Genomic DNA, 57,671 nt, shown 5'->3' with positions numbered 1-57,671 from the left:
GTTCTGATCGCGTTGTTGTCAGCGCTCTCAGCTATTTCCAGAGCAGCTCTTGTCTCAAACCGCCTCCGGACAAAATTTGCTTTAGCCAAACATGACTTTAGATGACCGACGTTAACAGAACGTCGTCAAAGCCAAAGAGTTGCAATGAAAGTATCAAACTGCAACCCAGTCCTTGGCAATCCTGGCATGAACCCTGTCGGATTGGCCTATTTAGGCGCCATGCGTATCGCCCCGTCAAGACGGATTGTTTCGCCATTGAGCATCGGGTTCTCGATAATGTGCAATGCGAGAGCCGCATATTCCTCGGGTTTGCCCAGACGCGAGGGGAAAGGAATGGATGCCGCGAGCGAATCCTGCACCTCTTGTGGCATTGCCAGCAGCATGGGTGTGGCGAAGATGCCGGGTGCGATGGACATGACACGAATGCCGAAACGAGCCAGTTCACGTGCGGCGGGCAAGGTCAGTCCGGCAATGCCTGCCTTCGATGAGGCATAGGCAGCCTGACCGATCTGGCCGTCAAAAGCGGCAACGGACGCTGTCGAAATGATCACGCCGCGTTCACCCGTATCAAGTGGATCCAGCTTGGAGGCCCTGTCGCCGACCAGACGAAGCATGTTGAACGAACCGATCAGGTTGACTTCGATGACGCGGCGATAAAGTTCCAGATCGTGCGGACCGTCGCGCCCGATGATACGGCCGGCATTGGCGATACCGGCGCAATTTACGAGTATCCTAGCTGTTCCGAGTTTGTCAGCCACCTGTGCGACGGCCTGGTCAGCATCCTCCGCGCTGGACACGTTGCATGCAACCGCAAGTGCACCTATCTCGCTCGCAATTTTTTGCGCTGCATCAATATTGATGTCAAAAATCGCAACTTTGGCGCCTTTGTCGGCCAATGCGCGCGCTGTGGCTGCTCCCAGACCCGATCCGCCACCTGTTACAATCGCTGTTTGACCTTGAATCTTCACTATGCGTCTCCTCACTCGGTTTTATGCCTTCTGACACGAGTTTGGGTCTCGATCCAGACGTTAACTATGTCAAAAAGTTAGATAGAGTACAGGTTTGACTGAAATATGTGGTTTTAAAAACACTATTTCGATTGAGTTGTAAGCAGCAGTTTTAGTGAATTTCGCTATTTTTGTGGCTTTATTAAAAAAATTCCCCAGAAACTTCGATTCTTCGTGCGCGAACAGGTTGACTGCGAATAAATCTGCTTGCATTGCGACATTGCAAAGGCTTCCATGCAACCTCGGTTGCGGGCAAGGGGGCCGGCAACACAAAAAACCTCTGAAGGTGGAAAAATGAAGACCTACAAGAAATTCCTTGCGGCGACAGCGCTTGCAATGTTGACGGGTGGGCTGATGGCAGGTGGAGCCTCGGCGAAAAATCTCGTGTTCTGCTCTGAAGCTGCTCCCGGCGGTTTCGATCCTGCGCTTTATACCGGCGGTGAAACGCTTGACGCGACCGGACAGGCTGTTTTCAACAAGCTGGTTGAATTCAAGCTGGGTACATCAGAAGTTGAGCCTAGCCTGGCAACAAGCTGGACGATTTCCGATGACGGTCTTGAATATACATTCAAATTGCGTCCAGGCGTCAAATTCCAGACAACCAGCTTTTTCACGCCAACCCGCGACATGAATGCTGATGACGTTGTTTTCTCCTTCGAACGCCAGAAGGAAGGCAGCAAGTGGGCCAAATATGTTGAAGGCGCCACTTACGAATATTTTGAAAGCATGGATTTCCCCAAGCTGATCAAAGACGTCAAGAAAGTCGATGATCTGACGGTCAAGATTTCGCTGAACAAGCCAAGCGCCCCTATGCTTGCAGGTCTTGCGATGGATTTCTCGTCGATCGTATCGAAGGAATATGCCGACAAGCTTCTGGCCGACGGTACGCCGCAGAAATTCAACGAACAGCCCGTTGGTACTGGACCGTATCAGTTTGTTGATTATCAGCTCAACACCGCTATCCGTTACGAAGCCAACCCGGGTTACTGGAAGGGCAAAGTAAAGCTCGACAATCTGATTTTCGCCATAACGACTGATGCTGCTGTACGCGTACAGAAGATCAAGGCAGGCGAATGCAACATCACCATCTATCCTGATCCAGCTGATGTGGCAGGCCTCAAGGCAGATGCCAACCTGAAGGTTATTCAGAAGCCCGGTCTGAATGTTGCTTATCTTGGTTACAATACGACCCAGGCACCTTTCGACAAGCCGGAAGTGCGCAAGGCGCTCAACATGGCCATCGACAAGAAGGCGATTGTAGACGCTGTCTATCTTGGTCAGGGCACACCGGCGGTTAATCCAATTCCTCCGACAATGTGGTCCTATGACAAGGCTATCAAGGATGACGAATACAATCCTGAAGCAGCCAAGAAGGCTCTCGAAAAGGCTGGCGTCAAGAATCTGTCCATGAAGATCTGGGCAATGCCGGTTGCGCGTCCTTACATGCCAAATGGTCGCCGTACTGCAGAACTCTTGCAGTCCGATTTCGCCAAGGTCGGCGTGAAGGTCGAAATCGTCAGCTATGATTGGCAGGAATATCTGAAGCGCGCATCCGATCCAAAGCACGATGGTGCGGTTATTCTCGGTTGGACCGGTGACAATGGTGATCCGGATAACTTCCTTGCCGTATTGCTTTCGTGCCAGGCCGTTGGTCAGGCCAATCGTACAGCATGGTGCAACAAAGAGTTCACCGCGATTATCGACAAGGCTGCTGTGACTGCCGACCAGGCTGAACGTACCAAGCTTTACGAACAGGCTCAGGTCATCTTCAAGCGTGAAGCGCCATGGGCCACTTTGGCGCACTCGTTGGTAACTGATGTTACGACGAAGAATGTGACCGGTTACGTGCAGAGCGCGTTCGGTGTTCACAACTTCGCCGATGTTGACATCACCGAGTAATTCACTCCTCGCGGTACCGGCTTCGGCCGGTACCGCTTTTTATTAGGTTACCATGTTCCGATACATCGCTTCACGAGTGCTGCTGCTGGTCCCGACATTTATCGGTATCAGCTTTGTGGCTTTTATCTTCATCCGCCTGCTTCCCGGCGATCCCATCATTGCGCTTGCGGGCGAACGTGGCATGACGCCCGAACGCCACCAGATGCTGATGGAGCAGTTTGGCTTCAACAAGCCGATATGGGAGCAGTACTTTTTGTTCCTCTGGAATATCTTCCATGGTGATTTCGGCACGTCGATCGCGAGTAAACGCGCGGTTCTTGCTGATTTTCTGACGCTCTTTCCGGCAACGCTGGAGCTCAGTATCTGCGCCATGCTGTTTGCCGTTATCATTGGCATTCCGGCGGGCATTTTCGCTGCGGTCAAGCGCGGTTCGGTATTCGATCAGTTGAGCATGGGCATTGCCCTCGTCGGTTATTCCATGCCGATCTTCTGGTGGGGTATTCTGCTCATTATCCTGTTTGCGGGTATTCTGCACTGGACGCCGGTTTCCGGACGGATGGACCTGATCTATTTCTTCAAGCCGACGACCGGCTTCATGCTGATAGACAGCCTGATTTCGGGTCCGAAGGGCGCATTCAAGTCAGCCTTCTCGCATCTTATTTTGCCGACGATCGTGCTCGGGACTATTCCGCTGGCAGTTATTGCACGGCAAACGCGTTCAGCCATGCTTGAAGTGCTGGGCGAAGACTATGTGCGTACAGCGCGTGCCAAGGGCCTTGCCCCCAAGCGCGTCATTGGCGTGCATGCCTTGCGCAATGCCATGATCCCCGTCATCACCACCATTGGTCTGCAGATGGGCCTGCTGATGGCAGGTGCTATTCTGACCGAGACGATTTTCTCCTGGCCGGGTATTGGCAAATGGATGATCGACGCTATCGCCAAGCGCGACTATGTCGTCGTGCAGGGTGGCCTTATGCTGGTCGCGTTGATCGTCATGACCGTTAATTTGATTGTTGATCTGCTCTATGCGGTCGTCAATCCGCGCATTCGCGTAAAGTGAGGAACCCGTGAGTAACGAAGTTTCCCCTCCCGTGCCGCTCGTTGCGGCTCCATCAACGGCCCGCATGGGCCGGTTCGCTGAATTCTGGTTCTATTTCAGCGTCAACAAAGGCGCGGTTATCGGTCTTACCGTTCTGGCGTTTCTGGTTTTGGTTGCTGTCTTAGGCCCGCTGATTGCTCCGCATGCGCCGTATGAACAATACCGCGAAGCGCTGCTGACACCACCGGCGTGGCAGGAGGGCGGCAATTCCAACTTCCTGCTTGGTACGGATGCTGTGGGCCGCGATCTGCTGTCGCGCCTGATCTATGGGGCCCGGTTCTCGCTGTTCATCGGTCTGATCGTTGTTGCAATATCGATGGTCACCGGTGTGATCCTCGGCGTTCTCGCCGGTTATTTCCGTGGCTGGGTCGATGCGCTGATCATGCGTATCATGGATATCATTCTGGCTTTCCCGCCCTTGCTTCTGGCCCTCGTGCTTGTCGCTATTTTGGGACCGGGTCTGTTCAACGCGATGATTGCCATTGCGCTGGTTCTGCAGCCGCACTTTGCTCGCCTGACCCGTGCAGCTGTGATGAGCGAAAAGAACCGTGAATATGTCATCGCAGCCAAGCTGGCTGGTGCTGGTCACATTCGTCTGATGTTCAAGACAATCCTGCCAAATTGCCTTGCACCATTGATTGTGCAGGGAACGCTGTCTTTCTCGAATGCTATTCTTGAAGCTGCGGCTCTTGGCTTCCTCGGCATGGGCGCACAACCACCGACACCGGAATGGGGCACAATGCTTGCCGAAGCCCGCGAATTTATCCTGCGTGCCTGGTGGGTGGTCACATTCCCCGGTCTTGCCATTCTGATCACGGTGCTTGCCATCAATCTCGTCGGTGACGGATTGCGTGATGCGCTTGATCCCAAGTTGAAGAGGAGCTGATCATGACGAAGCTACTCGAAATAAAGAACCTTTCCGTTGGTTTTGACACAAGCAGCGGCCAGTTCATGGCTGTGCAGGGCATTGATCTTTCCGTCGACGCGCGTGAAGTGCTGGCCATTGTTGGCGAGTCCGGTTCGGGTAAATCCGTGGCCATGCTTGCCGTGATGGGTCTGTTGCCGAAGACCGCAACAGTGACGGCAGATATCATGACCTTCAATGGTCATGATATGCTGACCATGACCAGCAAACAGCGCCGGGAAATCGTTGGCCGCGATGTGGCAATGATTTTTCAGGAACCGATGGCAAGTCTCAATCCTTGCTTCACGGTTGGCTTCCAGTTGGAAGAAGTTCTGCGCTTCCACATGAAAATGGATGGCAAGGCACGGCGCAAGCGGGCCATTGAACTGCTTGAACTTGTCGGTATCCCGACACCGGCGGAGCGGCTGAATTCGTTCCCGCACCAGATGTCCGGTGGCCAGTGTCAGCGCGTCATGATTGCAATCGCCATTGCTTGCAATCCGAAGCTGCTGATTGCCGACGAGCCGACAACGGCGCTTGACGTCACGATCCAGAAGCAGATCCTTGATCTGCTGGTCAAGCTTCAGGCGGAACATGGCATGGGTCTGATCATGATCACCCATGATATGGGCGTGGTTGCGGAAACCGCTGACCGCGTTATCGTTCAGTACAAGGGGCGCAAGATGGAGGAGGCCGATGTGCTTTCGCTGTTTGAATCGCCCAAAAGTCCCTATACGCGTGCACTTCTCTCTGCCCTGCCGGAAAACGCCACAGGCGACCGCCTGTCGACCGTTGCGGACTTCATGAAGAACGAAGCTGCCAATGCAGGAGTAGCGCCATGAGCGAGATCGTTCTTGAAGGCCGCAATATCGTTCGCGATTATCATGTGGCCGGCGGCCTGTTCGGCAAAGCCAAAACTGTCCGTGCCGTCAAAGGTGTGAGCTTCACACTGGAGAAGGGCAAGACACTGGCAATCGTTGGCGAAAGCGGCTGCGGAAAATCAACGCTCGGCCGTATCCTTACGCTGATTGATCCACAATCCGAAGGTGAACTGCTGATTGATGGCAAACCCATCAATATAGCCAAGGATCGCGTGACGCCGGAAATGCGCCGCAAGGTGCAGATTATCTTCCAGAATCCCTATGGTTCACTGAACCCGCGCCAGAAGATCGGCGAAGTTCTGGGTGAGCCACTGTTGCTCAACACCAACAAGACTGCCGCCGAACGGCGCGAACTAGCCATGCAGATGCTGGTGAAGGTTGGTCTTGGTCCGGAACACTATAACCGCTATCCGCACATGTTCTCCGGCGGTCAGCGCCAGCGTATCGCCATTGCGCGTGCATTGATGCTGAGCCCCAGCCTGCTTGTTCTGGACGAGCCGGTTTCGGCGCTGGATCTGTCGGTTCAGGCCCAGGTGCTTAACCTGCTTGCTGATCTGCAGGACGAATTCAACCTGACCTATGTGTTCATCAGCCACGATTTGTCGGTGGTGCGTTACATCGCCGATGAGGTGATGGTGATGTATTACGGTGAAGTTGTCGAATATGGCACGCGGGAAGAGGTGTTCTCCAATCCGCAGCACAGCTATACGAAGACCCTGTTTGCAGCGACGCCGAAATCCGATGTCGCCAGCATCAAGGCACGCCTGGAGAAGAAAAAAGCTGCGGCTTGATTTTCCGGAATAGTTCGTCCGTTATTGGCATAATTGTTGTGCGTGGTTCGACAAGCTCACCATGTGGGATAGTGAGGATTGGAAAGCCATATTCTGGAATTCCTCAGATGGTTTTGCAGCTCATCTGGTCCCTCATGGTGAGCTTGTCGAACCACGCACAACACGATTTGCAGGAGGAACTGTTATGAGTGGACGTCAACCGATTGCGACAGCGCCAAAAGACGGCAGCAAAGTGCAGGTCTTCTGGAAAGATGAAGACGGGCAGGAGAACGAATCCCTCGCGCAATACCGCTCACTTGATCGGCTGAAAGCTACGGGCGGTCAGTGGGACGAAACCGATGCGGGCTGGTGGATATTCACCGATTCAAACACGCAGAAAAAAGTATCACCACATGCATGGGAACCGGCCAATAAATCCGGGGATGATGATGAGGAAGACGATAATTAGAGCGTCATTTTTCTAAGCTGCTGCTGAAATCTCAAAATCGATGTGAATCTTATCGTAAGGGAAGACCACCTTACTCTTGTCGGTTTTGTTGATGACACCTGCGTTCAAAAGTAATGTGGCATCCGAATGCACGCCTTTGAAATCGCGGCCCACGCGGCGGGAGATTTCCCGGATGCTCAAGGGGCCAGCGCCGGTCATGGCCTGCACGATTTCCAGCCGCTTTGGCGATAAGATTTTGTGCATCAGTTCCCATGATACGAAATTGAACTGAGGTGTCGCGTCGGCCTTCCCGGTCTCCAATGCGATTTCCACGTCATCAAGGGCAGAAGCGAGTGTTTGTACCTTAAACACGATTGTTGTCATGGAGCCATCTCTCTACGTCATTCCTGAAGTCCAGAAGAAGTGTATTTATGGTCGAAAATACATAGGGAATTTCGACCTCTCCAATATGTTTGTGGTCACCCTTGCCAGCTTCGTTGTCGTATCTGAGCACGCAGACGTTGTTTGCCACCAAGGCAAAACGGTATTTGTATTGATGGCTGCTGCCCTTCAGCGGCGAGGGTACAAGCCAAACCACCATTTCGGTGAAAGTATCCTGATTAATAAACACTCGCCGCGAAACAAGATTTTTCGCCCGCACCATACCTATACCATCATCAAAAATTGATGTAAATCACTCCATCAAAGATGGCGCGCAAAGCATAGTATAGGTGGGCTTATAACTAATTTCTCTGATGCTTTAGTAGGCCCCGCACAATATCGTCGGCGGAAATCATGCCGAGGATAGCGCCATTCTCGACGATCCCGACATCGCCGCCATTTTTTGAGATGGCCTGCATAACCTGACGTACCGGCGTATCGCGTTTTGCTGTTGCAGCGAAGGGCCGGTTGGCCGGGCGCGTGCGGTCAAGAGGAACCATAATGTCTTCCGCTCTCAACACGCCAAGCGGGTTCATGTTGGCGACAAAATCGGCGACATAATCGTTGGCCGGGTTGAGCAGAATGTCCTGCGCCGTGCCGCACTGGATGATGCGGCCACCTTCCATGATGGCGATGCGGTTGCCGATTTTCATGGCTTCATCGAGGTCGTGACTGACGAAGACGATGGTTTTCTTCAATCGTTCCTGCAGGCTCAAAAGTTCATCCTGAAGACGTGTGCGGATCAGCGGATCAAGCGCGGAGAATGGCTCATCCATCAGCAGGATCGGAGCGCCGGTGGCGAAAGCGCGGGCAAGACCGACACGCTGCTGCATACCACCAGAGAGTTCCGCCACTTTCCGCTTGGCCCAATCCTTGAGGTTGACCAGAGCCAATTGCTTTTCGACGGCCTTGGCGCGCTCTTCCTTGGAGACACCAGACAATTCGAGGCCGAAACCAACATTTTCTTCCACTGTGCGCCAGGGCAAAAGCCCGAATTGCTGGAACACCATGGAGACAAGGTGTTTGCGCAGATCGCGCAACGTGCCCTTGTCAGCCTTGCCGACATCGACGGAGCGCCCGCCATGATGCACCACAACCGAGCCGCGCGAAATCGGATTGAGGCGGTTGATGGCGCGCAGCAGGGTGGACTTACCCGAGCCGGAAAGGCCCATCAGCACAAGGATTTCGCCTTCAGCAATGGTGACCGAGCAATTATGGACGCCAAGCACGTGTCCGGTCTCGGCCTGAATGTCAGAGCGGCTTTTGCCCTGATCAGCCAGTGACAGCGCGCCATCGGTCTTCTTGCCGAAAATAATGCAGACGTTTTCGAGCGTGATCGCGGTCATTCACCTGGCTCCTTGCCGGGACGGAAGATACGGTCAAGCACGATGGCGACGACCACGATGACAAGGCCTGCTTCGAAGCCCAATGCGGTGTTGACGGAGTTCAAGGCGCGGACAACCGGAACACCGAGACCGTCCGCACCGACCAGCGCGGCAATAACCACCATCGACAGGGAAAGCATGATGGTCTGGGTGAGGCCCGCCAGAATTTGCGGCATGGCATAGGGAAGCTCAATCTTCCACAGAAGCTGGCTGGAAGAGGCGCCAAAAGCTTCACCGGCTTCAACCAGATGCAGAGGTGTGGAGGAAACGCCAAGATGCGTCAGGCGGATCGGTGCCGGCAAGACGAAAATCGCCGTGGCGATGAGGCCGGGCACCATGCCGATACCAAAGAAGACAATCGCCGGGATCAGATAGACGAAGGTTGGCAATGTCTGCATCAGATCCAGGACCGGGCGGATGGCGGAATAAAGTTTGGGCCGGTGCGCGGCGATGATGCCAACGGGAACGCCAATACCCATGCACAATATGCAGGAGGAGAGCACAAGTGTCAGTGTCTCCATGGTTTCTTTCCAATAGCCCTGGTTCAAAATGAACAGGAAACCAAGGAGCGTCAGCAGGGTAACTGCAATTGACCGGCGCAGCGCATAGGCGATGGCGGAAAAGATAACAACCATGATCAGCGGATGCGGATATTTCAGGATGAACATCAGCCCATCAATGAAGGACTGCATCACGTAGGCGAGGCCGTCGAAAAATCCGGCGAAATTATTGGTAAGCCAGTCGACAACGGCCTTTGCCGTCCTGCCTACCGGAATCTTATCTTGTGTCAGCCAATCCAAGCGAAAATTCCTCTATCGGTTGCAGTATCAAGCGAAAGGGTAAACCGCCCGGCAGGTGCGCCGGGCGGTATAATCGACCGGTCTTAGAGACCGAGAGACTTTTTGACGGCTGGCAGCCCGTCTTTGCCATCCACTGTCGTTACGCCGGCAAGCCAGGTATCGAGAATGGCCGGATTAGCTTTCAGCCATTGCGTGGCAGCTTTGGGAGCATCCTCACCGTCGTCGGTAATCTTGCCCATGATCTCACCTTCCATCTTGAGATTGAATTTGAGATTAGTGAGCAACTTTCCGACATTCGGGCATTCGGTTGTGTAGCCGGTGCGGGCATTGGTATGAATGATGGCGCCGCCGAAATCGGGGCCGAATACATCGTCACCGCCGGACAGATATGCCATCTGGAAATTGTTGTTCATCGGGTGTGGTGCCCAGCCGAGGAAGACGATCGGCTTTTTGCCTTTGGTCTGTTTGGCTACCTGCGCCAGCATACCCTGTTCGGATGATTCAGCCAGTTCGAAGCCTTTCAGTCCAAACTGATCCTTGGAGATCATGCCGAGAATGAGGCGGTTACCGTCATTGCCGGGTTCGATACCATAAATCTTGCCGCCAAGATCATCCTTGAATTTGGTGATGTCCTTGAAATCTTTCAGACCTTTGTCATAGAGATATTGAGGAACGGCGAGCGTATATTTTGCTCCGGTCAGGTTTGGACCAATATCCTCGACAGTCTTGTTATCGAGATAGGGCTTGATGTCAGCGGTTTGAGTCGGCATCCAGTTGCCAAGGAAGACATCGATATCTTTCTTGCCAAGTGAAGCATAGGTCACAGGCACGGAAAGGACTTTAATGTCGGTTGTATAACCCAGTCCTTTCAGCACTTCAGTGGTCGCTGCGGTTGTCGCCGTTACGTCCGTCCAGCCGACGTCGGCGAATCGGACCTTCTTGCAACTGTCCGGTTCTGCGGCGAAGGCAGTGCCTGCTGCCAGCGTCAGAGCCAGTGAAATCGTAAGTTTCGTCAGCATTTTCATCGATTGTTCTCCCTCTCCGGCTTTCTGCCGGCTGTTAAGGTCCTGAACCAAGCACCAATTTAGAAGGGGTTCAAGCATAGGCGCGCATAAATCCGGTCAATTCGCGACAGTTGTTGATATTCGCATAAAAGTTATCACCGGAGGGCGGTGCAGGCTTCAAGCCGGAAGCCAAGTCTGATTAAACCCGGATATGGCAAAACTCTATTTCAGTTACTCGACGATGAATGCCGGCAAGTCCACCATGTTGTTGCAGGCGTCCTACAATTATCAGGAACGCGGCATGCGGACGATGATGTTCACCGCCGCGCACTATGCGGAAAACGGCATTGGCGTGATTTCGTCGCGGCTGGGGGTCAGCGCGGCTGCCGAACTCTATAATGACGACGATGATCTCTTCGCGCGGATCGCTGACGCCCATGGCGAGAGTGCTCTGAGCTGCGTGTTTGTTGACGAAGCTCAATTCCTGACCAAGCCGCAGGTCTGGCAACTGGCACGTGTTGCCGACCGGTTGGGTATTCCGGTGATGTGCTTTGGCCTGCGGACCGATTTTCAGGGTAAACTTTTCCCGGGCTCATCCGAACTTCTGGCTATTGCCGATACTTTGCGCGAAATCAGGACGATCTGTCATTGTGGATCAAAGGCGACGATGGTCGTCCGGCATGATTCTGCGGGCAATGCCATTATCGAGGGCGATCAGGTATCAATTGAAAAATCCGTGTATGTTTCGCTCTGCCGAAAACATTGGGAAGAAGAAACAGGACGGATTGCTTCGGATATTTGAAGCAATTTTTCAGATAATCGGACCTGTCATTTTTCTACAGGCTTTTTTTCGTTAAATGCCGTGTCTATATTCAACGGCAGATAAAAAGTAATTTTATCGTGGGCACTTAAGGGGAGACGCCAATGGCGAGTTTGCAGAGCTTTGATACCGAGATCGAAAAGACCCGGGCGATGGTCGATGAGATGCGGACGAAGATTGATCAGTCCAGCGTCGTCCTCGACAAGTTCGCCAAGGCGGATACCAAGATCGGCAATCCCGATTTCGATATCGAGAATGCCCGCATTGACGATGTCCTGCGCCAACAGAAGGTGATGGAAGGCAATATTGCCGACCTGATCATCGGTCTGGAAGATGCGACCAATGTGTTCGGTTCCGAATTCGAAAGCATGAAAAGCTATTCGGGCTGGGAAAAGCTTGTTGGCGTTTTCTCCAAGGACAAGATGCAGCGCCTGCGCACCGACCGCGTGCGCAACATGTCGCTGGCTGGCAATTTGCAGGAGCTGCTTTCAAAATCTGACCGTATCGTTGGTATCCTGAAAGAACAGAAGACCGTTCTTGATGCCCGTTACAAAACATCGGAAGCCAGCCTTGCCAATGTGATCGAGCGCCGCAAGACAACCGTTGCTTCGCTTGAAGCCACACAGAAGCGCATTGAAGAACTCAACCCGCTCTTGCTCGACATCGAAAACCGAATTGCCGCTTCCACCGATCAGGGAACACGCGCGGCACTTGAAGGTGAACGTTCAAAGCTTGCGACGGAATACAATGAACGTCAGGCGAAAGAGCAGGAACTGCTTGCAGAAAGCCAGACGCTGGAACGCTACACCTCGATGTTCCAGACGTTTGTCGACTCGCTCAACAACCAGATTGCAGCGCAGAGCACCCTGATCAACAAGCTCTCCATCGATACAGAACAGCGCATCGTTCTCTACAAGGCATTGGAAGATTCCTTGAAGACGGCGGCGCAGCAGGATGTGGCGCACAAGATCAATACGCTTGGCAGCCGGGTTGATACCGCGGCAGAAGAAACCATGGCCGGTGTTGGCGCAGCTGCGCAGAAACACATTGGCGATCTTCTCGAAATGCATGAGAAGAACATGGTCAGCACGCAGGATATCCAGCGCCGCAAGAAGCTGGCTGATGATGCGTTCTCCCGCCGGTTCTCCGAAGTCCTGAAGAAGCACAATTCAGCTGACTACGTGAAGAGCTAACGCATGGCTGTGAGTGCTGATCTGACAGCCGCCGAACGGTATTTCGGCGCGATTCGTGCTGCATTGGATGGGCTGGACATCTTTCTGAACAATCAGGAGTCCCCGCTCTACAAGCATGATCTCGTCGCACAGACGGTTTCGGAATATTTGCGGCGGCTGGAAGCGTCTTTTGACTGCTGGCGTAACCGGATCGGGTTTACCGACCGGTTCCAGATTTCCCGTGCGGAAAGCGGTTTTCCGGTTTTCCAGAATGTTCTGGAGCTGGAGAATGACAAGAAGGATACGAAAACCCGGCTTGCCGCTATTCCGCCTGCCGCCTCATTGCGCGGTGAAATGGCAGATTTTATCCTGCGGCACCGGGAGTTTCCGCGCGACTTGCAAAAGTCGATGGCCGAGCGGATCTATCTGCAAACAGTAGAGCAGGGCGAAGTTTTTTCGCCTTTCATCCTGCCGGTGACTATCCGCGTTTCGGTCAATCCCAAGACCATGCGTCCGCTCTATGTGGTGCATTGGGGCGCGTTCGACGGCGCTTCCAACCTGCCGTTGATTTATATGGCGGTGATCGAGGACTCGTCGAAAGATCTGGTGGAGACGCTTGTCGGAGAAGACGGCAAGCTTAATCCCAAGGTGAGAATCCCCCTACCGGTTGGCGGGCTGCTCAATCCGGAACTGGCACGGCGGTTCGACGATTTTGCTGCGAAGAATTCGGCCTATTCGCTTTCACCGATCACTATTGCGACGACCCTTGATAATGATTTCCCCGAGCTTCACCCGAAGCAGTTGCGGCGTGTGGTGCTTGGTCCGTTCTATACAACGGGGATTACCGACCATAATCAGAAGGTTGCCGATGTATTGGAGCGGGTACGCAAACCTGAAGATGCCTGGCTTTTGACATGGACCATGCAGGAGGTTTTCTCCAAGGCCGAAAAAGCGGGCAAACGCGGATTCTGGTCGTCCGAGCCTTCGCGGGAAGAATTCTATATCAACACCGATGATCTAGAGGCCACGCGCCAAGGCGTCAGTGCCTATGAACAGCACGCGCTGGTGCCGCATGAGGCCTATCAGGCGCTTTATGCCTCCGGCGAAGCCACGCAAATCTTCAGCGGTTTCAAAACCCACATCCTGTCCAATGGTCAGGTCATCAGCGACATTTAGGAGAGCAGCACTATGGATGTCGGATTGACCACAATCGACGAGAAGGACATCACCAAGCACTTGCCGGTGGCACAGGCCATGGTGATGCGTTTTGTGATGCTGGATTCGAGCGACAGCAAGCCCGGAACCGAGATTGCCGGAACCGGACGGCGATTCGTCTCGACTGTTTCCACGGGCGGTCTGCGTTCAACCCGTGAAGTCGATCTCACACGGACTATCCAGTCCGTGCGCCCCGATGATCAGATGCTGTCCATTGCCCAGCATACGCTGCTGTTTCGGGCGCGTCGCGGCGTTGCGGTTGCGCTGGCCGTTGCCGATGTGTTCGGCCGCCAGAGCGATCTGGAAAACCTTTTGGCGCGCAATGCATCAGCGCCATTGCAGGGGGAAGATGCCAGCCATTTCAAAAAGCTTCTGTCAGCGGCGGCTTACGTTTCCGCCTTTGCGCTGGCAGCCTATCTGTCGCAGCTGATCGAAGCGGACACCCAGGCAGCCAATGATGTAACCGCACCTGAATTCAATTTCGATACGGCACAGGATGCGCTGAAATCAGTCATCGGCGGTCTTGATAAGGCGATCGCCGGTTCGGCTGACGAACAGACGATGCTGGCACGCGCCAAGGCCTATGCGGCAGCGGCCATTGGCGGTCTGCTGCAGCGCAAGAGCCGCTTCGATGGCCTCGGCAGTTTTGAAGACACGCATCTGCGGCTCGACAGCGATGATTTCACCCTTGACGGTTTTGACGTGGCGCCGGGAAAGAAGCGCACGCCGCTGGTGATGACATTCCGGAAACCTGAAGAGGTTGTCGGCAACCACATTGCCAAATATCAGGCGCTGAAGCTGTCGAAGATGGTGATGGCTTATGATTTCGACCGCGAGCTGAACCCGTTCGTGGAACTGGGCGGATTCCTCTTTACCTTCATTGGCGACGGTGCGCCGGGGACGGGCAAGACGACGCTGATCCAGATGATTGCGGGCCTTGTCAATGATTATTGCCAGGTGGCGGGCTATACCTTTCATTACGAGAATTTCGGCGTCGATCAGATTTCTTCCTATCAGGGTAAGTCGGGGCAGAATTGCCGCCAGTTCGTCAACAATGTGCTCAATCCCCGGGTTATCGGGTTCGGCACCATTGATGATATCGATCAGGTGGCAGCACGGCGCTCCGATGACCGTGCTTCGGCGGGGCAGCAGGAAATCACCGGCGTGTTGATGGAAGCTTTTGCCGGTGCGTCGACGGTGGTGCGCGGGAATTGCTCCTTCGGCATGTTCTCCAACTATCCGGAAAATGTCGATGACGCGCTGCGGCAGCGCGCGGGAGCACGCTGGTTGGTGGATGGTCCGCAAACGCGCAATGACTATATTGATATTTTTGCGCTGCTGGCAGGCAAGAACCACAAGATCCCGCTGGGCGAACACAAGCTGTTTGAAGACCAGCAGATCAAACGGGCGGTTGAAACCGCCTATGAACAACTGTCCAAGCCGCAGGAAGGCGGATTGAAGGCCGTCTATGACCGGTTTATCGCCGAAAGCGGCGAACCGAAAACGCTGGCCGACATCGGCACCTATCTTCATATGATCAAGGAGCGCGAACCGCGCTTTACCGGCCGCGCCATCAAGAACGTCACTGACGCGATCAAGATGCGTGCCATGGATATTGAATTGCCGGATGAGTGGTTTGAGAAGCCAGAGTCCTTCATGCACAAGCCATACGATGAGAAAAAGGCGATGGTTGAAGAGCTGCGCAAGCCTTTCACCATGGATATGGTTCTGCAGGAAACCAACCGTTATGCGGATTCCGAATTCCGTTATGCCGACAAGTCCGATGATGCAGCGGTAGAAAAGATTGTCCGCGATGCACGCCTACGCGAACGCGCGATCAAGGAAGTCGAAGGCTTGAAAGCCAAGGGGCTGTGGGATGCATAGTCGTTGCTTTGTACCCCCCTCTGGGCTGTCGCCCATCTCCCCCGCAAGGGGGGAGATCAGCTTTCATGAGCGGCTCAACCAATGTTTGCCCCTGCAAGGTCACCCCAATCGCCGATGTCGAGCTGATCTCCCCCCTTGCGGGGGAGATGCCCGACAGGGCAGAGGGGGGTAAATACATGGACCTCCTATACGAAAACGAATTGATCTACGGACGTCTTCTGACGATTGATCAGCCGCATCTGATCGAACGCTATAACCGGGCGCTGGAGGCATTTGGTTTCAAGCCGACGAAGCTCAAGTCATTCGACATTGACCGTACCGGCTTTTCGCCTGAAATCGCCAAAGAGCTGAAAGACCCGGCTTATCTCGATCCGAACGGCGTCAACCGACGGTTCATTATTCTCACGCCCGATCAGGCCATCTTGCCTGTTGTGCACACACAATTTTCCAATACGTCGCAGTTGATGTACGAGTTTTTCAGCAGCAATGCGCGGGCAATCAATGCGCTGACGATCAAGGATGTGATCTACGGCGAGATCGAGGACAGCGTCTCTGTCGTCAACGATATTGAAGACCTGCTGTCAATCAATCAGGTGGAGTTCCGTGTTCTCTCGGCTGAAAATGTCATGGGGCAGGCGGCAGAACTGCGCCTTCTGGTTGACCGGCTGCAGAATGAGCCGGACACATGGCGCAACGATGATGTTATCAACCGCATGGTGGAACTCGCCAAAATCACCGGGGATATCCGTGAGAATTCGCTGGTGCCGGACAAGGTTGTGTTTCGCCATAACGCATTTTGGACCAGCCATTTCGGCGGCATTTATATTTTCGTCGATGACAATACGACGACGGTGATAGGTGATCCTTCCGCGCCGGGCTTTCGCCGCTCGCGGCCTTGGCAGGTCAATTATATTTCGATCAAGGACGCCGAACAGGTGTTCCAGTTCCTGTCGTCCACGGGCCGTATTGAACTGCCGCGCGGATCATGGATCGAGCAATCCGGCTATCTGGAAAACCGCGGTGAGATGATCATCCGCCATCTGATCCAGACGCTCGAGCCGGAAAGAAGTCTGACGGGGATTGATCGCATCTGGTTGCAGACATGGATTCACACCAATGCCAGCCTGATCAATCATGATGGTACGTGGCCATTCCTGAATGGTGTCAAACGTGAAATCACCCAGACAGGACAGATCAACCTGTCGGAGATTGATCCTGTCAGGCGTTTTCTCGTCGTGCGGGCTTTGCCGCATCACTCCGATGCGTGGCTGGTGAACCAGTTGATCAGCGATTTCGTTCCTTGGGATTTTCTCTCGCGCTACGTGTTCAACAAGCAGGGCTTTTACGCGGATTACAGCCACTGGCGCCCGGGCTATCAGGAACACGTTGTCGATATACTCAAAACAACCTATTTGAAGGACAAGGAAGGGCTGCGGAAGCGGCTCTACGGTCTCACCTCCTGATAAGGATGCACAATGCTCGACCCCATCATTAATTTCTTCAGCCGGATTTTCTACCTTATCGGTCGCGGTATCGGCTATGTGGTCGGAGCAATCCTTTGGCCGTTCATGTGGGCTGGCAGTTGGTACACCCAACGTGGTTGGATGTTAAAGGCCGTGGTGGGAGCGATTGTCGTGCTCTGGATCGGCCTCTATGGTTATTTCTTCTGGGTCACACAGGTTTGGACCAATTTTAATCCGGACTATGTTGCGGCCTATAACTTCGAAAAGCGTCAGGTGGCTGCCGGTGAGCCTGTGCCGGGTCAAGCAACTGACGCAGCTGCGCCCAAGACCTGCGCCCGGTCGGCTGTTGTTGAAGTGACGGCTGATTTGACTGATTTCAACGTGAATCAGAATGCATGGATTTCCTCCATGCTGTTGTTCAAAGCTGGCTTCTTCGGCATGTCATGGGACGATACGCCGTTCCTGGACAACAAGGCAGCATTCCAGCGCGGCATCAATTCTGCGGTTCGCCGCACGGCGGTTGAGCTGGTTGATACGCTTGGCCGTGTGCGTGGGACATCGCAAATCGACGGCGATCTGCAGAAGGCTCGCGGCAATCTGCAGTTCACCGAAGATTCCTGGTATTTTGGTCTCAGCCCATTTGGTCCGAAGACACCAACACCAAGCTATTACCGTGCGGCGGTCAAAGATCTGCGCACCTTCAATTCGAAGCTTGAAACCTGCAACGCGATTTTTGATGCCCGTGCGGATAATCTCATTCAGTTCATTGACCGCATCGCCAACGATATCGGCGCGACTTCCGCCATTCTGAAAGACCGTTCGGAGAACAACAATTACGGCTGGTTCGATACGCGTGCAGATGACCGGTTCTGGTTCGCCTATGGCCAGCTCTATGCCTATTACGGCTTGATGAATGCGGCGCAGGTCGACTTCAAGCAGGTCTTGCAGGAGAAGCACCTGACACCCCTATGGGATGGTATGGACGGTCAGCTCCGTTCGGCTCTCGCCATTCAGCCCTGGATTATCGCCAATGGCAGTGAAGGCGGCTGGTTGTTGCCTAACCATCTGACAACCATGGGTTTCTATATCCTGCGCGTGCGCTCGAATCTGATCGATATCAAGCAAGTCTTGCAGCAATAGTTGGACTTTATTGGGTAAAATGTTATATTCTGTTTTGGAGTGAGAGCGGGCTTTCGCCCGCCCTCTTTTCTGTCTAGTGGAAAAGGATCCGGAGAGTCACTTGCCAGCGACTCCGGATCTTTTTCACTTCCAGCGTGATACTCAGCGGTCTAAACCACATGGTGTCACCTCCAAAGTTAATGGCAAGGCTGATGCTGCAGTCGAAGAAGCCAATCCCCTCCGATACACCGCTGGCCCGGTGCTGTTGCTTCTGCCCTCAACGCTTCCATTGATGCTGGAGTTGGTCCTGTTCGGCAACGAACGGGGAGTTGCATAAATTATGCTAACGGTTGCGGCGCTGTTCTCGTGAAAAACGAAGTGCGCTGCATTTCGCTCAAACCGGAAGGTGGGTTGTTTCCTTCACCTCTTCCATCACCGCATAGGTGTGGGATTCACGAACGCCAGGCAGCGAGAGGAGCGCGTCGGAAAGAAAGCGCCGGTAGTGCTCCATGTCGGCAACACGCGCCTTGATGAGATAATCAAAGCCGCCCGCCACCATATGGCATTCCAAAACGTCCTGATTGCGCCGGGTTGCAGCTGCAAACGTGGCGAAAACATCCGGCGTTGTGCGATCCAGCTTGATTTCAACAAAAACCAGCATTGCGCGTTCGAGTTTTTTCGGCGACAATTTTGCCGTGTAGCCAAGGATATAACCTTCTCGGGTCAGGCGCTTGACCCGCTCCGTTGTGGCGGTTTGCGAAAGGCTGATCCGCTCGGATAATTCGGTGTTGGAGAGCCGTCCGTCCTTCTGCAGCTCGCGCAAAATGCGCCGGTCAAGACTATCCAAATTCTTCATCGCTAAAATATCCCCGTTTCGCAGTTTTTTACGCTGATTTGTCAGCTTTCATTGGTGAGAATAACCAAGTGGAATAGATTATATGGGAAAAATCAATAGGGGGAAGCCTGATGACCAGACCATTGCCGTCTTCAAACGATTTTAATGCGCCCTACGCGGTGGATGACCAGCAACTGGTTGCTTCACTGCTCAAAACCATTGCCCTGCCAGAAGACGTCAATCGTCAGATTGATGCGCGCGCCAGCAAATATATCGCGACGATTCGTAAAGAGGCGAGCGGCATCGGCGGGGTTGAGGATTTCCTGCGCGAATATGGGCTTTCCACGCGTGAAGGTTTGGCGCTGATGGTTCTGGCCGAAGCGCTGTTGCGCGTGCCGGATGCGGCAACACAGGACAAGCTTATTGAAGACAAGCTGAAGCAGGGCCATTGGTCTGAGCATGAGCCAAGCGGCGATACGTGGTTTGTCTCGGCCTCTGCCTGGGCGCTTGGCCTGTCAGCGAAAGTCATCAAACCGGGCGAAACGCCGGAAGGTGTTATTTCTTCGCTGGTCAAGCGTATCGGTCTGCCGACCGTTCGCACCGCGACCAAACAGGCCATGCGCTATCTCGGTCATCATTTCGTCCTCGGCGAAACCATCAAGGATGCGTTGAAGCGTGCGGCGTCCAACGAAGCCAAGGGCTATCGCCATTCCTTCGATATGCTGGGCGAGGGCGCCCGCACCCGCAAGGACGCGAAGGGCTATTTCAAATCGTATTCAGACGCTATCGACGCGATTGGCCGCGCTACAGGCAACAAGAAACTGCCTGATCGTATGGGTATTTCGGTGAAGCTTTCCGCTTTGCATCCACGTTATCTCGCAACTCATCATGATCAGGTTATGGCTGAACTCGTACCTGATCTGCTGGTTCTGGCGCAGAAGGCGAAATCCTATGATCTCAACTTCACTGTCGACGCGGAAGAAGCTGATCGGCTTGAATTGTCATTGGATGTGATTGACCGGGTATTCGCCGATCCTTCGCTCGATGGCTGGGATGGATTTGGTCTGGCAATTCAGGCCTATCAGAAGCGTGCCTTGGAAGTCATCGATCATATCGACCGGCTGGCTGCTCGCCACAACCGCAAGATGATGGTGCGTCTGGTTAAGGGCGCTTATTGGGATACAGAAGTGAAGCGGACGCAGGAGCGAGGTCTGCCAGATTATCCGGTTTTTACCCGCAAGCCGGCAACAGATGCATCCTATATGGCTTGCGCCAAGCGCATGCTCGATGCCCGCCCGCGCATTTTCCCGCAGTTCGCAACACACAATGCATTGACCGTTGCGATGATTCTGGAAATGGCTGGCAGCGACAAGACTGGGTTCGAATTCCAGCGTCTGCACGGCATGGGGGAGAGCCTCTACAAGCAGGTTACGGAAAAAGACGATAGAATCGCCTGCCGCATTTATGCGCCGGTTGGTGGCTATCGCGACCTGTTGGCTTATCTTGTTCGCCGTCTGCTCGAAAATGGCGCGAATTCGTCATTTGTTGCTGTGGTCGGCGACAATAATGTGCCAATCGCGGATTTGTTGGTGCGTCCAGCCGAAAAGCTCAACGATGGCAAAGGCTATCGTCATCCGCATATCCCGCTGCCTTCCAAAATTTATGGCAAGCGTCTCAACTCGGCTGGTGTCGAATTGGGGGACCGGAAGGAATTGGCTTCCTTGTTGGGCGGTATTGCGAAGGCATCGCGCAGCATCAATGCCGTTCCGCTGATTGATGGTGTGAAAGCGTCGGGTAAAGATCAGAATGTTGTTTCCCCCGTCAATGGTTCAACCGTTGGTACGGTCGTGTTTGCTACGGCTGATGAAGCGGCGAAAGCCGTTGGCGTCGCCAAGAAGGGCTTTTACGCCTGGTCGCGGGTACCGGTCGATACGCGTGCCAAAGCTCTGGAAAAAGCTGGTGATCTGCTCGAGGACAATCGCAACCTGTTGATGGATCTCTTGTCACGTGAGGCTGGCAAGACGCTGGATGATGGTATTGCCGAAATTCGCGAAGCCGTAGATTTCTGCCGCTACTATGCCGCTGAAGCCCGCCGCCAGTTTGCTGCCGACAAGGTCATGCCAGGACCGACGGGTGAGGATAACAAGTTGCGCCATCGTGGCCGGGGCGCATTCGTTTGCATCAGCCCGTGGAATTTCCCGCTGGCGATCTTTCTCGGACAGGTGACGGCAGCGCTAGCCGCTGGCAACACGGTTGTTGCAAAGCCAGCCGAACAGACGCCTTTGATTGCCTATGAAGCCATCCGGCTCCTGCATGAAGCCGGTGTGCCGAAAGATGCGGTTCTCTACGTTCCGGGTGATGGTTCTGTGGGTGCCGCGTTGACCTCCCACGCGGATATTGCCGGTGTTGCGTTCACCGGGTCCACGGATACCGCCTGGGCCATCAACCGCACTTTGGCGGCCAAGAAAGGGCCGATCGTCCCGCTGATTGCCGAGACCGGTGGTCTCAATGGAATGATCGTTGATGCAACGGCCCTATCGGAACAGGTTGCGGATGATGTGGTTATGTCGGCATTCCGGTCGGCGGGTCAGCGTTGTTCCGCACTGCGTATCCTCTATCTGCAAGAAGATATTGCCGACAACATGCTTGAGATGATCGAGGGGGCGGCACGCGAACTCACGCTTGGCGACCCGTCACTTGCATCGACAGATGTTGGCCCGATTATCGATCAGGCGCAGCGGGATATGCTGACGGCCCATATTGCAGCCATGCGCAAAAGCCAGAAGGTGCGCTATGCCGGTACTGCACCGGATGAAGGCTTGTTTTTTGCACCGCATATTGTCGAGCTCAATCATGCGGAGGCACTGGAACGCGAAGTGTTCGGTCCGGTTCTGCATGTGGTGCGCTGGAAAGCCAAGGATCTCGACAAGGTGCTCGATCAGATTGCTTCGACCGGTTATGGCCTGACTTTTGGTCTGCATACACGCATTGAGGCGACGGTGGTGAAGGTCATCGACCGGCTTGATATCGGCAATGTCTATGTTAACCGCAACACAATCGGTGCCGTTGTCGGCACGCAGCCCTTCGGTGGTTCGGGTCTGTCCGGCACCGGCCCCAAGGCTGGCGGTCCATCGTACCTTACGCGGTTCGCGCTGGAACAGGTCGTCTCAGTCAATACCGCAGCTGCCGGTGGCAATGCGAGCCTGATCGCCATGGGCGAATAAACGGCAAAACTGTTTGGAAGTGACGCGCAATTGGGGATAGTGAGCCGCTCACTATCCCCATTTCGCTTCTACGATGATATTTGACGTCTTCACGACAGGAGAACATGCCGATGGTTGCCGTTAAATCTGATATCGAGATTGCGCGCGCTGCAAGCAAAAAGCCGGTGCTTGAGATTGGTGCAAAAATCGGCATCGCACCGGAACATCTCGTTCCCTACGGTCATGACAAGGCGAAACTGTCAGCGGAATTCATTCGCTCGAAGCGTGGTGCCAAGGACGGCAAACTCATTCTGGTGACGGCCGTCAGCCCGACGCCCGCGGGCGAGGGCAAGACGACAACGACGGTGGGGCTGGGCGACGGTCTCAATCGCATCGGCAAGAAGGCGATTGTCTGTATTCGTGAAGCGTCACTTGGTCCCTGTTTTGGTATCAAGGGAGGCGCTGCGGGTGGCGGTTATGCGCAGGTCATTCCCATGGAAGATATTAACCTGCATTTTACCGGCGATTTTCACGCCATCACCTCGGCGCACAATCTGCTGGCGGCCATGATCGACAACCATGTCTATTGGGGCAACGAGCTCAATCTCGATACACGCCGTATCACCTGGCGGCGAGTGATGGATATGAATGACCGTGCCCTGCGCGGTATCGCCTCGTCGCTTGGCGGCGTGGCCAATGGCTTCCCGCGCGAATCCGGTTTTGACATCACAGTTGCCTCGGAAGTTATGGCGATCCTCTGCCTTGCAACGGACCTTGCCGATCTGGAAGAGCGGCTGGGCAATATCATTATTGGCTACCGCTTCGACAAGAGTGCTGTTTATGCGCGTGACCTCAAGGCAGACAAAGCGATGGCTGTTCTCCTGAAAGATGCCATGCAGCCCAATCTGGTGCAGACGCTGGAAAACAATCCGGCTTTTGTGCATGGCGGACCATTCGCCAATATCGCCCATGGCTGTAATTCCGTTGTTGCCACCACCACGGCATTGAAGCTTGCTGATTATGTGGTGACAGAAGCCGGATTCGGTGCTGATCTGGGCGCAGAGAAATTCTTTAATATCAAATGCCGCAAAGCGGGGTTGAAGCCCGCCGCTGCGGTGATCGTCGCCACAGTGCGTGCCATGAAGATGCATGGCGGTGTTGCCAAGGACGATCTTGGTATTGAGAACGCAGCAGCCGTGAAAGCCGGTTGTGCCAATCTAGGCCGTCACATGGAAAATGTCCGTCAGTTCGGTGTGCCTGTGGTTGTGGCGATCAATCATTTCAGCGCCGATACGGATGCGGAAATCGAAACCGTCAAAAGTTTTGTTGCCGCCCATGGCGCAGAAGCCATCCTTTGTAAACATTGGGCACAGGGTTCGGCCGGAATCGAGGAACTTGCTCATAAGGTCGTTTCTCTGGCCGAAAGCGGTTCGGCGCAGTTTTCTCCATTATATGAGGATGAGCTCTCGCTGTTTGACAAGATAGAGACCGTCGTCAAACGCATCTATCGCGGTGCCGAGGCGGATGCGGATGCCAGCGTGCGTGATCAGCTGCGCGTATGGGAAGCGGCAGGTTATGGCCATCTGCCCGTTTGTATGGCCAAGACGCAATATTCATTCTCGACCGATCCGCACTTGCGCGGCGCGCCCGTCAATCATGTGGTGCATGTGCGTGAAGTCCGGCTATCAGCAGGAGCCGGGTTTGTTGTCGCCATCTGCGGCGAGATCATGACCATGCCGGGTCTGCCAAAGTCCCCATCGGCCGAGCGTATTCACCTCAATGAACAGGGTTTGATCGAGGGGCTATTTTAGCCGATTTCGATGTGCATGATTTTTGCTGTTGCAAGCGTCGCCGCGTAACGCTAACAATCACCGCCATGAACACGCGCGTTATTATTTCAAATGGCTGGTGGTGGGCTCGCTGATAGCGGCCACGCAGCCTTTTGCACGCACGTAAAGGGATCAGGGCCGCAACGGGTTTTCCGGGCGGCCTTTTTGTTTGACCGTCAGTAAGCCCGCAAAGCCAAATGCAACGGAGTGGAAATGATGATGCATAGAATTGAGGGCGATGTGGAAATGTTTGACACGGCAGGTGGTGTCACGATTTCCCGGTCACGCGTTGCAACGGCCTATGCCAGCGCTATCGACAGTTATGTGGATGGGCTGGATGAACGCCGGGGCGCGGTCTTCTCGTCGAACTACGAGTATCCGGGCCGCTATACGCGCTGGGATACCGCCATCATCGATCCACCCGTTGTCATCACCTCCAATGGCCGTCACATGACCATCGAGGCGCTGAACAAGCGCGGCGAAATTCTGTTACGCCCGATCCACAAAGCGGTTGCTGCGCTTGCTGAAGTGTCTGTCACGGCCGTTGGTGTAACGAAGCTTGACCTCGAAATTGCCTTGCCGAGCCGTCCGTTCACAGAAGAAGAGCGCTCCCGTGTTCCTTCGGTTTTCACGGTCTTGCGCGGTATTGTTGCTCTGTTCTTCAGCGAAGAAGACGCCAATCTCGGTCTGTATGGTGCGTTCGGCTATGATCTTGCATTCCAGTTCGATCCGATCCAGTACAAGCTGAAGCGGCCGGATGATCAGCGCGACATCGTGCTCTATTTGCCGGATGAAATTCTTGTTGTGGACCACCATGCCGCCAAGGCATGGCTGGACCGTTACGAATACGAATTCGAAGGCGCATCCACAGATGGTCTGTCGCGCGATACCGAAGCCAAGGCGTTCAAGCCAACGGACAAGATTCCCGGCCGCGGCGATCACAATCCCGGCGATTATGCGGAACTGGTGAAGAAGGCCAAGGATAGCTTCAAACGCGGTGATCTTTTCGAAGTCGTACCCGGACAGACTTTTTACGAGCGTTGCGAAACCAAACCGTCGGTGATTTCGCGCCGCTTGAAGGCCATCAACCCGTCGCCTTATTCGTTTTACATCAATCTTGGCGACAACGAATATCTCGTTGGTGCTTCGCCGGAGATGTTCGTTCGCGTGGTTGGCCGCCGTATCGAGACATGCCCGATTTCGGGTACGATCAAGCGCGGTGAGGACGCGATTGCCGACTCAGAGCAGATCATCAAGCTGCTCAATTCCAAGAAGGATGAGTCCGAGTTGACCATGTGCTCGGATGTTGACCGCAACGACAAGAGCCGTGTGTGCGAGCCGGGTTCTGTCCGGGTGATCGGCCGTCGCCAGATCGAAATGTATTCGCGCCTCATCCACACGGTGGATCATATTGAAGGCCGCCTCCGGGAAGATATGGATGCTTTTGATGGCTTCCTGTCGCATGCGTGGGCCGTGACCGTGACGGGCGCACCAAAACTCTGGGCTATGCGTTTTATCGAAGAAAACGAACGCAGCCCGCGTGCCTGGTATGGCGGTGCCATTGGCATGGTCAATTTCAACGGTGATATGAATACGGGCCTGACCCTGCGCACCATCCGTATCAAGGATGGTATTGCCCAGGTTCGTGCCGGCGCGACGCTGCTCTATGATTCAATACCGGAAGAGGAAGAAGCGGAAACCGAACTCAAGGCTTCTGCGATGATTGCGGCGGTGCGCGATGCGCATAAAAGCAATATCCTGCCGGAAGAGCGGGCTGTGGCGCGCGTCGGTGAAGGTCTGTCGATTCTTCTTGTTGATCATGAAGATTCGTTTGTGCACACGCTGGCCAACTATTTCCGCCAGACCGGTGCGACTGTGACCACAGTTCGCACGCCTGTGGCGGATGAAGTGTTTGATCGTCTGAAACCGGACCTGGTCGTGCTTTCGCCCGGACCTGGTACTCCGGAAGACTTTGATTGCAAGGCCACCATCAAGAAAGCGCGCAAGCGGGAACTGCCGATCTTCGGTGTTTGCCTTGGCCTGCAGGCCTTGACGGAGGCCTATGGTGGCTCGCTTCGGCAACTGCATGTGCCGATGCACGGCAAACCGTCACGTATCCGTATTACAAAGCAGGGCAAGATATTCTCCGGATTGCCAAAGGAAGTGACGGTCGGGCGTTATCATTCGATTTTCGCTGATCCTGTCCGCCTGCCGGATGAATTCATCGTGACGGCGGAAACCGAGGATGGCGTCATCATGGCTTTCGAGCACAAGAGTGAACCGATCGCTGCCGTGCAATTCCATCCGGAATCGATTATGACGCTCGGACACAATGCCGGTATGCGCATGATCGAGAATGTGGTGGCGCATCTGCCGCGCAAGGCCAAGGAGCGAGCGGCTTGATACAAGGTGAAACCGTCGTTCAACGTCTGGCATTCTGGTCGATTTTCATCGGCATTGGTGTGCTGGCACTGAAATATGCCGCTTACTACGTGACGGGCTCTGTCGCGCTCTATTCGGACGCGCTGGAATCCATTGTCAATGTGGTTGCTGCGCTCGCCGCCTGGTGGGCTATTCGTGTCAGTCACAAACCTGCCGATCAGAATCACCCCTTCGGGCATCACAAGGCGGAGTATTTCTCGGCCGTGCTTGAGGGCGTGCTGATCGTTGTTGCGGCGCTTCTGATCCTGCGTGAAGTCTGGTTCTCCTGGCAAGCGCCGAAAGTCATGGACCAGCCATGGCTGGGTCTTGCCATCAATGGCGGCGCTTCGGTCGTCAACGCACTGTGGGCATCGCTGCTTATCAGCAGTGCACGCAAATACAAATCACCGGCTCTGCTGGCGGATGGCAAGCACATCATGACGGATGTGGTCACGTCCATCGGCGTGTTCATCGGTCTCGTTGGTGCGGTTATCACCGGCTGGACGTTCCTCGATCCGCTGCTGGCCGTTATTGTTGCCCTCAACATTCTCTGGCAGGGCTGGAACGTCATAGGCTCGTCCGTGCAGGGACTGATGGATGTTGGCGTGCCGACCGAAGAAACAATGCGCATCCGCGATATTATCTCGGCCAATGCCGGCGGAGCGCTTGAAGTGCATGACCTCAAAACGCGTATTGCCGGGCGCGTAACCTTCATAGAGTTTCATCTGGTCGTGCATGCCAGCATGAGCGTGGGCGATGCGCACGTCATATGCGACCGCATGGAAAATGCCCTGATGGAGCAGATTCCCGACTCCAGCATCGTCATCCATGTCGAGCCTGAGGAAGAAGCCAAACTGCCGATTGGCACTGCCGCTGTTCCTTTTGCTTGAATGAGACGTGATCGGTCGACGTTGCGAGTCCGTCCGTTAGGTGGGTTGGGTCTTTTGATCCCGCCTTGTATCTCTTAGATGCCCACTATGTGTCATTGTAAATCCCGTTTTGTAACTTGTTAAATCCCGTTTTGTGACGTAAGTTGGGTTTGCTGGTAACTCAAACGGTTAGAAAATGTATCCGAGATTTTCTGCGCAGGACGTAGAAGTTGCACTGAGTGACAGCCGAGTCGTGCTTATCGCTGGACCGCGTCAGGCAGGAAAATCGACTCTCGCAAGGGCTGCATCAAATTCGTCACGCAGCTATTTTACGCTGGACGATGAAACGACCCTCGACGCTGCCAAATCCGACCCGAAAGGTTTCGTGCGTGGTCTTGACCTTGCGACCATCGATGAGATTCAACGAGCTCCGGGTTTGTTGCTTGCTATTAAGGAAAGTGTTGATGAGGATAAGCGCCCGGGACGCTTCTTGCTGACTGGCTCAGCCAACATCATGACGCTGCCTACTGTCGCCGATTCCTTGGCGGGACGCATGGAGGTGATCACTCTCATGCCACTGGCGCGGGGCGAAATAGTTGGACGCAAGCCTACTTTTCTTGATCTCGCCTTTCAGGGTAGGATAGCTCCGGGCAACGGAGCATCTGCTACAGCCAATGAATTAATCGAGGTCGTCTTGGCTGGTGGTTATCCCGAAGCAATCGGGCGCTCAACACCGAACCGGCGCACCAAATGGTATCTCGATTATATAAATGCAATCATCCAGCGGGATGTGCGTGATATCGCGGACATTGGGCGCATCGGTGATATGCCACGGTTGATCCGCCTCTTTGTAAACTATTCGGCAAAGCTCATCAACTTCAGCGAAATCGGAGCTGCGCTGGCAATGGATCGCAAAACCGTCCAGCGCTATCTCGATATTTTTTCAGCGCTGTATATTACCCACGCAGTCGAGCCATGGCACAACAATCTGATATCACGGCTGACCAAGTCGCCGAAACTTCACTTTCTCGATAGTGGACTTCTGGCCGCCGTGCTCGGCGTGTCGCTCGAAGGAATCAAGTCTGACCGAACTGTATTTGGTCACTTGCTGGAGAGCTTTGTTTTCAGCGAACTTGTTAAACAGATTGGATGGCTGCAGGGGCGAGGGATATCGATAAACCATTTCCGAACGACAACCCGTACCCAAGATGAAGTGGATTTTGTTCTTGAAGATAATAGAGGTGGAATCGTTGGAATTGAAGTGAAGGCATCTGCAACTGTGGTATCAGATGATTTCCGTGGAATGCGTAAACTCGCAGAGGTCACCAAGAGCCGTTTCATCGCAGGCATACTTACCTATGATGGTGATAAAGTCGTTCCATTCGGCTCGAACATGTTTGCTGTGCCAGTCTCTCATCTCTGGACTTGATGTCTGTATTGGAGGCTAAACCTCCAAAATGAGTGCATCGCGGCAACATTTGTCACGGAATGTTTCGCTTCGTCATGATTTCGTTACAATTATATTGACATAGCAGGTCCGCGGGACGACATGTGCGTCCAGCAATGCTATTCTCCATCAATGATGCAACGCCGGGGGCGTACGTCTGGGGACAAACGATTTGGCGGCAAGCATCAATTCCTTTGAGAATCGAGCGCCGGAAACGCATGGCAGCGCCGAGCGGATGACCGCGGCTGTTTACAAAGTTAGTTAACCTTTAACTGTCAGGATTAACTTATGGGTAAACCGTATCTTTATGCACTGATTGCAGGCCTTTCCCTCGCCTCGGCATACCCTGCCAGCGCTAGCGTTACGGCTGATTGTGACAAACCCGTCATGACGAAGGCCCAGATTTTGACCGGTGCAGTTGATCCACTTTCCAATGTCGGTAAAAATGGCAGCGGTGCCTGCGTGCAGACACCGCAGGCCGCAATGGCCGCACCTGAAAAGGTCAAGGCCATCAACATTGTTGCAACAGGCAGTGCAGGCATTTTGAAAAAGGCAGTCAAAGGCGATATTCTCCCGCAAGGCGAAAGCACATTGCGTGATGACCTCGCGTTCAAGTACCGGATTTACCGCCCGGAAGATCCCAATGGCGATACGATGGTTCTCCTGCATGGATCGGGTCAGGATGAAACAAGCCTTGTTTCCCTTGCCACCAAGATTGCGCCGAACGCCTTGCTTGTCGCCGTGCGCGGGCGGGTGGTTCAGGATGGCACGAGCCGCTGGTATAAGCGTCTGACACCGGTGAGTTTCGACCAGAAGGACATTCACTCTGAGGCAAAAGCTTTTGCCGGATTTCTGAAGCAGGCAACCGAGAAGTATAAGATCGATCTCAACCGCACGACTTATCTGGGCTATTCCAACGGCGCGAATCTGGTCGGGGCGGTGATGATGCTCTATCCGGATATGGTCAAACAGGCGGTGCTGCTTCGCTCCATGCCGGTGCTTACCGAGGATACCGGTGCAAATCTGGCTGGAGCCCGTGTTTTGACCGTTTCCGGTGCTTCAGACCAGACCTATGCGCCCTTTGCACCGGCCTTGGAAACCTTGTTGCGGTCTCACGGTGCCCGTGTTGAAGCCCGGTCGATCAAATCGGATCATGGGTTGGGCAGCGACGATGTAAAGGTTGTCAGCGAATGGCTTTCTGGCGCTACTGCTCAAGCGAAGAAAAACTAACCAACCGGCCCCTTGCATCCCGCCAGACAGTCGTTTAATTGTCTGGCCATGAAAACGCGCCAGACATATCCGTCTTTTGCCAAATCTGCTTTTGCAGGTTTGAGCAGCCGCGCCTATCTCCTTCCGCTACTTCTCGACCTTATCGGCGATCGCCGGGCTCGTTGAGAGGAGCGTCCGGCGGTCGAAAGTGCCGCCAGGCTATTTGCTCCTTACCCCTTTACAAGACCATTCCAACGCTTGAGAAAAGTGCTGCACGTGTGCCCGAGATGCGCAGGCGGCCGGAAACGAGAAGCAGATGACCGATATGACCGCTCCCCGATATGTGGGTATGCCCGATGCCCGCAAGAAGTACGAACCCTATCCAATTGTTGACCTGAAGGACCGCCAATGGCCGTCCAAGCGCATTGAAAAAGCACCGATCTGGTGTTCTGTCGATTTGCGCGACGGCAATCAAGCCTTGATCGATCCGATGGGTCATGACCGCAAGGTGCGCATGTTTGCGCTGTTGCTCGACATGGGTTTCAAGGAAATTGAAATCGGCTTTCCCTCGGCATCACAGACGGATTTTGATTTTGCCCGCTGGTGTATTGAGGAAGGAAATGTACCTGATGACGTCTCCTTGCAGGTGCTGGTGCAGTGCCGTCCGGAATTGATCACCCGCACCTTTGAATCGCTGCAGGGCGCGAACAAACCGATCGTCCATTTCTATAATTCGACCAGTGAATTGCAGCGCCGTGTGGTGTTCAATAAGGACGTCGGCGGTATCAAGTCCATAGCCACCGATGCCGCCAAGATGATTACGGACATGGCTGCCAAGGCTGGAGGTGGTTTCCGATTCCAGTATTCGCCTGAGAGCTTTACCGGCACCGAACTTGAAGTTGCGCTCGAGATTTGCAATGCGGTCACGGAAATCATCAAGCCCACGCCGGAAAATAAGCTGATCATCAATCTGCCTTCGACGGTCGAAATGTCCACACCGAACATATACGCTGATCGTATCGAATGGATGTGCAGTCAGCTCGACAACCGTGAAAACCTGATCATTTCCCTGCATCCGCACAATGATCGCGGAACAGGGATTGCTGCAACCGAACTGGGCTTGATGGCCGGTGCTGACCGGGTTGAAGGCACCTTGTTCGGCAATGGCGAACGCACCGGCAATGTCGATATCGTGACGCTGGCATTGAACATGTTCACCCAGGGTGTGGATCCTGAGATCGATTGTTCCGATATCAACCGGATGAAGGAAGTCTATGAATATTCCAATCAGCTGGTTATCCCGGAACGCCACCCCTATGTCGGCGAGTTGGTTTATACTGCGTTCTCCGGTTCGCATCAGGATGCGATCAACAAGGGCATGAAGGCGATCAAACAGGCCAATAAGGAACTGTGGGAAGTACCTTACTTGCCGATTGATCCGCAGGATGTCGGTCGTAGCTACGAGGCCATCATCCGCATCAATTCCCAATCAGGCAAGGGTGGGCTGGCCTATATCCTGCAGGCTGATTATGGCATCAACCTGCCGCGCGGCATGCAGGTGGAGTTCCGTGACGACATCCAGCAGATTACCGATGAGGAAGGCAAGGAAATGCCCTCCAAGCAGATTTATCAGCGATTCCTCGAACTCTATGTGGATCAGCCCGACGCACGGCTGAAATTCGTTGATCACCACACCTATCCGGACACCGAGCACAAGGGGATGCGCGTTCTCTCCGCAGAGATCACGGATCGTGGTGAAACCAAGCGGATCGAGGGCAGGGGAACCGGCCCGGTCGATGGCTTTATCGATGCCCTCTCGCATTATCTCGGCTTCAGGCTTTCGGTTGCCAATTATTCGGAACATTCGCTCCAGCATGGCTCCGACGCGGCGGCTATCAGCTACATGGAAATCGAGCATCCGAATGGCAAGATTTTCGGTGCTGGTATCAACAAGAGCATCGTTGCTGCCTCACTTGAGGGGATTGTCTCGGCGGCGAACCGTATCATCGGCAAATAGCCTCATGCACATAAAGGCCGCTTTGAGCGGCCTTTTTCTTTGGAGGAACCAATGCACCGGCTGGGCGCAATCGAGATCGGAGAAGCACAGGGCACGCCTGTCGTCTTTCTGCATGGGTTTGGCGGGACAGCGTCAGGCTGGGACTATGTTCAGAAGGCGATTTCCGGGGAATATCCAACCATTGCCTTCGATCTTCCCGGTCACGCCGGTTCGCTTGATTATCCCGATGCGGTGACGGCGCGGCACTTTGCGCAGGCCGTTGTCGACGAGCTGACCCAGCGTGATCTGCCAAAGTCGCATCTGGTTGGCCATTCCATGGGCGGTGCCACGGCAGCGCTGGTTGCCGCCATTGCGCCGGAGAAGGTGGCGTCATTGACACTGCTGGCGCCCGGCGGTTTCGGCCCTGACATCAACGGGCGGTTGTTGCAACGCTATGCATCGGCGCGTGATCAGGATGCTCTGCGTGTCGCGCTGGAAGGCATGTTCGGCTGGCGCAATCCTGTTCCAAACGAGATGATTGAACGCGATTTGGCGCTACGCCGGAAAAGCGGACAGATCGAACGGTTGGACGCCATCCTTGCTCGTATGACCAAAAACGGATTGCAAGGTACGATCCCGAAAGATTTGCTTGCTGGGTTCACCATGCCCGTGGCTGTCGCGTGGGGGCGGTTGGATAATGTTCTGCCTGTCTATCAGTCTGAGGGTCTGCCATCGCACTTCACTATCCATCGTTTTGATGGCGCTGGTCATATGCTTGTGGAGGAGATTCCCGACGAGGTAATCCGGCTCATTCTCGCAACTGTGCGCACAGGCTGAATTCCGACAAGTTTGTGGTGCAATGGCTCAGGCATATTGTTAATGATGCCTTAACCATGCTTGCTGGAAACGTCGATGAGTGAAATGCGAGACAAGATCAGTCCTTTGGATGACAAGCGCAGGCTGCCCGAGGCCATTCGCGGTGCGCAGATTGCTGCTGCGGATCGCGGGGACGTTGTCATCGACATGAAGGAAGCGGATCTCGCCCGTATCGAAATTCTGGCTGACGATTTGAAGCCGGTCTTTGATGAAGTTCCTGCGGATGACGAACAGTGGGATTTTGCGATCTCCAGAGGATCACAGCCGCGTCTGTGGATTGACGCGACCTCGCACGTGATGATGGGACGTGACCGGCGCACCTATCGCTTTGTCCGCGATACGAGACTTGGCCGGGTGATCATGGCCGAATCGAGCGATGTCAAAACGGTGTCCGATGCCGTCACCACTTATATCGCCGAGCGTATTGTCGAGCGTCAGCGTTTGACGGAAGGTGAGCGTATCAGCTTGCGCAGTGACGCTTCTGATGCGGCCCCGCTCGAACAATCCGAGCCCGTGAGCGCACCGGTTGTTGCTCCTGTTGTGCAGGTCCGTCAGCACCTGTCGATTATGACCGATTTCGTCAATGCGGTGATCTGGATTCTGATCGGCGCATTGGCTGGAGCGGGCGCTTTGCTGGCCTTTTTCTGGGACAGGCTATCGCCTTACTTCTAAAATATCAGGCGAGGGCGGAAACCGCGCCGACATTCAGTTCGCGCTCGCCAATGGTCTCGATGGTCATCGCTGTGTCAACGATGCCGCGCTCAGTCATATGGCACGACCAGCCGGAATTGGTCTTTTGAATTGTAAAGATGTTGAAACGTGCCGCCGGTTTATGGTCGCCAAAACTTTGGCTCGCGGACGGGACACAGACGACGGGAACTTTCCAGTCCGGCCCGTCAATCTCATAGCGTGTGGCCAGATGCGTATGTCCGTGCAGGACGAGTTCGGCACCGTGCTCGCGCACGGTTCGCTGGAAGAGACCAATACCAAGCAGGCGCTTGTAAGATGGCGCAGCACCGCGCACCGGCGGGTGGTGGATCATGATCACGCGGAAGAGCCCGCGCTTGCCCGTATCATCAAGGATCTCACCCAGCTTGCGGGCCTGGCGGTCGCGCAGATCACCGGTTGCCATGAACGGCGCAGTCGCGCGTGCGGATGATACGCCGATGAGGGCTACATCGCCGCGTACCCGGAGATAGGGAAATTCCACGGGACGATGTTCTGCCACTTCGCGGTCGCCAAGCATCCATGGCGCCCAGAAACGCCGGGTTTTCTTCAATGCGCCTGGCACGTAAGCGTCATGATTGCCGGGAACAACCGAAACATCGGCGGGGTTGCCGAACGTCTTCAACCAGCGCTGCGCAGTTTCCAGTTCTTCATCAAGGGCGAGGTTGACGAGGTCGCCTGTGACAGCCAGATGATCAGGTGTTTGGGCTTTCAAGTCCGCAACCAGCGTATCGAGGGTGCCGCCGGTCATCACGCCTTTACGGTTGGAGCGCCAGTTGATGTAACCGGTAATGCGCTTGGAAATCAGCTCGCGCAACGTCAGTGCAGGCAAGGGCGACAGGTGGATATCGGAGATGTGAGCGAGGCGGAACATTATTTCAGCTTTAAGAGAGTATAGCGTAGGAATCCAGTGTTAGAACCGTCGCATCACCGCAAGGTTCCATTTTTGGGCAGGGATTATGACTGACAAACGCGTGAAATGGCGCCATCGCCTGTTTCACACCTATTTCCTTTTTCGCAGGCCCATGACGCTGGGTGCGCGTGGTGTTGTGCTCGATGAGGCGACGCAATCGGTGTTCCTGATCCGGCACACCTATGTGCCCGGCTGGCAGTTTCCGGGTGGCGGCGTGGAAACCGGACATACGATCGAACATACGCTTGCGAAGGAACTCATGGAGGAAGGCAATATCGAGCTGACCGGACGACCGGAGCTTTTTGCCATCTATCACAATGCCCATGCATCCAGACGCGATCACGTTGCGCTCTATATCTGCCGGTCATTCCGTCAGACGGCGCCCCGTCTGCCGGACCGCGAGATTGCCGAGGCCGGGTTTTTTAAACTCGATGCCCTGCCGGAGGGCACGACATCGGCCACCCGGCAAAGGCTTGCCGAAATTCTCGGCGGAGCCGATGTGCCGCTGAACTGGTAATTAGAGCCTGTCCCGGTTGTGTGGCGCGGCAAAATCCAGTTCCGGGCCTTTGGGAATGATACCCGTCGGATTGATGGTTTTGTGGCTGCCGTAATAATGTGCCTTGATATGCAGCATGTTCACGGTCTTGGCCACACCCGGCACCTGATAGAGTTCACGTGTATAGTTGGACAGGTTCGGATAATCGGCAATGCGGCGCTGGTTGCATTTGAAATGGCCGACATAGACCGGATCGAAACGTAAGAGTGTAGTGAACAGCCGCCAGTCAGCTTCCGTTATCTGGCTTCCGGCGAGATAGCGCTGTTGGCCAAGACGCTCTTCCAATGTGTCGAGCGTGGCGAATAACTGGCCAAAAGCCTCCTCATAAGCTTCCTGAGACGTGGCAAAGCCCGCGCGATATACGCCATTGTTGATATTGGGATAGACCAGTGCATTGACCGCATCGATTTCGGAACGCAGCGCTTCCGGGTAAAAATCCAACGAGGCATCGCCAAAAGCGTCGAATGCCGTGTTCAGCATGCGAATGATCTCGGCTGACTCGTTCGAAACAATCGTGTTCTGCTGCTTATCCCAAAGCACCGGCACAGTCACGCGGCCGGAATAGGCCGGGTCAGCGCGGGTATAAACTTCGTATAGACTCTTCGAGCCGAAGAGATGATCTGGTGTCGCCCCGTCAACGGCGTTGAAGGTCCAGCCCTCGTCGCCCATGAAATGATCGACGACAGAAACCGAGATAACGTCCTGCAACTTTTTCAGCGCCCGGAAAATCAGCGTGCGGTGTGCCCATGGGCAGGCATAGGAAACATAGAGGTGATAACGGCCAGCTTCAGCCTTGAAGCCGCCTTTGCCCGACGGTCCAGCTGAACCGTCTGCCGTGACCCAATTGCGAAATTGTGATTCCGAACGAATGAAGCGTCCGCCACTGTCCTTGGTGTCATACCACTGGTCGTGCCACTTGCCGTCAATCAGAAGACCCATCTCATACTCCTTGGCCTGCCACAAAGTGCGCAGGCGATCATTCTCATGTTCTACCAATAACCCATAGCTAGGCACAAATGATGTTCAAACCAGTATCTGTGGGGTGAACAGAGCGTCACTTTTTGCTTGGGACAGCGCAAATTCGGTTTACGCCGCCCAACTTTGATGCTACGCGGAAAAAAAGGAGACATTTAGTGACAGGATTCCTGTTCATCCGACGATGAAACCAGTACCGGCGCTCGCAAAGCGCGGCGGATATTCCTGTGTTGGCCAAAGGCCATTGTCTACTCCTTTATGAAGATACCCAGCATGCTGTCCCATGTCGTTGCCTATACGCCGGAAGAGCCGGTGCATGACGTTGCCATTGAAGAAATCAACAAAGAAGCTTTCGGTCCCGGCCGTTTTACCCGCGCTGCTTATCGGATTCGCGAAGGCGGACCGCATGACCGTAATCTCTCCTTTGTTGCCCTGAATGGCGCACATATTGTGGGGTCGGTAAGGCTGACACCGATTTTGATCGGCGCAACGCCGGCAATGTTGCTGGGCCCTCTGGCGGTGCGTCCGGGGTGGAAGAAGCAGGGTATCGGCGCGGCTCTTATGCGCAAGTGCATGGAAGCGGCTCGTCTTGCCGGTCACCGGCTGGTTATCCTTGTCGGCGACGAACCCTATTATGCACCCTTTGGTTTCCGGCCGATTGCCGGGCACCAGATCCAAATGCCTGCACCGGTTGAGCCGTCGCGGTTTCTCGCTTGCGAACTCACGCCGCATGCACTGAAGGGTGTACAGGGCCGCGTGCGCCATGCAAGCGGTGGCGGCCTCTAGTTTCCGCTCATTGGGTATTGAGTTTATAGAGCCTACCGGCCTTCGCGATACCACATGCTGCCGAGAACCAGGATCATTGCGGCAAGACCAAGGAAGCCCGAGAACAGCGGCAGACGATTGACGCTTTTCAGAACCGTTTCGTTGGTGGGGCGAAGCCCGATCCAATTGTCGCCGCTTGCGCTGGCAAAGCCGCGTGAGGCGACGATGTTGGGCATTTCGATCGATGCTTGTGCTGCCGTTTCCCGCAGGCGGCGAGTCCCGCCGCCGGTCTGCCGGGCCAATGGTTCAAGCTTGGCTGTGGTGGAAACGTAATCGGCGAATTCCGGCGCATCGACCGGCCCGACATGGGCGAGCGTGGTCAGATCACCGTTTGCCACCTGAAACAGCCCGATTTCTGTTGTCGGAACCGAAGCCGAGAATACGCCCGGTTCGGTTTCGGTCAGGGGAATACTCTGTTTCTTGCCCGATGGTGTGATGACGTTTGCAGCAGCTGCAGTCTTCTTCATCGTCTGACGGCGGATTTCAAGATTGCGGCCGCTGCCGGAGGCGGTCAGTGCTTCTTCTTCGAGTTCCGGTTCCTTCATCAGCCAATGGGCGATGCGGCGGTACAGCGCCGCATGCGGACCGCCGCCTTCAAAGCCGCGCGCCCACAGCCAGCCCTGATCGGAAAGGAACATGCCGACACGGCCTTCGCCGATACGGTTGAGCACCAGGAGAGGTTTGTCGCCTGCATTCATGACGACAGAGCCTTCCGGCTTGTTGACATCGATCACGCGAAACCAGCGGCTCCATTGTGGCGGCTCTGTCCCGCTTCCTTCCAGACCCCGTGTTACCGGATGGCGTTTGCCGTCATCGCTCAGTCGCGGATAGAAAGCCTGTTCGGTAATCTCGCCCGTCGGCGTGGCGGGCAGAACCGTCAAAAGGGGCGTGTTGGCGATAGACACAGTACCCGCATATTCAGGCCCGGCGGCGATCAGCAGCGCACCGCCCTTTTGCACGTAATCGTTGATGTAATCGTAATAGAGCAGCGGCAGCACATCGCGGTGCTGGTAGCGATCGAAAATAATGAGATCGAACTGGTCGATCTTATCGACGAACAGCTCGCGCGTCGGAAAGGCGATGAGCGACAGTTCGTTGATCGGTGTGCTGTCCTGTTTTTCCGGCGGACGCAAAATGGTGAAATGCACGAGATCGACCGATGCGTCGGATTTGAGCAGATTGCGCCACGTACGCTCGCCATTGTGCGGCTCGCCAGAAACGAGCAGAACGCGCAGATTTTCCCTGATACCATCGACCATAGCGACAGCCCGGTTGTTAATCTCGGTCAACTCATTGGGGATCGGGTCGACAGCAAGCTCGACAATATTGACGCCTGCGCGCGGCAAGGTCACATCGAGCGGCATTTCCTCGCCGATGATGGCGTCCTGCACAGTGACCTCATTGCCGTTGACGCGAACGCTTACGCGAGCCCGGCCGCCCTGCGGCTCGCCTGCGCCAGTGACCTTGTAAGTCATCTGCTGCGGCTTGCCGGTGATACCGAAACGCGGTGCGCGGACAAACTGGATACGGCGGTCGATTTCACCCGGTACGCCGGTGATCAGGCCATGCACCGGGGCATTGAAGCCGAGACCGGCAACGTTATTGGGAATGTCGTGGATCTGACCGTCCGTGATCATGATGGCCCCGCCAATGCGCGACGGCGGCACATCACGGAACGCTCCGTTTACAGCCTGAAACAGCCGCGTTGCCGTCGCGTCATCATTGGCATCGGCGCGGTTGGTCTCGACAGTACGAACTTCGAACTGCGGCAGGCGTGCCAGCGCCGCCTGAACCTGTTTGAGTGCTTCAGTCGTATCAGCAGTGCGGTTGCCGATGTCCTGACTCTGGCTGCGGTCGGCAACCACCGCGACAACGCTTGTCAGTGGTTCGCGTTCTTCATTGATCACAACGGGATTGAACAAGGCCATGGCAAGGGCGGCGACCGCAAGCAGGCGGATAATGCCGCCACGCTGGCGCAGATAGATGCCCGCCAGTGCCAGTGCCGTAAGTGGCAAGAGCAGTAGGGCCAAAAGCGGCAGCGAGAGCAGGGGCTGGAAGTCGAGGGAAAGATACATGTCAGTTCGCCAGCCGCTTCAAAAGTTCAGGCACATGCACCTGATCGGATTTGTAATTGCCGGTCAGCATGTACATGACAATATTGACACCCGCGCGATAGGCAAGAACCCGTTGGTCCGGATCATTGGGGATTGTCGGTAGCAATGGGCCGCCGCTGGCATTGACCGCCCACGCGCCAGCCAGATCATTTCCGGTGATCATGATCGGCGTCACGCCATCGCCAACCCGCACGGGACGGGGACTGTCAGCAGACTTAACTTCAGGCGCTTGCGATGCCTGCACCCAAAGCGGACTGCCGCGAAAACGGCCGGGAAAATCCTGCAGGATATAAAACGCCTTGGTCAGGACGTGATCGTTGGGCACCGGCTCAAGCGCGGGGATGTTCAACCCGGAAAGAATATCCCGCAGCCTTGCATTGGCTGGTGTCGAGCTATTGTCGAAGCTGATGGCGGCTGCATCCTGATCACGCGTGTCGAAGAGGACGGTGCCGCCCTGCTGCATATAGGCATCGATCTTGGCTATCGCTGCGGGTGTTGGCATCTTGGCTGAGGCATCGATTGGCCAGTAGATCAGAGGGTAAAATGCCAGCTCATCCACTTCTGGATTGACACCTGTCGGCTCGCCGGGTTCCAGCGCAGTGCTGTCGGCAATCGCCTTGGACAACCCGGAAAGGCCTGCTTTGCTGATATCGTCAACAGAACGGTCGCCGGTGATCACATAGGCAAGGTGTGTGGTATCGACAGCTTGAAGTATAGCCTGATCTCCGGGTTTGCTGTCGTTCTGCTGGGCATGAACCGGCGAGGGGGCAAAGGCCAGAACGGCCGGGATCAGCAAAATCGCCAGCGAAGCAGCCACTGCCCCTTTGAAACGGCGGCGCAGATGTCCGCCAAGCCAGAGAATGGCAAGCGCATCGAGTGCCAGAAGCAGGGCGGCGATGCCAAACAGCGGCCCGCGCAGCGGCACGGATTCATCCACCGCGTAACGCGCGTTGATTACCGGAATGTTGAGGTCAGGGCGGATCAAAGGCTTTATTTCGCTATCCGGTTTGAAAAGATTGAGGGCATTCATGGCATCCTCGACGCCGTAAAAACCGGGCGGATTATCGAAGCTGACCTTGCCGGTTTCACCGGGTTTCAGGATCAGGGGCTTGGCATCGCCGCCGGGCGGGATCAGCGCCCCTTCTGCATTCAAAGTGAGATAGGGCGGAAGAGCCCGTGCCACGCCCGCACCGCTTTCCGGGGTGGATGGCACTGAACTGCGCGACAATGTCAGGATACGGTGCAGCATATCCACAAAACTGCCGCTGATCGGCAGGTTCGACCATGTGGCTTCGGGGGTGACGTGAAACAGCACAATCTGCCCGCGTCCGCGCGTTTCACCTGTCACCAGCGGCGTGCCGTCCGCAAGATTGGCCCAGCTTTTCTCGAAAAGATCGACCGCAGGCTCGGCCAATACCTGGCGCGTTACCGTGACGTCCTGCGGCGTTGGAAGTCCGGCGAAGGGACCGTTATCAGGGAAGGCGGCGACGGGTTGTGATTCCTTCCAAGACAGAGCGCCACCGAGTGAGCGCTCGCCCTTGCGTAGGATCACCGGCAAAAGCGGGTCCTGTTCGCTGTTTCCGGCAAGACGAGGTCCGGCAAACCGGATCAGCGTGCCGCCCTTGGCCACCCAATCGACCAGCGTCTGCTCGGTTTCTGCGGGCAGCTTGCCAATGTCGGCCATGATCACAACCGAAGGCTTTTGTTCGAGAAGCTCGGGAACAGCTTTGGTCAGTTCGGCATTGTGCGGGCGCAGCAGGTCAGCAAAAGGCTCAAGCGCGCGGGAAATGTAATAGAGCGGCGAAAGCAGCGGCTGCGACAAGTCAGCTTCTGAACCCGAGAGCAAGGCGACACGGCGGCGCTTGTTGTTATCGTCTACAAGAAATGTTGCACCTGCATGCGGCGCCTTATCGATGCGCAGGGTGTGAAAATCGTTGCGCAATTCATAGGGTGCGGTGATCACAGCTTCGCCAGTCGCTTCATTGGCACGAAAAACCAGACCGGTTTCAGCAATGCGGCGGCCCTTTTCATCATAGGCTCCGATGGTAATGCCGCCCGAAGACCGGTTGTCGTTGGATCGCACCGCATGAACCGTCAGTCCGTTGGCATTGTTTTCCACCTGCCGGATTGCTGCAAGCGATGCAATTGACGGCTGATACCAGATTACAGAGGCAAGACCGCTGCCTTCGACCGCTTTCACCGCCTCGGTTGCTCCCGGCGTATCGACACCATCGTTAAGATAGGCAAGGCGCACACCCGATACACCGGACAGAACAGTTTTCAACCGGTCAAAAGCCGCAGCGCGATCCACCGGGATCGGGCGGACATTCAGGGCGCGCAGCCGTTCGAGCGCTGTCGTCGCATCGAAGGGGCCGACATCGGCATTCAGTTTTTCAGCGGTGCCAAGAATGTAGATCAGGGCTCCGGAAGCGCTTGCGTCCGCAATCAGCCGCTCTGCCGTTTCCTTGCGGGCCTGCCATTCCTCATTGGACGACCAGCCATTGTCGAGCACGATTGCGACAGGTTCTTTGCCTGTCAATGTTTCGGGGCGCGGATTCCAAATTGGTTCGGCCAGCGCAAGAATAACAAGCGCAGCAAGCACAAGCCGTAACAATGTCAGCCACCAGGGGCTTCTATCCGGCGTTTCCTCTTTCCTGAAGATTTGTGCCAGAATTTTCAAGGGAGGAAAGATTTCGCGGATCGGACGCGGCGGTGTTGCCCGCAGGAGCCACCAGATAACAGGCAGCGCCAGCAGGCCCAAGAGGATGGCTGGCGCGCCGAGGGCGAGGGGAAGCGCATTCATAGACGCGTTCCTTGATCAGCCGTCATGTTAAGATGAACCGAGACCAGCGCTTCGGAAGCGAGCCTGTCGGTACGGTTTGTCGTGTAACTCCAACCGATGCGGCGGCAATAGGCTCTGAGCGTTTCGCGGCGGGCGAAGAACAGGCGCCTGTATTCTTCCGCATAATCCTGCGCGCGGCCAATGGTCAGCACCGCGCCTGATTCCGGATCAACGAATTCCGTGCGCCTTTTATAAGGGAAATCCTCTTCCGCCGGATCGTAGATTTCGACCAGATGGGCACGGGCGCCGCGCTGGGCAATCTGTTCCAGAAGCGCAAGCGTGTCATTGACTGGTTCGAGGAAGTCACTGACCAGCACCACATCAGAGAAGCGTCGTACCTTGCCAAAATCTGGCTGTTTCGGCAGGTCGACCGCATGAGACAGCGCTGTTGCCAGCCGCTCTGCGCCATTGGCGGCCGACGTTGGTTCCGTCACATCGGGGAAGGCTATCCGTTCGCCGCTGCGCGACAGCAACTCGGCCAGCGCCAAAACGACGACAAGCGCCCGCGATTCCTTCGATACCTGGGCGATATCGGATTTGTAGAGCATGGAAGCTGAAGGATCCGCCCACAACCAGACCGTATGGGCAGCTTCCCATTCCTGGTCGCGGATATAAATCCGGTCGTCGCGGGCCGAACGGCGCCAGTCGATGCGCGACACCGCTTCGCCATCAGTATAGGGCCGAAACTGCCAGAACGTTTCACCGACGCCGCTTTTGCGGCGACCATGCCAACCGGTATTGGTTGTGTTGGCGATGCGGCGAGCCTCGACCAGAAGATCCGGCAACAAGGCGGCGCGCTGGCGCGCGCGCGCCAGTGCGTCGGTCGTTGCAGTCTTTTGAGCCAGCGCGCCGATTGCTGCCATTAGATAGCGGCCTTGGTGAGGTTGGCGATGACCTCGCGCACATTCATGCCATCGGCGCGGGCGGCAAAGGTCAATGCCATGCGATGTTGCAGGACAGGCTCAGCCAGCGCTCTGACATCGTCAACCGAAGGCGCGAGGCGGCCGTCATAGAGCGCGCGGGCACGGGCGCAAAGCATCAGGGCCTGACTGGCGCGGGGACCGGGGCCCCACGCAATAAACTTTTGCGCGATCTCATTGTCTGCCCCGGGGCGGGCCGAGCGGACCAGCTTGAGGATGGCGTCAACGACGCCCTCCGCGACAGGGATGCGGCGGATCAATTGCTGCATCTCGCGCAGCCGTTCCGCATCGATGGTCTTTGCCGCCCGCACCTCCGATGTGCCGGTGGTTTCGAGCAGAATGCGGCGCTCCGCATCGAGTTCCGGGTAAAGAATGTCGATCTGCATCAAAAAGCGGTCGAGCTGTGCTTCAGGCAGCGGATAGGTGCCTTCCTGCTCTAGCGGGTTCTGCGTTGCCAGAACGTGGAACGGCGATGGCAGGTCATGCCGCTCGCCTGCGACCGTGACATGATATTCCTGCATGGATTGCAGCAGGGCGGACTGGGTGCGCGGCGAGGCGCGGTTGATTTCATCGGCCATCAGCAGCTGCGCGAAGATCGGACCTTTGATGTAGCGGAAAGAGCGTTTGCCGTGATCATCCTGATCCATCACTTCCGAACCGATAATGTCGGAGGGCATCAGATCTGGCGTGAACTGCACACGGCGTTCGTCGAGACCGAGCACGGTGCCGAGTGTTTCCACCAGCTTGGTTTTGGCCAGGCCCGGCACGCCCACGAGCAGCGCGTGGCCACCAGCCAAAAGGGCGACCAGCGTGCGCTCGATAACGGCTTCCTGGCCAAAGATGACAGTGCCGATTGCGGCGCGTACTCTGGAAATATCGGCCAGTGCCTTTTCAGCCTCGGCGACCATTGCCTTGGGATCGGATGGTTCCCCGGTTTTGATAATCGTCATGGTTTACCTCGTCTCTGGCCTGCGGAGCTGGTTTATGCTCAGATTCATTACTAAATGAGTCTAAATCACTATGACATGCTGACAAGCGGTTTAACGGTGACTATTTCGTGACGAATGAACAAAAAGGTCAGAAAATGGCACAGTCAGAAGGCACATTGCGCGACGCGGCGGGACTTGAAGCCCTGATCTCGCGCGCGGCTGCGCAAGGCAAGGGCTTGCCGCCGGTGGAAAAATGGAACCCGGATTTCTGCGGCGATCTCGATATGGAGATCAAGGCGGACGGTACGTGGTTCTATATGGGTACACCGATCGGCCGCCAGCCGCTGGTGCGTCTCTTCTCCACAGTGCTGCGCAAGGATACCGACGGCAAGACCTATCTGGTTACGCCGGTCGAGCGCGTTGGAATACGTGTTGAAGATGCGCATTTTCTTGCAGTCGAGCTCAATGTCTCGGGCGAGGGTGATGAACAGGTCATGACGTTTCGCACGAATGTTGGCGATATTGTCGAGGCAGGTGCTGACAATCCGCTGCGTTTCGTCATCGATTCCAGGAATGGCGGTCTGAAACCTTATCTGCTGGTGCGCGGGCGGCTGGAAGCTTTGCTGGCCCGTCCGGTCATGTATGAACTGGTAAGTTACGGCGAGGATGTCGAGATTGATGGCAAATCCATGTTTGCGGTGCGCTCCAAGGGAGAGATTTTTCCGATCATGCATTCGGGCGAGTTGAAAGAGCAGAGCCTATGAGCCAGTCAATCCCGGCTGAGGAGGGCTTTTCCGCCCGGGCTTTTGCGCGGCGCGTTGCGCTGAAGGGCAGTGACACGCTGGGTGTGGATCACGGCGACCATCTGCTCAACCCTGACCTTGATGCGTTGATTGCGGCAACCCAACTGCGTGACGCGGCTGTGCTGGTGCCGATTGTCGATCGCGGCGATGAAGCGGGAGTGATCCTGACCTTGCGCAATGCCAATATGCGCAAACATTCGGGGCAGGTGGCCTTTCCCGGTGGGGCGATTGATCCGGAGGACGATTTCGAGCCGGAGAAGGCAGCACTTCGCGAAGCACATGAAGAGATCGGTCTGGAGGGGCGGCATGTCGAACTGATCGGACGTTTGCCGCGTTATTTGACCACGACGGGTTATTCCATCACGCCGGTGCTCGGCCTTGTGCACCCGCCATTCAGCCTGACGCCGAATCCGGACGAAGTGGCTGATGTGTTCGAAGTGCCATTGTCCTTTTTGATGAATCCTGCCAACCACCGGCGCGAAAGCCGGGTCTGGCTGGACAAGGAACGTTTCTATTACACGATGCCGTTTGGCGAACGCTTCATCTGGGGCGTCACAGCCGGGATCATTCGCACATTGTATGAAAGGCTCTATTCTTGAGCACGACCATTTCCATTGCCGATAAGGCTCCGTGGCTGCAGGAACCGCTTTTGCAGAAGTTGCTTGCTGCTCTTTCCGTAGATGGCGAGGGTGCGCGCATTGTCGGCGGTGCCGTGCGCAATACGCTATTGGGGCAAGAAGTTTCTGATCTCGACATTGCCACGACCTGCGTGCCTGATGAAACCGTGCGGCGGGCGCAGGCAGCCGGCTTCAAGACCATCCCAACGGGGATCAGCCATGGTACCGTAACGGTTGTTGCAGATAAACGGCCCTTCGAAGTGACCACGCTGCGGGCCGATATGGAGACTGATGGCCGCCATGCATCCGTGGCTTTCGGGCGCGACTGGCAGGTGGATGCGGAACGGCGCGATTTCACCATCAATGCGCTTTATGTCGAGGCTGATGGCACAATCGTCGATCTTGTCGGTGGTCTTGCCGATATAGAAAGCCGCACCTTGCGTTTCATCGGTGATGCGGAACATCGCATTCGCGAAGACTATCTGCGCATTCTACGATTCTTTCGCTTTTTTGCCTGGTACGGGCACGGCCGTCCGGAAAGCGAAGGATTGAAAGCCTGCGCGCGGCTGAAAGATGGTTTGGCGCAACTGTCATCCGAACGCGTTTGGGCTGAACTGAAGAAAATGCTGGCGGCGCCGGATCCATCGCGGGCACTTCTGTGGATGCGGCAGGCTGGTGTGCTGACGGCTATTCTGCCCGAAAGCGAAAAGTGGGGTATCGATACGATTCACGGACTTGTCAAAACCGAGAAGGAGCTGGGCTGGAATGCCGATCCTCTCCTGCGCCTTGAAAGTGTGATCCCGCCACATGCCGAGCGGATCAGCGACATGGCTGCGCGATTGAAACTCTCCAATCACGAGCGTGAGCGCCTGGAAGCGTGGTCGGCAACAATTATGCCCAGCCCTGAAATTTCTGAAGCGGGATTTGCCAAGAAACTCTATCGCAGTGACCGTCAGGGGATGATTGATCGTCTGAGTCTCGCGCTGGTGTCAGCGCGGACGGAAGCGCTGAATGACAACGCTGCAATGATGCGCGCTGGCCATCTCTCCAAGCTACTGGAATTTGCCGAGCACTATGAAAAGCCCAAGTTCCCCGTTACCGGCGGCTATCTTGTCGCTGCCGGTTTGGAAAAGGGTCCTGAGGTGGGCAAATTGCAGCGCGCACTCGAGGACGCCTGGATTGACTCAGGTTTTATCCTTGACCGGGATGCGCTGCTTGCCCGTATTCCTGAGCTTACGCCTAAGGCTTAAGCCGCCTTGGTCTTCTCGGGCTGGATATTGGCCCGGATCGTCTCGAGCATCGGCTCGCGTATAGCAGTTTCGCCATGGGTTTCGCGAAGATGCTCAGTGGCCCGGCGGATGATTTCAGCTTCGGTGTCGTGACGGGTGTGCCACTGGCAACCGGGAACGATGCAATGAAGTTCTTTCATGGCCTTTTCTCCCTGTTGTGAGCCCGGCACGAAGACGAACTCCATCGAGATATGGCGTCAGATCGCCGTATCAGCTTCACCATAACGCATGAAGCGCAGGATTGATCCGTTAAACGATCAAATCACGGCCATTTGACGGTGGGTGGCATGGAAGACAGGATCGAGTCGACATTGCCGCCGGTCTTGAGGCCGAAGATCGTGCCGCGATCGTAGAGCAGATTGAATTCGACATAGCGCCCGCGCCGGACCAGCTGTTCCTGTCGCTGTTCCGCGCCCCAGTCCTGATTAAAGCTCTGGCGAACGAGATAGGGATAGACCACCGAAAACGCCCGGCCGACGTCGCGGGTAAAGGCGAAATCCGCGTCCCAGCCGCCATTCTCATCGGAGGAATGCAACCAGTCATAGAATATGCCTCCCGTGCCGCGCGGCTCCTTGCGGTGTGGAAGATAGAAATATTCGTCGCACCAGTTCTTGAACTTCTCGTGATCAGCCACGGACGAGTGCTTGTCACAGACAAACTTCAATGCTTTGTGGAAGGCTGCGGTGTCGGGATCTTCCTGTGTGCGCTTGCTGTCGAGGACCGGGGTCAGATCGGCACCGCCGCCAAACCACTGCCGCGTTGTCACCACCATACGGGTGTTCATGTGCACGGCTGGCACATATGGGTTCTGCGGATGGGCAATCAGGGAAATGCCGGAAGCCCAGAAGCGGGGGTCTTCCTCGGCACCGGGAATTTGCTTGCGAAATTCCGGTGAAAACTCGCCGTGAACGGTGGAGATGTGGACGCCGACCTTTTCGAAGACGCGGCCATGCATGATCGACATGGTACCGCCGCCGCCCTTACCTTCCTCGCGCTGCCACGGTGTTTGCACGAAACGGCCGGGAGCACGGTCGGACAATGGCCCATCCAGATCATCCTCGATCTTCTCAAGACTGGCGCAAATCTTGTCACGCAGCTCGGCAAACCATGCGGTCGCGGCTGTCTTCTTCTCTTCAAGCGCTTCAGGCAGGATGGCGGGAATATCAGGGCGGTCCATATCAACGAATCCTTCTTGCTTGGCACTTTATCACATCAGGGCCACGCCAAAGCAAAGAGGTGTTTCCTCTATCCCAAAAAAAGACTCGTTTTCAGGGCTCATTTTGCTCTAGTCTCCAAGGTGTAGGGTTCAGGGAGGATACAAGATGGTCTCCAAAGTACCCAGAGCACACTTTCCCAAGCCGCCGCTCGACGGCTTGCGCAAGCAGCTGAAGGAAAGCCGCGAGGGCGCTACCAAGCAGCGCGGCGCTTTCATTCGCGAGAGTTTCCGTCTGCCACGTCTGGCGGCGCGCGAAAAGGCGAAGGAATGGTTCGAGCAATATCCGAAAGCCGCCTACTGGACGGAGATTGAGAGCTGGTACGAGCGCCCCGGCGACATCATAGAATTCACAATGCGCCGTTTGCCAAATGCCGACTGAAATCGACGAAATTGACGTTCAGACGACTTAATTTCGAAAATTAGGGCAAGAATTCAGACGAAAAAACTGAAAATCCAACACTTTTCTTCATAATTGCATCAATTAATTTCAAGTGTCGGTTTCCGGATTGTCATGAATCGTGGCTGACAGCATGTCATAAAGACAGTAGAACTTTTTCCAGCGCCGGAGAATCTTCCGGCTGCACAATAAAAAATATATGGAGGACACTATGCGCTTATCGTTGATCTCTGGCGTGGCGTTGACGGCTGTCATGGCGATGACTTCGTTCGCCCGTGCTGACATCGTCATTGGCAACATCGCGCCTGTAACCGGCCCGGTCGCAGCCTATGGCATGCAGGTGAAGAACGGTGTGGAAGCCGCCGCGGAAGCCATCAATGCCGAAGGCGGCATCAAGGGGGAAAAGATTGTCATCAAGTTGTTTGATGATGCGGGCGAGCCAAAGCAGGGTGTATCGGTTGCCAACCAGGTGGTTGGTGAAGGCATCAAATTTGTCGTCGGTCCGGTAACCTCGGGCGTTTCCATGCCCGTCTCCGACGTGCTGGCCGAAAATGGCATCCTGATGATCACTCCGACATCGACAACGCCTGATCTAACCACCCGTGGTCTCGAGACCGTGTTCCGTACCTGCGGCCGCGATGATCAGCAGGCCGACGTGGCTGCCAAGTACATGCTCGAGCATTACAAGGACAAGCGCATCGCTATTGTCTATGACAAAAACACCTATGGTACCGGTCTGGCCAATGGTCTGAAGGCAGCGCTCAACAAGGGCGGCGTCAAGGAAGTGGTTAATCAGGGCATCAATGCTGGTGAAAAAGACTATAGCGCGCTTGTTACGCGCTTGAAGGCCGAGAAGGCTGAAGTGATCTATTTTGGCGGTTACCATCCTGAAGGCGGCCTGATTGCTCGTCAGCTTGCAGATCAGGGCATCAAGGCCCAGATCATCGGTGCAGAAGGCCTCTCCAACACGGAATATTGGGCTATCGGCGGTGATGCCGCTGCTGGCACTCTGTTCACCAACAGTGCCGATCCGACAAAGAACCCGTCCGCTTCGAAAATCATCGACGCGCTGAAAGCCAAGAACATTCCGGCTGAAGCCTTCACGCTGAATGCCTATGCAGCGCTGCAGGTCATCAAGGCCGGTATTGAAAAGGCCGGTTCAGCCGATCCGGCAGCAGTGGCCGAAGCCCTGCATTCGGGCGCACCGGTTTCAACAGTTGTCGGCGATCTGACCTATGCAAAGACCGGCGATCTGACGACGCCAACCTTCGTTCTTTTCAAGTGGGAAGGCGGCAAAGCTGCCGAAATCAAGTAATTCCGCTTGAGTCAATAAATCAAACGCCGGTCAGCAATGGCCGGCGTTTTTCATGAGGGCAGCGAGAATTGCCGCAGCGCTTCGCCCGTTGCAATGGCAGCGGATAGCGCGAGGTTGAGCGAACGCGCACCCGGCACCATCGGAATAATCAATCTTGCATCTGCCACCTGATGCACCTCATCCGGCACGCCAGCCGATTCGCGCCCCAGCAGCAATATATCGCCTGGCTGAAATGCAAACTCTGTGTAAGGCACGGCGGCCTTGGTCGAGAACAGCAGCAATCGGCGGTTTTCGCCGAGGCGCCAATTCTGGAAATGCTGCCAGTCGGCGTGACGCGTCAGCGCGGCCTGCTCAAGGTAATCCATACCCGCCCGTTTCAGCGACCGGTCGGAAACATCGAAACCCGCTGGCTCTATCAGATCAACGCCAATACCAAAGCAGGCGGCCATCCGCAGGATTGTGCCGGTATTTCCGGGAATATCCGGTTGATAGAGCGCGATACGCAGGTCGGGTTTATCGTCAGTCACAGGCGGCGTGCTCCATCGGCAACATTTTACTCATATGAGCCGGTTTGATGAGAATAGGCTCTCGCTTTTTCTGTTCATAATAGGTATAGGGTTTCCACCGCAACCGGGAGCAGTTTTTGTCTCACGGGAGCCGTTCTGCCGGAGGGAATTCCGGTCAAGGTCGAGGGATTTGGTAAGGCCGATGTTTTTCCATCGGACGAAGCCGAAGACCGAAGGATTTGGCCAGAATTCACCCGGCCCTTCGGGTTTCCGGCTGGCGGACACCCACTTTGTCAGGTAGTTTCGTCCGATGAACCACATCGAACTTACTACCTTCCGCGTGGATTGTCTCGCCATCCGAGAAACAGAACGGGCTCCATTGAGATAAAAACTGCTCCAACTTTTGGAGGTGTCGATGACTGAATTTTTCCGACTTCTTCCAAACCGGATGGCTTCTCCCGATGAAGCTGTGGCCGGTGTCGTTGGCGGTTTTGTGTCTGTTTTTTCCGCGTAGTTTCTTTCTTCTAAGACACAAGTCGCATTCGTCCGTGGTTGGCGTCTGCATGTTTGCTTTCATTTACTTCGATCATGCTCCGGTAACCCAAGCGCAATAGCTACCATCCGCGCTAATTTATTCTTGTCTCGTTTTCCTTGCCGAGACCGCTGCCCGAAAGAGGTTTGATTATGTTTCGCTGGTTTGAACAAAGGCTTGAGGCATTTCCATCCGCCGAGCCAAGTGAGCCACCCAAAACACTGGTTGCATTTTGCTTGCACTATACGCGCGGTGTCTGGCCGTGGCTCGCCGTCATGGCAGTCTGCACCGCATCGATCGCTGTCCTCGAAGTGTCGATGTATGCGTTCATGGGCAATGTCGTCGATTGGCTGTCCAGTCAGTCGCGCGAAACGTTCATTGCCCAGGAAGGCTGGAAGCTCGCTTTGCTTGCAGGTGTCGTGCTGATCCTGATGCCGGGCATCGTGCTGCTCGATTCTGCTGGTCATTCACCAGACGTTGCTGAGCAATTACCCCATGCGGATTCGCTGGCTGGTGCATCGCTATGTGGTTCGCCAGTCCATGACCTTCTTTCAGGATGAATTTGCCGGGCGGATTTCCACCAAGCTGATGCAGACATCGCTCGCCGTGCGCGAAGCGGTGATGAAGCTGCTCGATGTGCTGAACTATGTTATCGTCTATTTCAGCGGCACATTGATCATTGCCGCCGCTGCCGATCTGCGTCTGATGATACCGTTCCTGGTTTGGCTGGCCGCTTATGTTGGTTTGATGTGGTATTTCATCCCGAAGCTGCAGGTGGCATCCAAGGCGCAGGCGGATTCCCGCTCGTCCATGACCGGGCGCATCGTTGACAGTTACACGAATATTGCCACGGTCAAGCTGTTCTCCCATTCCAAACGGGAGGAAAGCTATGCTCGCGAGGGTATGCAGGAGTTCCTGTCCACGGCCTACAAGCAGATGCGCATGGTCACAGGGTTCCACGTCACGCTCTATGGGATGAACTGCCTGCTGTTGTTCTCGGTCAGCGGTATAGCCATCTGGCTGTGGCTGGGTTCGGCGATTTCAGTTGGTGCCGTTGCCGTGGGCATTGGTCTGGTGCTGCGTCTCAACGGTATGTCGCAATGGATCATGTGGGAAATGTCAGCACTGTTCGAGAACATCGGCACGGTGGAAGACGGCATTACCTCCATTTCCCTACCGCGGCTCGTGACTGACGCTCCGGACGCGCCGGAACTGGCTGTCCGCGCAGGTGCCATCACGTTTGACGCCATCGGCTTTCACTACGGCAAGGGCGCGGGAGTCATCGACAAGCTGTCGCTTGATATCCGTCCGGGCGAGAAGATCGGTTTGGTTGGACGCTCCGGTGCCGGCAAGTCGACGCTCGTCAATCTGCTGCTGCGGTTCTACGATCTGGAAAGCGGCCGCATCCTCATCGATGGCCAGGATATTTCCAAGGTCAAGCAGGACTCGTTGCGCGAGCATATCGGCATGATCACGCAGGATACGTCGCTTCTGCATCGTTCGATCCGTGACAACGTGCTCTACGGCAGGCCTGATGCATCCGACGATCTGATGCGGCAGGCCGTGAAGAACGCGCAGGCGGAAAGCTTCATCGAAACAGCGACCGATCCAAAAGGACGCCGTGGTTTCGATGCGCATGTCGGTGAGCGTGGTGTGAAGCTGTCCGGTGGCCAGCGTCAGCGCGTTGCCATTGCACGTGTCATGCTCAAGGATGCACCGATCCTGATTATGGATGAGGCGACTTCAGCACTCGACTCGGAAGTGGAAGCAGCGATCCAGGACAATCTTTACCGGCTCATGCAGGGCAAGACGGTTATTGCCATTGCGCACCGTCTCTCCACCATTGCGGCACTTGACCGTCTGGTCGTGATGGACAAGGGCAGGATTGTCGAAAGCGGCAGCCATGAGGAACTCATCGCTGCCAATGGCATCTACGCCAGCCTTTGGGCACGGCAGTCCGGCGGCTTCCTCGGTCTTGACGATGATCAGGCGGCGGCGGAATAGCCGTCTGCGATCAATGAATGTCTCCGATAACGCCTCCCTGTCATGCGGGGAGGCGTTTTCATTGAAGCCAACTAAACGAACTTTAATTTGACGGCTGGCGGGACTCACTCAAAAGTACCTTTTCAGCCGCGCGCTGCACGTCTGATCCTGAAAGCCCCTGACCGGATGTGCATCGCATGAGAAATGTGTTTCGACTGTTTGAAAGCTGGATCGATCCTTACGCGGCACCACCGGCCGATCACGTTCCGTCACGGCCTTTTCCATTCATCTGGTTTTATGTCCGTCAGGCAAAGGCGGCATTTTGCGCGGTGCTTGTTCTTGGTGGTCTGGTTGCTCTGACTGAAGCGGGAATGTTCTGGTTTCTCGGCGGTCTTGTTGACATCCTCACCAAGGTTGATCCAGCCAAGGGCTGGCAGGGCCTGATGCAGAATTACAGCACGCCGCTTCTCCTGATGTTCATTGGTGTGCTGGTGGCGCGGACCATTATCCTGACGCTTTCCGCGCTGGTGGAAGAGCAGACCGTTGTTCCAGGGTTTTTCAATCTCGTGCGCTGGCAGGCGCATCTCCACACCTATCGCCAAAGCCTTGCATTCTTTCAGAATGATTTTTCCGGCCGCATCGTCACCAAGGTCTGGGCGACCGGCCAGGCTGTTGGCGATTTCATGATGACGCTGCTGCAGGCCCTCTGGATCTGCGTGGTCTACAGCATCACGACCATTGCGCTGGTCGGCAATCTTGACTGGCGGCTGGCGGCAATCGTCATTATCTGGCTCGTGGTTTTCAGTCTGATCGCCCGCTATTTTCTGCCGCGTGTACGCCGGGCGGCCGCTGAAACCGCCGAGGCCGGTTCCGTCGTCACCGGCAGGCTGGTCGATGGCTATAGCAATATCCAGACGCTGAAGCTCTTTGGCAGCACCGAGCGTGACGACGCCTATATGCGTCAGGGTATGCAGCGCTGGCTTGACGCCATAATTCCACTGACGCGTGGTCTCAGCGGTATCCGTATTGCACTTGGCGCAACGAGCAGTGTGATGATCTGTGCCGTGGCGATCGTTTCGATCGATCTGTGGCTCAAGGCTGAGATTACCTCGGGTGCAATTGCCTTCACGCTTGGCCTTGTATTGCGCCTCAGCATGTTGATGGGCCGAACCATGTCCAATCTCAACGGGCTCTTGCGCAATTACGGTACGATCCAGAATTCCATGGAGCTGCTGGCCCAACCGGTAACGGTGGTTGACCGGCCGGGTGCAGCCAAGCTTGTGGTGACCGAAGGCGCGATCCGTTTCGAGAATGTGCAGTTCCACTATGACAGCTCAAAACCCGTTTTTGACAATCTGTCACTCACTGTCCTGCCGGGCGAAAAGATCGGGCTTGTTGGCCGTTCCGGTGCCGGCAAGTCGACGCTGGTCAATCTTCTCCTGCGCTTTTACGATTTGCAGGGCGGTCAAATTCTGATCGATGGGCAGGACATTGCCAAAGTCACGCAAGATTCGCTGCGTGGTCACATCGGCATGGTGACACAGGATACGTCGCTGCTGCACCGCTCGGTGCGTGACAATATCATCTATGGCCGTCCTGACGCCTCGGACGAGTTGTTGCAGCACGCTGTGGAGAACGCGCAGGCGGACACGTTCATCCAAGCACTGACCGATCCCAAGGGCAGGCACGGTTTTGAAGCCCATGTGGGCGAGCGCGGCGTCAAGCTCTCCGGTGGTCAGCGGCAGCGCATCGCCATTGCCCGCGTGATGCTCAAGGACGCGCCGATTCTCATTCTGGACGAGGCGACCTCCGCGCTCGATTCGGAAGTGGAGGCGGCAATTCAGGACAATCTCTACCGGTTGATGCGGGGTAAAACCGTTATTGCCATTGCCCATCGCCTGTCCACCATTGCCGCGCTTGACCGGCTGGTGGTGATGGATGAGGGGCGGATTGTCGAGAGCGGCAGCCATGAGGAACTCATCGCTGCCAATGGGCTTTATGCCGGGCTTTGGGCGCGGCAATCCGGCGGCTTTATCGGGCGGACATGAGCGCAGCGGTAAAACGCTAGGAGATTCATGGCGAAAGAGTGGAAAAGCTGTGGCGACTTATCCCTGCGACATCCTGCCCTTGTGGCTCTGTCAGGCTGGACAAGCTCAAGCGACATGCTTAGAAACCACGCAATATGCTGGGGAATCCGCGCGGCTCATTTGATGGGCCTGTCGTCTATTCTGGTGACAAAGTGGACTCTCCTGCGGCGTTGTTATTCGGAAAGGACCAGGCCCCGTGAGCGCACACGATACGACCGAGCCGACACGGCGTGACTTCCTCTATATTGCGACAGGTATGGCCGGTGCGGTCGGTGTGGGCGCCTTTGCTTGGCCCTTTATCGATCAGATGCGCCCGGACGCCTCGACGCTGGCAGTCTCGTCTATCGAAGTTGATGTTTCTGCGGTCCAGCCGGGCATGTCCCTGACGGTCAAATGGCGCGGCAAGCCCGTTTTCATTCGCAACCGTACGCCCAAGGAAATCGAAGACGCCAAAAACGTCGAGCTGAGCCAGCTCAAGGATCCGATTGCGCGCAATGCCAATCTGCCAAGCGATGCTCCGGCAAACGACGGTGATCGCGGTGCTGGCAAAGGCAAGGAAAACTGGCTGGTCATGATCGGCGTTTGTACCCACCTTGGTTGCATTCCGCTGGGTCAGCAGGGCGATTTCGGCGGCTGGTTCTGCCCATGCCACGGTTCGCAATACGATACCGCTGGACGCATTCGCTCCGGTCCCGCGCCGGAAAATCTGCCGGTTCCGCCACTTTCATTCATTTCCGACACCGTCATCAAAATCGGCTAAGGTTCCAGGGGGAGACACGACATGAGCGGTGGACATTCATCCTATACGCCGAACACAGGTATCGAAAAATGGGTCGATGCGCGACTTCCGTTGCCGCGTCTGATCTATGATTCATTCGTAGCCTATCCTGTTCCGCGCAATCTCAACTACGCCTATGCTTTCGGTGGAATTCTGGCGATCATGCTGGTCGCGCAGATCATCACCGGCGTTGTTCTGGCGATGCATTATGCGGCTGACACGGGTCTGGCTTTCAACTCCGTTGAAAAGATCATGCGCGATGTCAATTCCGGCTGGCTGCTGCGTTACCTGCACTCCAACGGCGCATCGATGTTCTTCTTTGCCGTTTGGATTCATATTTTCCGCGGGCTCTACTACGGTTCCTACAAGGCGCCGCGCGAGCTTCTGTGGATTCTGGGTGTGATTATCCTTCTCCTCATGATGGCAACCGCGTTCATGGGCTACGTTCTGCCTTGGGGCCAGATGTCCTTCTGGGGTGCAACGGTTATCACCGGCTTCTTCACGGCGTTCCCGGTTATCGGTGATCCGATTCAGCAGCTGTTGCTCGGTGGTTTCGCCGTGGACAATCCGACACTCAACCGCTTCTTCTCGCTGCATTACCTGCTGCCCTTCATGATTGCCGGTGTTGTTATCCTGCACGTCTGGGCGCTGCATGTGACCGGTCAGACCAACCCGACCGGTATTGAAGTCAAGTCGAAGACGGACACCGTTGCGTTCACGCCTTATGCGACCATCAAGGATGCGTTTGCGATGGCGCTGTTCCTGATCCTCTTTGCTTACTTCGTCTTCTACATGCCGAACTACATGGGCCATCCGGACAACTATATCCCGGCTGACTCGCTGAAGACGCCAGCCCACATTGTTCCTGAATGGTACTTCCTGCCATTCTACGCGATGCTGCGCGCCATCACGTTCAACATCGGACCGATCAATTCGAAGCTCGGCGGCGTTCTGACCATGTTCGGCTCGATTGCGATCCTCTTCATCGTGCCATGGCTTGACACTTCGAAGGTTCGCTCAGCTGTTTATCGCCCCTGGTACAAGCTGTTCTTCTGGATCTTCGTTGCCAATGCCATCATGCTAGGCTGGCTCGGTTCGCGTCCGGCGGAAGGCCTGTACACATTGTTCTCGCAGATGGGCACAGCTTTCTACTTCGGCTTCTTCATCATCATCATGCCGTTGCTGGGATTGATCGAAACACCGCGCCGCATACCGAACTCGATCACGGAAGCCGTGCTTGCAAAGACCAAGAGTGGCGGTCAGCCCTCAGGTGTTGCTGCCGCTCCGGAAACCAAAGGCTGAGAAACGTGAAGGACTCTCCGATGAAAAAAATCCTCCTCGGTCTCGCAGCTGCTGGTCTGGGTACCATGCTGGCTTTCGGTGGCGGTGCGTTTGCAGAAGAAGCAGCCCACAATGCTGCTGAACCAACGCACTTCCCGATCAAGCATCCGGAACAGATGAAGTGGTCCTTCGCGGGTCCATTCGGCACTTACGACAAGCAGCAGTTGCAGCGCGGTCTGAAGATCTACAAGGAAGTCTGTTCCGCTTGTCATTCGATGAAGCTTGTGGCGTTCCGTTCGTTGACGGAGCTCGGTTATTCCGAAGCGCAGGTCAAGGCATTCGCGAGTGAATATGAAGTGCAGGACGGCCCGAATGCGGAAGGTGAAATGTTCACCCGTAAGGCTATCCCGGCGGACTATTTCCCATCGCCCTATGCCAATCCGCAGGCAGCGGCTGCCGCCAACAACGGTGCAGCTCCACCTGATTTCTCGCTGATCGCCAAGGCACGCGCTGTGGAACGCGGTTTTCCGCAGTTCCTCATCGATATCGTCTGGGGACAATATCAGGAAGGCGGACCGGACTATATCCATGCTTTGCTGACCGGCTTCGGCCAGACACCGCCGGAAGGCATGAAGATTCCCGAGGGCACGCATTACAACCCTTACTTCATCGCCGCCAAATCCCTCGCAATGGCTCAGCCGTTGCAGGATGGTCAGGTGACTTATGATGACGGTTCGCCCGCGACACTGACACAGTACTCGCAGGACGTTGCTGCATTCCTGATGTGGGCCGCAGAGCCGCATCTGGAAGAGCGCAAGAAGACCGGCTTCCGGGTCATGATCTTCCTCGTTCTGTTCGCTGGTTTGCTCTACGTCGCCAAGCGCCGGATCTGGGCTGATATCGAGCATTGATCGATCAATATTATCTGATGCGAAAGGGGCGCTTTGCGCCCCTTTTCTTTGCGGCAAAGTCTCGTTAGACTGGCCGCTTGCCACGAAGGAGTGACGAGATGGATTCTACGCTGAAACAGACGCTGGTCGATGCCATCCGTAATATCCCCGATTACCCGAA

The 57,671-nt window shown here is 55.5% G+C and carries 50 protein-coding genes and 1 pseudogene (1 of these 51 running past the window's edge); 35 read left to right on the top strand and 16 right to left on the bottom strand.

What is annotated here, in order from left to right; all coding sequences use genetic code 11:
- Positions 1-206 precede the first annotated feature (206 nt).
- A complete protein-coding gene (locus tag HB779_RS19625) occupies positions 207-968 on the bottom strand; it encodes a 3-hydroxyacyl-CoA dehydrogenase (protein ID WP_188343903.1) in 762 nt (253 codons plus the stop codon).
- 333 nt (positions 969-1,301) lie between these two features.
- Between HB779_RS19625 and HB779_RS19620 the strand changes: the two genes are divergently transcribed.
- From HB779_RS19620 to HB779_RS19595, 6 genes are all read left to right on the top strand, one after another.
- Complete coding sequence (locus HB779_RS19620) at positions 1,302-2,906, top strand: ABC transporter substrate-binding protein (protein WP_188343902.1); 1,605 nt, start codon at positions 1,302-1,304, stop codon at positions 2,904-2,906.
- 52 nt (positions 2,907-2,958) lie between these two features.
- Positions 2,959-3,966 carry an ABC transporter permease subunit gene (locus HB779_RS19615; protein WP_188343901.1) on the top strand — a complete coding sequence of 336 codons (1,008 nt, stop codon included), beginning with the start codon at positions 2,959-2,961 and terminating at the stop codon, positions 3,964-3,966.
- Between the two features lie 64 nt (positions 3,967-4,030).
- Positions 4,031-4,891, top strand: coding sequence for an ABC transporter permease subunit (locus HB779_RS19610; protein WP_188346020.1), 861 nt, complete (start codon positions 4,031-4,033; stop codon positions 4,889-4,891).
- A gap of 2 nt (positions 4,892-4,893) precedes the next feature.
- Positions 4,894-5,751, top strand: a complete 858-nt coding sequence (locus HB779_RS19605) for an ABC transporter ATP-binding protein (RefSeq protein ID WP_188343900.1) — start codon at positions 4,894-4,896, stop codon at positions 5,749-5,751.
- Positions 5,748-6,581: an ABC transporter ATP-binding protein gene (locus HB779_RS19600; protein ID WP_188343899.1), complete on the top strand. Its 834-nt coding sequence runs from the start codon at positions 5,748-5,750 to the stop codon at positions 6,579-6,581. The genes HB779_RS19605 and HB779_RS19600 overlap by 4 nt, the downstream gene beginning before the upstream one ends.
- Before the next feature lie 184 nt (positions 6,582-6,765).
- Positions 6,766-7,029 carry a hypothetical protein gene (locus HB779_RS19595; protein WP_188343898.1) on the top strand — a complete coding sequence of 88 codons (264 nt, stop codon included), beginning with the start codon at positions 6,766-6,768 and terminating at the stop codon, positions 7,027-7,029.
- Positions 7,030-7,041: 12 nt separating this feature from the next.
- Here HB779_RS19595 and HB779_RS19590 read toward each other — a convergent pair whose 3' ends face one another.
- The 5 genes from HB779_RS19590 to HB779_RS19570 form a co-directional block, all read right to left on the bottom strand.
- Positions 7,042-7,392 (bottom strand): transcriptional regulator, encoded by a 351-nt coding sequence (locus tag HB779_RS19590; protein WP_188343897.1) that lies wholly within the window; start codon positions 7,390-7,392, stop codon positions 7,042-7,044.
- Positions 7,373-7,609 (bottom strand): DUF6516 family protein, encoded by a 237-nt coding sequence (locus HB779_RS25475; protein WP_244642709.1) that lies wholly within the window; start codon positions 7,607-7,609, stop codon positions 7,373-7,375. The genes HB779_RS19590 and HB779_RS25475 overlap by 20 nt, the downstream gene beginning before the upstream one ends.
- Before the next feature lie 142 nt (positions 7,610-7,751).
- Positions 7,752-8,795, bottom strand: a complete 1,044-nt coding sequence (gene choV, locus HB779_RS19580; protein WP_188343895.1) for a choline ABC transporter ATP-binding protein — start codon at positions 8,793-8,795, stop codon at positions 7,752-7,754.
- Positions 8,792-9,634 (bottom strand): choline ABC transporter permease subunit, encoded by an 843-nt coding sequence (gene choW / locus HB779_RS19575; protein ID WP_188343894.1) that lies wholly within the window; start codon positions 9,632-9,634, stop codon positions 8,792-8,794. Before choW ends, choV begins: the two co-directional genes overlap by 4 nt.
- A gap of 83 nt (positions 9,635-9,717) precedes the next feature.
- Positions 9,718-10,659: a choline ABC transporter substrate-binding protein gene (locus tag HB779_RS19570; protein ID WP_188343893.1), complete on the bottom strand. Its 942-nt coding sequence runs from the start codon at positions 10,657-10,659 to the stop codon at positions 9,718-9,720.
- A gap of 190 nt (positions 10,660-10,849) precedes the next feature.
- On the opposite strand from HB779_RS19570, the gene HB779_RS19565 reads away from it, so the two are divergent.
- The 7 genes from HB779_RS19565 (at position 10,850) to HB779_RS19535 (ending at position 18,648) form a co-directional block, all read left to right on the top strand.
- Positions 10,850-11,440, top strand: a complete 591-nt coding sequence (locus tag HB779_RS19565; protein WP_188343892.1) for a thymidine kinase — start codon at positions 10,850-10,852, stop codon at positions 11,438-11,440.
- A gap of 122 nt (positions 11,441-11,562) precedes the next feature.
- The gene (locus HB779_RS19560; protein WP_188343891.1) at positions 11,563-12,651 is read left to right on the top strand and encodes a hypothetical protein; all 1,089 of its coding nucleotides are present in this window, start codon (positions 11,563-11,565) and stop codon (positions 12,649-12,651) included.
- A 3-nt stretch (positions 12,652-12,654) separates the two neighbouring features.
- Complete coding sequence (locus HB779_RS19555; protein ID WP_371823875.1) at positions 12,655-13,806, top strand: hypothetical protein; 1,152 nt, start codon at positions 12,655-12,657, stop codon at positions 13,804-13,806.
- Between the two features lie 12 nt (positions 13,807-13,818).
- Positions 13,819-15,729, top strand: coding sequence for an ATP-binding protein (locus tag HB779_RS19550; RefSeq protein WP_188343890.1), 1,911 nt, complete (start codon positions 13,819-13,821; stop codon positions 15,727-15,729).
- Between the two features lie 176 nt (positions 15,730-15,905).
- On the top strand, positions 15,906-17,192 hold the full coding sequence (locus HB779_RS19545; protein ID WP_188343889.1) for a DUF6638 family protein: 1,287 nt from the start codon (positions 15,906-15,908) through the stop codon (positions 17,190-17,192).
- 12 nt (positions 17,193-17,204) lie between these two features.
- A complete protein-coding gene (locus HB779_RS19540) occupies positions 17,205-18,332 on the top strand; it encodes a DUF2333 family protein (RefSeq protein ID WP_188343888.1) in 1,128 nt (375 codons plus the stop codon).
- Between the two features lie 100 nt (positions 18,333-18,432).
- A complete protein-coding gene (locus HB779_RS19535; RefSeq protein ID WP_188343887.1) occupies positions 18,433-18,648 on the top strand; it encodes a hypothetical protein in 216 nt (71 codons plus the stop codon).
- Positions 18,649-18,705: 57 nt separating this feature from the next.
- Here HB779_RS19535 and HB779_RS19530 read toward each other — a convergent pair whose 3' ends face one another.
- Positions 18,706-19,167 (bottom strand): Lrp/AsnC ligand binding domain-containing protein, encoded by a 462-nt coding sequence (locus HB779_RS19530; RefSeq protein ID WP_188343886.1) that lies wholly within the window; start codon positions 19,165-19,167, stop codon positions 18,706-18,708.
- 110 nt (positions 19,168-19,277) lie between these two features.
- Here HB779_RS19530 and putA point away from each other — a divergent pair, with 110 nt between their 5' ends.
- The 9 genes from putA (at position 19,278) to HB779_RS19485 (ending at position 33,668) form a co-directional block, all read left to right on the top strand.
- A complete protein-coding gene (gene putA, locus HB779_RS19525; protein WP_188343885.1) occupies positions 19,278-22,370 on the top strand; it encodes a bifunctional proline dehydrogenase/L-glutamate gamma-semialdehyde dehydrogenase PutA in 3,093 nt (1,030 codons plus the stop codon).
- 110 nt (positions 22,371-22,480) lie between these two features.
- Positions 22,481-24,160 carry a formate--tetrahydrofolate ligase gene (locus HB779_RS19520; protein ID WP_188343884.1) on the top strand — a complete coding sequence of 560 codons (1,680 nt, stop codon included), beginning with the start codon at positions 22,481-22,483 and terminating at the stop codon, positions 24,158-24,160.
- Between the two features lie 237 nt (positions 24,161-24,397).
- On the top strand, positions 24,398-26,581 hold the full coding sequence (locus HB779_RS19515; RefSeq protein ID WP_188346018.1) for an anthranilate synthase: 2,184 nt from the start codon (positions 24,398-24,400) through the stop codon (positions 26,579-26,581).
- Positions 26,581-27,489, top strand: coding sequence for a cation diffusion facilitator family transporter (locus tag HB779_RS19510; RefSeq protein ID WP_188346017.1), 909 nt, complete (start codon positions 26,581-26,583; stop codon positions 27,487-27,489). Before HB779_RS19515 ends, HB779_RS19510 begins: the two co-directional genes overlap by 1 nt.
- A 175-nt stretch (positions 27,490-27,664) precedes the next feature.
- Positions 27,665-28,897: an ATP-binding protein gene (locus HB779_RS19505; RefSeq protein ID WP_188343883.1), complete on the top strand. Its 1,233-nt coding sequence runs from the start codon at positions 27,665-27,667 to the stop codon at positions 28,895-28,897.
- A gap of 306 nt (positions 28,898-29,203) precedes the next feature.
- Positions 29,204-30,145 carry an alpha/beta hydrolase gene (locus HB779_RS19500; RefSeq protein ID WP_244642426.1) on the top strand — a complete coding sequence of 314 codons (942 nt, stop codon included), beginning with the start codon at positions 29,204-29,206 and terminating at the stop codon, positions 30,143-30,145.
- Positions 30,146-30,440: 295 nt separating this feature from the next.
- A complete protein-coding gene (leuA, locus tag HB779_RS19495; RefSeq protein ID WP_188343882.1) occupies positions 30,441-32,141 on the top strand; it encodes a 2-isopropylmalate synthase in 1,701 nt (566 codons plus the stop codon).
- Between the two features lie 51 nt (positions 32,142-32,192).
- Positions 32,193-32,957: an alpha/beta fold hydrolase gene (locus tag HB779_RS19490; RefSeq protein WP_188343881.1), complete on the top strand. Its 765-nt coding sequence runs from the start codon at positions 32,193-32,195 to the stop codon at positions 32,955-32,957.
- Positions 32,958-33,032: 75 nt separating this feature from the next.
- Positions 33,033-33,668 (top strand): hypothetical protein, encoded by a 636-nt coding sequence (locus tag HB779_RS19485; protein WP_188343880.1) that lies wholly within the window; start codon positions 33,033-33,035, stop codon positions 33,666-33,668.
- Positions 33,669-33,672: 4 nt separating this feature from the next.
- On the opposite strand, the gene HB779_RS19480 is transcribed toward HB779_RS19485, so the two are convergent.
- Positions 33,673-34,596, bottom strand: coding sequence for a metallophosphoesterase (locus tag HB779_RS19480; protein WP_188343879.1), 924 nt, complete (start codon positions 34,594-34,596; stop codon positions 33,673-33,675).
- Between the two features lie 100 nt (positions 34,597-34,696).
- On the opposite strand from HB779_RS19480, the gene HB779_RS19475 reads away from it, so the two are divergent.
- A complete protein-coding gene (locus HB779_RS19475) occupies positions 34,697-35,152 on the top strand; it encodes an NUDIX domain-containing protein (RefSeq protein ID WP_188346015.1) in 456 nt (151 codons plus the stop codon).
- Here HB779_RS19475 and HB779_RS19470 read toward each other — a convergent pair whose 3' ends face one another.
- Positions 35,153-36,130, bottom strand: a complete 978-nt coding sequence (locus HB779_RS19470; RefSeq protein ID WP_188343878.1) for a glutathione S-transferase family protein — start codon at positions 36,128-36,130, stop codon at positions 35,153-35,155.
- A 309-nt stretch (positions 36,131-36,439) separates the two neighbouring features.
- Between HB779_RS19470 and HB779_RS19465 the strand changes: the two genes are divergently transcribed.
- Positions 36,440-36,952 (top strand): GNAT family N-acetyltransferase, encoded by a 513-nt coding sequence (locus tag HB779_RS19465; protein WP_188343877.1) that lies wholly within the window; start codon positions 36,440-36,442, stop codon positions 36,950-36,952.
- Positions 36,953-36,984: 32 nt separating this feature from the next.
- On the opposite strand, the gene HB779_RS19460 is transcribed toward HB779_RS19465, so the two are convergent.
- Genes HB779_RS19460 through HB779_RS19445 form a run of 4 tightly spaced genes read right to left on the bottom strand, consistent with a single transcriptional unit; the run spans position 36,985 to position 43,817 of the window.
- On the bottom strand, positions 36,985-39,066 hold the full coding sequence (locus HB779_RS19460) for a hypothetical protein (protein WP_188343876.1): 2,082 nt from the start codon (positions 39,064-39,066) through the stop codon (positions 36,985-36,987).
- 1 nt (position 39,067) lies between these two features.
- Positions 39,068-41,908: a DUF4159 domain-containing protein gene (locus HB779_RS19455; RefSeq protein ID WP_188343875.1), complete on the bottom strand. Its 2,841-nt coding sequence runs from the start codon at positions 41,906-41,908 to the stop codon at positions 39,068-39,070.
- The gene (locus HB779_RS19450) at positions 41,905-42,810 is read right to left on the bottom strand and encodes a DUF58 domain-containing protein (protein ID WP_188343874.1); all 906 of its coding nucleotides are present in this window, start codon (positions 42,808-42,810) and stop codon (positions 41,905-41,907) included. Before HB779_RS19450 ends, HB779_RS19455 begins: the two co-directional genes overlap by 4 nt.
- Positions 42,810-43,817 (bottom strand): MoxR family ATPase, encoded by a 1,008-nt coding sequence (locus tag HB779_RS19445; RefSeq protein ID WP_188343873.1) that lies wholly within the window; start codon positions 43,815-43,817, stop codon positions 42,810-42,812. The genes HB779_RS19450 and HB779_RS19445 overlap by 1 nt, the downstream gene beginning before the upstream one ends.
- Before the next feature lie 134 nt (positions 43,818-43,951).
- Between HB779_RS19445 and HB779_RS19440 the strand changes: the two genes are divergently transcribed.
- Genes HB779_RS19440 through HB779_RS19430 form a run of 3 tightly spaced genes read left to right on the top strand, consistent with a single transcriptional unit; the run spans position 43,952 to position 46,466 of the window.
- Positions 43,952-44,560 (top strand): DUF1285 domain-containing protein, encoded by a 609-nt coding sequence (locus HB779_RS19440; RefSeq protein WP_188343872.1) that lies wholly within the window; start codon positions 43,952-43,954, stop codon positions 44,558-44,560.
- On the top strand, positions 44,557-45,198 hold the full coding sequence (locus tag HB779_RS19435) for a CoA pyrophosphatase (RefSeq protein WP_188343871.1): 642 nt from the start codon (positions 44,557-44,559) through the stop codon (positions 45,196-45,198). Before HB779_RS19440 ends, HB779_RS19435 begins: the two co-directional genes overlap by 4 nt.
- Positions 45,195-46,466, top strand: a complete 1,272-nt coding sequence (locus HB779_RS19430; protein ID WP_188343870.1) for a CCA tRNA nucleotidyltransferase — start codon at positions 45,195-45,197, stop codon at positions 46,464-46,466. Before HB779_RS19435 ends, HB779_RS19430 begins: the two co-directional genes overlap by 4 nt.
- Here HB779_RS19430 and HB779_RS19425 read toward each other — a convergent pair.
- Both HB779_RS19425 and hemF read right to left on the bottom strand, forming a co-directional pair.
- Positions 46,463-46,645: a DUF1059 domain-containing protein gene (locus tag HB779_RS19425; protein WP_188343869.1), complete on the bottom strand. Its 183-nt coding sequence runs from the start codon at positions 46,643-46,645 to the stop codon at positions 46,463-46,465. The two genes, HB779_RS19430 and HB779_RS19425, sit on opposite strands and share 4 nt — an antisense overlap.
- A 122-nt stretch (positions 46,646-46,767) precedes the next feature.
- On the bottom strand, positions 46,768-47,682 hold the full coding sequence (hemF, locus tag HB779_RS19420) for an oxygen-dependent coproporphyrinogen oxidase (RefSeq protein WP_188343868.1): 915 nt from the start codon (positions 47,680-47,682) through the stop codon (positions 46,768-46,770).
- Positions 47,683-47,827: 145 nt separating this feature from the next.
- On the opposite strand from hemF, the gene HB779_RS19415 reads away from it, so the two are divergent.
- On the top strand, positions 47,828-48,100 hold the full coding sequence (locus HB779_RS19415) for a hypothetical protein (RefSeq protein WP_188343867.1): 273 nt from the start codon (positions 47,828-47,830) through the stop codon (positions 48,098-48,100).
- A gap of 229 nt (positions 48,101-48,329) precedes the next feature.
- Positions 48,330-49,433 (top strand): ABC transporter substrate-binding protein, encoded by a 1,104-nt coding sequence (locus tag HB779_RS19410; RefSeq protein ID WP_188343866.1) that lies wholly within the window; start codon positions 48,330-48,332, stop codon positions 49,431-49,433.
- 50 nt (positions 49,434-49,483) lie between these two features.
- On the opposite strand, the gene HB779_RS19405 is transcribed toward HB779_RS19410, so the two are convergent.
- Positions 49,484-49,960: a tRNA (cytidine(34)-2'-O)-methyltransferase gene (locus tag HB779_RS19405; protein WP_188343865.1), complete on the bottom strand. Its 477-nt coding sequence runs from the start codon at positions 49,958-49,960 to the stop codon at positions 49,484-49,486.
- Between the two features lie 663 nt (positions 49,961-50,623).
- Here HB779_RS19405 and HB779_RS19400 point away from each other — a divergent pair.
- The 6 genes and pseudogenes from HB779_RS19400 to HB779_RS19375 form a co-directional block, all read left to right on the top strand.
- Positions 50,624-52,475 (top strand): annotated as a pseudogene (locus HB779_RS19400) (ABC transporter ATP-binding protein).
- A 176-nt stretch (positions 52,476-52,651) separates the two neighbouring features.
- Positions 52,652-54,502 carry an ABC transporter ATP-binding protein gene (locus HB779_RS19395; protein ID WP_188343864.1) on the top strand — a complete coding sequence of 617 codons (1,851 nt, stop codon included), beginning with the start codon at positions 52,652-52,654 and terminating at the stop codon, positions 54,500-54,502.
- A 235-nt stretch (positions 54,503-54,737) separates the two neighbouring features.
- The gene (gene petA / locus HB779_RS19390) at positions 54,738-55,301 is read left to right on the top strand and encodes a ubiquinol-cytochrome c reductase iron-sulfur subunit (RefSeq protein ID WP_188343863.1); all 564 of its coding nucleotides are present in this window, start codon (positions 54,738-54,740) and stop codon (positions 55,299-55,301) included.
- A gap of 21 nt (positions 55,302-55,322) precedes the next feature.
- Positions 55,323-56,621 (top strand): cytochrome b N-terminal domain-containing protein, encoded by a 1,299-nt coding sequence (locus HB779_RS19385; RefSeq protein ID WP_188343862.1) that lies wholly within the window; start codon positions 55,323-55,325, stop codon positions 56,619-56,621.
- Positions 56,622-56,641: 20 nt separating this feature from the next.
- On the top strand, positions 56,642-57,511 hold the full coding sequence (locus HB779_RS19380; RefSeq protein WP_188343861.1) for a cytochrome c1: 870 nt from the start codon (positions 56,642-56,644) through the stop codon (positions 57,509-57,511).
- 98 nt (positions 57,512-57,609) lie between these two features.
- Positions 57,610-57,671: the 5' end (the start) of an adenine phosphoribosyltransferase gene (locus HB779_RS19375; protein WP_188343860.1), read on the top strand. 484 nt of this gene lie beyond the right edge of the window; only the first 62 of its 546 coding nucleotides appear in the window; its start codon is at positions 57,610-57,612; its stop codon lies beyond the right edge, outside the window.

The sequence above is a fragment of the Phyllobacterium sp. 628 genome, from assembly GCF_014189505.1.
Lineage (GTDB): Bacteria > Pseudomonadota > Alphaproteobacteria > Rhizobiales > Rhizobiaceae > Phyllobacterium.
The sequence above is the reverse complement of the archived record's forward strand: the minus strand, read 5'-3'. Positions and strand labels throughout refer to the sequence as shown.

What these genes read in the sequence shown, in the direction of transcription:
- HB779_RS19620 (WP_188343902.1), top strand. Translation starts at nt 1,302, where the DNA reads ATGAAGACCTACAAGAAATTCCTTGCGGCGACAGCGCTTGCAATGTTG.
- HB779_RS19615 (WP_188343901.1), top strand. Translation starts at nt 2,959, where the DNA reads ATGTTCCGATACATCGCTTCACGAGTGCTGCTGCTGGTCCCGACATTT.
- HB779_RS19610 (WP_188346020.1), top strand. Translation starts at nt 4,031, where the DNA reads ATGGGCCGGTTCGCTGAATTCTGGTTCTATTTCAGCGTCAACAAAGGC.
- HB779_RS19605 (WP_188343900.1), top strand. Translation starts at nt 4,894, where the DNA reads ATGACGAAGCTACTCGAAATAAAGAACCTTTCCGTTGGTTTTGACACA.
- HB779_RS19600 (WP_188343899.1), top strand. Translation starts at nt 5,748, where the DNA reads ATGAGCGAGATCGTTCTTGAAGGCCGCAATATCGTTCGCGATTATCAT.
- HB779_RS19595 (WP_188343898.1), top strand. Translation starts at nt 6,766, where the DNA reads ATGAGTGGACGTCAACCGATTGCGACAGCGCCAAAAGACGGCAGCAAA.
- HB779_RS19590 (WP_188343897.1), bottom strand. Translation starts at nt 7,392, where the DNA reads ATGACAACAATCGTGTTTAAGGTACAAACACTCGCTTCTGCCCTTGAT.
- HB779_RS25475 (WP_244642709.1), bottom strand. Translation starts at nt 7,609, where the DNA reads ATGGTGGTTTGGCTTGTACCCTCGCCGCTGAAGGGCAGCAGCCATCAA.
- choV (WP_188343895.1), bottom strand. Translation starts at nt 8,795, where the DNA reads ATGACCGCGATCACGCTCGAAAACGTCTGCATTATTTTCGGCAAGAAG.
- HB779_RS19570 (WP_188343893.1), bottom strand. Translation starts at nt 10,659, where the DNA reads ATGAAAATGCTGACGAAACTTACGATTTCACTGGCTCTGACGCTGGCA.
- HB779_RS19565 (WP_188343892.1), top strand. Translation starts at nt 10,850, where the DNA reads ATGGCAAAACTCTATTTCAGTTACTCGACGATGAATGCCGGCAAGTCC.
- HB779_RS19560 (WP_188343891.1), top strand. Translation starts at nt 11,563, where the DNA reads ATGGCGAGTTTGCAGAGCTTTGATACCGAGATCGAAAAGACCCGGGCG.
- HB779_RS19555 (WP_371823875.1), top strand. Translation starts at nt 12,655, where the DNA reads ATGGCTGTGAGTGCTGATCTGACAGCCGCCGAACGGTATTTCGGCGCG.
- HB779_RS19550 (WP_188343890.1), top strand. Translation starts at nt 13,819, where the DNA reads ATGGATGTCGGATTGACCACAATCGACGAGAAGGACATCACCAAGCAC.
- HB779_RS19545 (WP_188343889.1), top strand. Translation starts at nt 15,906, where the DNA reads ATGGACCTCCTATACGAAAACGAATTGATCTACGGACGTCTTCTGACG.
- HB779_RS19540 (WP_188343888.1), top strand. Translation starts at nt 17,205, where the DNA reads ATGCTCGACCCCATCATTAATTTCTTCAGCCGGATTTTCTACCTTATC.
- HB779_RS19530 (WP_188343886.1), bottom strand. Translation starts at nt 19,167, where the DNA reads ATGAAGAATTTGGATAGTCTTGACCGGCGCATTTTGCGCGAGCTGCAG.
- putA (WP_188343885.1), top strand. Translation starts at nt 19,278, where the DNA reads ATGACCAGACCATTGCCGTCTTCAAACGATTTTAATGCGCCCTACGCG.
- HB779_RS19520 (WP_188343884.1), top strand. Translation starts at nt 22,481, where the DNA reads ATGGTTGCCGTTAAATCTGATATCGAGATTGCGCGCGCTGCAAGCAAA.
- HB779_RS19515 (WP_188346018.1), top strand. Translation starts at nt 24,398, where the DNA reads ATGCATAGAATTGAGGGCGATGTGGAAATGTTTGACACGGCAGGTGGT.
- HB779_RS19505 (WP_188343883.1), top strand. Translation starts at nt 27,665, where the DNA reads ATGTATCCGAGATTTTCTGCGCAGGACGTAGAAGTTGCACTGAGTGAC.
- HB779_RS19500 (WP_244642426.1), top strand. Translation starts at nt 29,204, where the DNA reads ATGGGTAAACCGTATCTTTATGCACTGATTGCAGGCCTTTCCCTCGCC.
- leuA (WP_188343882.1), top strand. Translation starts at nt 30,441, where the DNA reads ATGACCGATATGACCGCTCCCCGATATGTGGGTATGCCCGATGCCCGC.
- HB779_RS19490 (WP_188343881.1), top strand. Translation starts at nt 32,193, where the DNA reads ATGCACCGGCTGGGCGCAATCGAGATCGGAGAAGCACAGGGCACGCCT.
- HB779_RS19485 (WP_188343880.1), top strand. Translation starts at nt 33,033, where the DNA reads ATGAGTGAAATGCGAGACAAGATCAGTCCTTTGGATGACAAGCGCAGG.
- HB779_RS19480 (WP_188343879.1), bottom strand. Translation starts at nt 34,596, where the DNA reads ATGTTCCGCCTCGCTCACATCTCCGATATCCACCTGTCGCCCTTGCCT.
- HB779_RS19470 (WP_188343878.1), bottom strand. Translation starts at nt 36,130, where the DNA reads ATGGGTCTTCTGATTGACGGCAAGTGGCACGACCAGTGGTATGACACC.
- HB779_RS19465 (WP_188343877.1), top strand. Translation starts at nt 36,440, where the DNA reads ATGCTGTCCCATGTCGTTGCCTATACGCCGGAAGAGCCGGTGCATGAC.
- HB779_RS19460 (WP_188343876.1), bottom strand. Translation starts at nt 39,066, where the DNA reads ATGTATCTTTCCCTCGACTTCCAGCCCCTGCTCTCGCTGCCGCTTTTG.
- HB779_RS19455 (WP_188343875.1), bottom strand. Translation starts at nt 41,908, where the DNA reads ATGAATGCGCTTCCCCTCGCCCTCGGCGCGCCAGCCATCCTCTTGGGC.
- HB779_RS19450 (WP_188343874.1), bottom strand. Translation starts at nt 42,810, where the DNA reads ATGGCAGCAATCGGCGCGCTGGCTCAAAAGACTGCAACGACCGACGCA.
- HB779_RS19445 (WP_188343873.1), bottom strand. Translation starts at nt 43,817, where the DNA reads ATGACGATTATCAAAACCGGGGAACCATCCGATCCCAAGGCAATGGTC.
- HB779_RS19440 (WP_188343872.1), top strand. Translation starts at nt 43,952, where the DNA reads ATGGCACAGTCAGAAGGCACATTGCGCGACGCGGCGGGACTTGAAGCC.
- HB779_RS19435 (WP_188343871.1), top strand. Translation starts at nt 44,557, where the DNA reads ATGAGCCAGTCAATCCCGGCTGAGGAGGGCTTTTCCGCCCGGGCTTTT.
- HB779_RS19425 (WP_188343869.1), bottom strand. Translation starts at nt 46,645, where the DNA reads ATGAAAGAACTTCATTGCATCGTTCCCGGTTGCCAGTGGCACACCCGT.
- hemF (WP_188343868.1), bottom strand. Translation starts at nt 47,682, where the DNA reads ATGGACCGCCCTGATATTCCCGCCATCCTGCCTGAAGCGCTTGAAGAG.
- HB779_RS19415 (WP_188343867.1), top strand. Translation starts at nt 47,828, where the DNA reads ATGGTCTCCAAAGTACCCAGAGCACACTTTCCCAAGCCGCCGCTCGAC.
- HB779_RS19410 (WP_188343866.1), top strand. Translation starts at nt 48,330, where the DNA reads ATGCGCTTATCGTTGATCTCTGGCGTGGCGTTGACGGCTGTCATGGCG.
- HB779_RS19395 (WP_188343864.1), top strand. Translation starts at nt 52,652, where the DNA reads ATGAGAAATGTGTTTCGACTGTTTGAAAGCTGGATCGATCCTTACGCG.
- HB779_RS19385 (WP_188343862.1), top strand. Translation starts at nt 55,323, where the DNA reads ATGAGCGGTGGACATTCATCCTATACGCCGAACACAGGTATCGAAAAA.
- HB779_RS19380 (WP_188343861.1), top strand. Translation starts at nt 56,642, where the DNA reads ATGAAAAAAATCCTCCTCGGTCTCGCAGCTGCTGGTCTGGGTACCATG.